The sequence below is a fragment of the Acidovorax sp. genome (genome assembly GCF_046291265.1).
In the GTDB taxonomy this organism is placed as follows: Bacteria; Pseudomonadota; Gammaproteobacteria; order Burkholderiales; family Burkholderiaceae_C; genus Acidovorax.
Map to the genome: position 1 here is coordinate 1 of NZ_JBKBTV010000033.1, position 52,655 is coordinate 52,655.

50 protein-coding genes are annotated in these 52,655 nt (G+C 63.1%); 18 read left to right on the forward strand and 32 right to left on the reverse strand.

The window, feature by feature from the left end:
- The 4 genes from accC to ACK41V_RS13650 form a co-directional block, all read right to left on the reverse strand.
- Window positions 1-1,184 (reverse strand): acetyl-CoA carboxylase biotin carboxylase subunit (accC, locus tag ACK41V_RS13635; protein ID WP_409783139.1); only part of this gene is annotated, 1,184 nt, incomplete at its 3' end.
- A gap of 165 nt (window positions 1,185-1,349) precedes the next feature.
- A complete protein-coding gene (accB, locus tag ACK41V_RS13640; RefSeq protein WP_409783140.1) occupies window positions 1,350-1,799 on the reverse strand; it encodes an acetyl-CoA carboxylase biotin carboxyl carrier protein in 450 nt (149 codons plus the stop codon).
- Window positions 1,800-1,960: 161 nt separating this feature from the next.
- Window positions 1,961-2,542, reverse strand: coding sequence for a TlpA family protein disulfide reductase (locus ACK41V_RS13645; protein ID WP_409783141.1), 582 nt, complete (start codon window positions 2,540-2,542; stop codon window positions 1,961-1,963).
- Window positions 2,526-3,137, reverse strand: a complete 612-nt coding sequence (locus tag ACK41V_RS13650) for a hypothetical protein (protein WP_409783142.1) — start codon at window positions 3,135-3,137, stop codon at window positions 2,526-2,528. The genes ACK41V_RS13645 and ACK41V_RS13650 overlap by 17 nt, the downstream gene beginning before the upstream one ends.
- Before the next feature lie 206 nt (window positions 3,138-3,343).
- Between ACK41V_RS13650 and mpl the strand changes: the two genes are divergently transcribed.
- A complete protein-coding gene (gene mpl, locus ACK41V_RS13655; RefSeq protein ID WP_409783143.1) occupies window positions 3,344-4,765 on the forward strand; it encodes a UDP-N-acetylmuramate:L-alanyl-gamma-D-glutamyl-meso-diaminopimelate ligase in 1,422 nt (473 codons plus the stop codon).
- Window positions 4,766-4,910: 145 nt separating this feature from the next.
- On the opposite strand, the gene ACK41V_RS13660 is transcribed toward mpl, so the two are convergent.
- The 7 genes from ACK41V_RS13660 to ACK41V_RS13690 form a co-directional block, all read right to left on the reverse strand.
- A complete protein-coding gene (locus ACK41V_RS13660; RefSeq protein ID WP_409783144.1) occupies window positions 4,911-5,222 on the reverse strand; it encodes a hypothetical protein in 312 nt (103 codons plus the stop codon).
- A 101-nt stretch (window positions 5,223-5,323) separates the two neighbouring features.
- Window positions 5,324-6,445 carry a 3-deoxy-7-phosphoheptulonate synthase gene (locus ACK41V_RS13665; protein WP_409783145.1) on the reverse strand — a complete coding sequence of 374 codons (1,122 nt, stop codon included), beginning with the start codon at window positions 6,443-6,445 and terminating at the stop codon, window positions 5,324-5,326.
- A gap of 279 nt (window positions 6,446-6,724) precedes the next feature.
- On the reverse strand, window positions 6,725-7,264 hold the full coding sequence (locus tag ACK41V_RS13670) for a hypothetical protein (RefSeq protein ID WP_409783146.1): 540 nt from the start codon (window positions 7,262-7,264) through the stop codon (window positions 6,725-6,727).
- Window positions 7,265-7,367: 103 nt separating this feature from the next.
- On the reverse strand, window positions 7,368-8,852 hold the full coding sequence (tldD, locus tag ACK41V_RS13675; protein WP_409783147.1) for a metalloprotease TldD: 1,485 nt from the start codon (window positions 8,850-8,852) through the stop codon (window positions 7,368-7,370).
- Between the two features lie 107 nt (window positions 8,853-8,959).
- Window positions 8,960-9,298 (reverse strand): YegP family protein, encoded by a 339-nt coding sequence (locus ACK41V_RS13680; protein WP_409783148.1) that lies wholly within the window; start codon window positions 9,296-9,298, stop codon window positions 8,960-8,962.
- A gap of 89 nt (window positions 9,299-9,387) precedes the next feature.
- A complete protein-coding gene (gene rodA, locus ACK41V_RS13685; RefSeq protein WP_409783149.1) occupies window positions 9,388-10,560 on the reverse strand; it encodes a rod shape-determining protein RodA in 1,173 nt (390 codons plus the stop codon).
- Between the two features lie 36 nt (window positions 10,561-10,596).
- Complete coding sequence (locus ACK41V_RS13690) at window positions 10,597-13,035, reverse strand: protein kinase domain-containing protein (RefSeq protein WP_409783150.1); 2,439 nt, start codon at window positions 13,033-13,035, stop codon at window positions 10,597-10,599.
- A 136-nt stretch (window positions 13,036-13,171) separates the two neighbouring features.
- Between ACK41V_RS13690 and ACK41V_RS13695 the strand changes: the two genes are divergently transcribed.
- Entirely contained in the window at window positions 13,172-13,756 is a 585-nt protein-coding gene (locus ACK41V_RS13695; RefSeq protein ID WP_409783188.1) for a YqiA/YcfP family alpha/beta fold hydrolase, read from the forward strand.
- Window positions 13,757-13,882: 126 nt separating this feature from the next.
- On the opposite strand, the gene ACK41V_RS13700 is transcribed toward ACK41V_RS13695, so the two are convergent.
- Complete coding sequence (locus tag ACK41V_RS13700) at window positions 13,883-15,469, reverse strand: PglL family O-oligosaccharyltransferase (protein WP_409783151.1); 1,587 nt, start codon at window positions 15,467-15,469, stop codon at window positions 13,883-13,885.
- A 103-nt stretch (window positions 15,470-15,572) separates the two neighbouring features.
- Here ACK41V_RS13700 and ACK41V_RS13705 point away from each other — a divergent pair, with 103 nt between their 5' ends.
- From ACK41V_RS13705 to ACK41V_RS13730, 6 genes are all read left to right on the forward strand, one after another.
- The gene (locus tag ACK41V_RS13705; RefSeq protein ID WP_409783152.1) at window positions 15,573-17,654 is read left to right on the forward strand and encodes a ribonuclease catalytic domain-containing protein; all 2,082 of its coding nucleotides are present in this window, start codon (window positions 15,573-15,575) and stop codon (window positions 17,652-17,654) included.
- A gap of 22 nt (window positions 17,655-17,676) precedes the next feature.
- Window positions 17,677-18,537, forward strand: coding sequence for an energy transducer TonB (locus ACK41V_RS13710; protein ID WP_409783153.1), 861 nt, complete (start codon window positions 17,677-17,679; stop codon window positions 18,535-18,537).
- A gap of 6 nt (window positions 18,538-18,543) precedes the next feature.
- Complete coding sequence (locus ACK41V_RS13715) at window positions 18,544-18,888, forward strand: hypothetical protein (RefSeq protein ID WP_409783154.1); 345 nt, start codon at window positions 18,544-18,546, stop codon at window positions 18,886-18,888.
- A gap of 142 nt (window positions 18,889-19,030) precedes the next feature.
- Window positions 19,031-19,876 carry a shikimate dehydrogenase gene (aroE, locus tag ACK41V_RS13720; protein WP_409783155.1) on the forward strand — a complete coding sequence of 282 codons (846 nt, stop codon included), beginning with the start codon at window positions 19,031-19,033 and terminating at the stop codon, window positions 19,874-19,876.
- 18 nt (window positions 19,877-19,894) lie between these two features.
- Entirely contained in the window at window positions 19,895-20,629 is a 735-nt protein-coding gene (gene mtgA, locus ACK41V_RS13725; protein ID WP_409783156.1) for a monofunctional biosynthetic peptidoglycan transglycosylase, read from the forward strand.
- Between the two features lie 127 nt (window positions 20,630-20,756).
- Complete coding sequence (locus ACK41V_RS13730; RefSeq protein ID WP_409783157.1) at window positions 20,757-21,077, forward strand: barstar family protein; 321 nt, start codon at window positions 20,757-20,759, stop codon at window positions 21,075-21,077.
- A 135-nt stretch (window positions 21,078-21,212) separates the two neighbouring features.
- Here the strand turns inward: ACK41V_RS13730 and ACK41V_RS13735 are convergent, their stop codons facing one another.
- Together ACK41V_RS13735 and ACK41V_RS13740 are read right to left on the reverse strand one after the other, a co-directional pair.
- A complete protein-coding gene (locus ACK41V_RS13735) occupies window positions 21,213-21,416 on the reverse strand; it encodes a hypothetical protein (protein ID WP_409783158.1) in 204 nt (67 codons plus the stop codon).
- A 283-nt stretch (window positions 21,417-21,699) separates the two neighbouring features.
- Window positions 21,700-22,224, reverse strand: a complete 525-nt coding sequence (locus ACK41V_RS13740) for a hypothetical protein (protein ID WP_409783159.1) — start codon at window positions 22,222-22,224, stop codon at window positions 21,700-21,702.
- Window positions 22,225-22,358: 134 nt separating this feature from the next.
- On the opposite strand from ACK41V_RS13740, the gene ACK41V_RS13745 reads away from it, so the two are divergent.
- The 3 genes from ACK41V_RS13745 (at window position 22,359) to ruvC (ending at window position 24,757) form a co-directional block, all read left to right on the forward strand.
- Window positions 22,359-23,132 carry a lysophospholipid acyltransferase family protein gene (locus ACK41V_RS13745; RefSeq protein ID WP_409783160.1) on the forward strand — a complete coding sequence of 258 codons (774 nt, stop codon included), beginning with the start codon at window positions 22,359-22,361 and terminating at the stop codon, window positions 23,130-23,132.
- Between the two features lie 2 nt (window positions 23,133-23,134).
- Window positions 23,135-24,127 (forward strand): phosphatidate cytidylyltransferase, encoded by a 993-nt coding sequence (locus ACK41V_RS13750; protein WP_409783161.1) that lies wholly within the window; start codon window positions 23,135-23,137, stop codon window positions 24,125-24,127.
- An 81-nt stretch (window positions 24,128-24,208) separates the two neighbouring features.
- On the forward strand, window positions 24,209-24,757 hold the full coding sequence (ruvC, locus tag ACK41V_RS13755) for a crossover junction endodeoxyribonuclease RuvC (protein ID WP_409783162.1): 549 nt from the start codon (window positions 24,209-24,211) through the stop codon (window positions 24,755-24,757).
- Window positions 24,758-24,832: 75 nt separating this feature from the next.
- Here the strand turns inward: ruvC and ACK41V_RS13760 are convergent, their stop codons facing one another.
- The 5 genes from ACK41V_RS13760 to ACK41V_RS13780 form a co-directional block, all read right to left on the reverse strand.
- Window positions 24,833-25,483, reverse strand: a complete 651-nt coding sequence (locus ACK41V_RS13760; RefSeq protein WP_409783163.1) for a hypothetical protein — start codon at window positions 25,481-25,483, stop codon at window positions 24,833-24,835.
- 55 nt (window positions 25,484-25,538) lie between these two features.
- Entirely contained in the window at window positions 25,539-25,910 is a 372-nt protein-coding gene (locus tag ACK41V_RS13765) for a hypothetical protein (RefSeq protein WP_409783164.1), read from the reverse strand.
- Complete coding sequence (locus ACK41V_RS13770; RefSeq protein WP_409783165.1) at window positions 25,910-26,662, reverse strand: hypothetical protein; 753 nt, start codon at window positions 26,660-26,662, stop codon at window positions 25,910-25,912. Before ACK41V_RS13770 ends, ACK41V_RS13765 begins: the two co-directional genes overlap by 1 nt.
- Before the next feature lie 22 nt (window positions 26,663-26,684).
- Complete coding sequence (locus ACK41V_RS13775) at window positions 26,685-27,437, reverse strand: M48 family metallopeptidase (RefSeq protein ID WP_409783166.1); 753 nt, start codon at window positions 27,435-27,437, stop codon at window positions 26,685-26,687.
- Between the two features lie 414 nt (window positions 27,438-27,851).
- Window positions 27,852-28,337, reverse strand: a complete 486-nt coding sequence (locus ACK41V_RS13780; protein WP_409783167.1) for a CZB domain-containing protein — start codon at window positions 28,335-28,337, stop codon at window positions 27,852-27,854.
- 201 nt (window positions 28,338-28,538) lie between these two features.
- On the opposite strand from ACK41V_RS13780, the gene ACK41V_RS13785 reads away from it, so the two are divergent.
- Window positions 28,539-29,573 (forward strand): LLM class flavin-dependent oxidoreductase, encoded by a 1,035-nt coding sequence (locus ACK41V_RS13785; protein WP_409783168.1) that lies wholly within the window; start codon window positions 28,539-28,541, stop codon window positions 29,571-29,573.
- Window positions 29,574-29,627: 54 nt separating this feature from the next.
- Here the strand turns inward: ACK41V_RS13785 and ACK41V_RS13790 are convergent, their stop codons facing one another.
- Window positions 29,628-30,377, reverse strand: a complete 750-nt coding sequence (locus tag ACK41V_RS13790) for an SDR family NAD(P)-dependent oxidoreductase (protein ID WP_409783169.1) — start codon at window positions 30,375-30,377, stop codon at window positions 29,628-29,630.
- Window positions 30,378-30,653: 276 nt separating this feature from the next.
- Here ACK41V_RS13790 and gspF point away from each other — a divergent pair, with 276 nt between their 5' ends.
- From gspF to ACK41V_RS13805, 3 genes are all read left to right on the forward strand, one after another.
- Complete coding sequence (gspF, locus tag ACK41V_RS13795) at window positions 30,654-31,886, forward strand: type II secretion system inner membrane protein GspF (RefSeq protein WP_409783170.1); 1,233 nt, start codon at window positions 30,654-30,656, stop codon at window positions 31,884-31,886.
- Between the two features lie 4 nt (window positions 31,887-31,890).
- Window positions 31,891-32,808 carry a 5'-nucleotidase gene (locus tag ACK41V_RS13800; RefSeq protein WP_409783171.1) on the forward strand — a complete coding sequence of 306 codons (918 nt, stop codon included), beginning with the start codon at window positions 31,891-31,893 and terminating at the stop codon, window positions 32,806-32,808.
- Window positions 32,809-32,979: 171 nt separating this feature from the next.
- Window positions 32,980-33,426: an EF-hand domain-containing protein gene (locus ACK41V_RS13805; protein WP_409783172.1), complete on the forward strand. Its 447-nt coding sequence runs from the start codon at window positions 32,980-32,982 to the stop codon at window positions 33,424-33,426.
- A 228-nt stretch (window positions 33,427-33,654) separates the two neighbouring features.
- Here the strand turns inward: ACK41V_RS13805 and ACK41V_RS13810 are convergent, their stop codons facing one another.
- The 3 genes from ACK41V_RS13810 to ACK41V_RS13820 form a co-directional block, all read right to left on the reverse strand.
- Window positions 33,655-34,086 carry a hypothetical protein gene (locus ACK41V_RS13810; RefSeq protein WP_409783173.1) on the reverse strand — a complete coding sequence of 144 codons (432 nt, stop codon included), beginning with the start codon at window positions 34,084-34,086 and terminating at the stop codon, window positions 33,655-33,657.
- A 377-nt stretch (window positions 34,087-34,463) separates the two neighbouring features.
- Window positions 34,464-34,961, reverse strand: coding sequence for a DUF1854 domain-containing protein (locus ACK41V_RS13815; protein ID WP_409783174.1), 498 nt, complete (start codon window positions 34,959-34,961; stop codon window positions 34,464-34,466).
- Window positions 34,962-34,982: 21 nt separating this feature from the next.
- Entirely contained in the window at window positions 34,983-37,289 is a 2,307-nt protein-coding gene (locus ACK41V_RS13820) for an ABC transporter transmembrane domain-containing protein (protein ID WP_409783175.1), read from the reverse strand.
- A gap of 217 nt (window positions 37,290-37,506) precedes the next feature.
- Here ACK41V_RS13820 and cphA (ACK41V_RS13825) point away from each other — a divergent pair, with 217 nt between their 5' ends.
- From cphA (ACK41V_RS13825) to ACK41V_RS13835, 3 genes are all read left to right on the forward strand, one after another.
- Window positions 37,507-39,711 carry a cyanophycin synthetase gene (gene cphA / locus ACK41V_RS13825; protein WP_409783176.1) on the forward strand — a complete coding sequence of 735 codons (2,205 nt, stop codon included), beginning with the start codon at window positions 37,507-37,509 and terminating at the stop codon, window positions 39,709-39,711.
- 82 nt (window positions 39,712-39,793) lie between these two features.
- The gene (gene cphA, locus ACK41V_RS13830) at window positions 39,794-42,373 is read left to right on the forward strand and encodes a cyanophycin synthetase (protein WP_409783177.1); all 2,580 of its coding nucleotides are present in this window, start codon (window positions 39,794-39,796) and stop codon (window positions 42,371-42,373) included.
- A complete protein-coding gene (locus ACK41V_RS13835) occupies window positions 42,370-42,876 on the forward strand; it encodes a CreA family protein (protein WP_409783178.1) in 507 nt (168 codons plus the stop codon). Before cphA (ACK41V_RS13830) ends, ACK41V_RS13835 begins: the two co-directional genes overlap by 4 nt.
- A gap of 268 nt (window positions 42,877-43,144) precedes the next feature.
- Here ACK41V_RS13835 and ACK41V_RS13840 read toward each other — a convergent pair whose 3' ends face one another.
- The 9 genes from ACK41V_RS13840 to ACK41V_RS13880 all read right to left on the reverse strand — a co-directional run.
- A complete protein-coding gene (locus ACK41V_RS13840; protein ID WP_409783179.1) occupies window positions 43,145-44,482 on the reverse strand; it encodes an IS1182 family transposase in 1,338 nt (445 codons plus the stop codon).
- Between the two features lie 231 nt (window positions 44,483-44,713).
- Window positions 44,714-45,361, reverse strand: coding sequence for a DsbA family oxidoreductase (locus tag ACK41V_RS13845; protein WP_409783180.1), 648 nt, complete (start codon window positions 45,359-45,361; stop codon window positions 44,714-44,716).
- Between the two features lie 83 nt (window positions 45,362-45,444).
- On the reverse strand, window positions 45,445-45,798 hold the full coding sequence (locus ACK41V_RS13850) for a DUF3325 domain-containing protein (RefSeq protein ID WP_409783181.1): 354 nt from the start codon (window positions 45,796-45,798) through the stop codon (window positions 45,445-45,447).
- Window positions 45,782-47,404, reverse strand: coding sequence for a PepSY-associated TM helix domain-containing protein (locus ACK41V_RS13855; RefSeq protein ID WP_409783182.1), 1,623 nt, complete (start codon window positions 47,402-47,404; stop codon window positions 45,782-45,784). The genes ACK41V_RS13850 and ACK41V_RS13855 overlap by 17 nt, the downstream gene beginning before the upstream one ends.
- A 31-nt stretch (window positions 47,405-47,435) precedes the next feature.
- Window positions 47,436-47,720, reverse strand: coding sequence for an iron uptake protein (locus ACK41V_RS13860; protein ID WP_409783183.1), 285 nt, complete (start codon window positions 47,718-47,720; stop codon window positions 47,436-47,438).
- Window positions 47,721-47,767: 47 nt separating this feature from the next.
- Window positions 47,768-50,161: a TonB-dependent siderophore receptor gene (locus ACK41V_RS13865; protein ID WP_409783184.1), complete on the reverse strand. Its 2,394-nt coding sequence runs from the start codon at window positions 50,159-50,161 to the stop codon at window positions 47,768-47,770.
- Window positions 50,162-50,268: 107 nt separating this feature from the next.
- Window positions 50,269-51,372 (reverse strand): FecR family protein, encoded by a 1,104-nt coding sequence (locus ACK41V_RS13870; protein ID WP_409783185.1) that lies wholly within the window; start codon window positions 51,370-51,372, stop codon window positions 50,269-50,271.
- A gap of 97 nt (window positions 51,373-51,469) precedes the next feature.
- On the reverse strand, window positions 51,470-52,021 hold the full coding sequence (locus ACK41V_RS13875; protein ID WP_409783186.1) for an RNA polymerase sigma factor: 552 nt from the start codon (window positions 52,019-52,021) through the stop codon (window positions 51,470-51,472).
- A gap of 345 nt (window positions 52,022-52,366) precedes the next feature.
- Window positions 52,367-52,655, reverse strand: a 289-nt coding sequence (locus ACK41V_RS13880) for an AMP-binding enzyme (protein ID WP_409783187.1), incomplete at its 5' end; no start/stop codon positions are given.

Consider the following 52,655-nt stretch of genomic DNA (forward strand, 5'->3'; position numbering starts at 1 on the left):
CGCGTGTCGCCGTGCACGATGATCTTGCCGATCATCGAGTCGTAGTTCGGCGGCACGAAGTAGTTGGTATACGCATGCGAATCCACACGCACGCCCGGGCCGCCCGGCGGATGCCAGGTGGTGATACGCCCTGGCGATGGGGTGAACTTGTAGGCGTCTTCGGCGTTGATGCGGCACTCGATGGCGTGGCCACGGATCTCGATCTGGCGCTGGGTGAAGGGCAATTTTTCGCCTGCCGCCACCATGATCTGCGTGCGCACGATGTCGACGCCCGTGATCCATTCGGTCACAGGGTGCTCCACCTGCACGCGGGTGTTCATTTCGATGAAATAGAACTCGCCGTTTTCATACAGGAACTCAAACGTGCCCGCACCGCGGTAGCCGATCTTCTTGCAGGCTGCCACGCAACGCTCGCCAATCTTCTCGATCAGCTTGCGGGGAATGCCCGGCGCTGGCGCCTCTTCAATCACCTTCTGGTGGCGGCGCTGCATGGAACAATCGCGCTCACCCAGGTACACCGCATTGCGGTGCTTGTCGGCCAGCACCTGGATTTCAATGTGGCGCGGGTTCTGCAGAAACTTTTCCATGTAGACCGCAGGATTGCCAAACGCCGCGCCCGCCTCGGCCTTGGTCATCTGCACCGCATTGACCAGCGCGGCCTCGGTGTGCACCACGCGCATGCCCCGACCACCGCCGCCGCCTGCGGCCTTGATGATCACGGGGTAGCCCACGGCCTTGGCGATGCGGCGAATCTGGACCGGGTCGTCGGGCAGTTCGCCCTCAGAGCCGGGCACGCAGGGCACGCCCGCCTTGATCATGGACTGCTTGGCCGACACCTTGTCGCCCATCGTGCGAATGTTGTCGGGCGTCGGGCCAATGAACTGGAAGCCGCTCTTTTCCACGCGCTCGGCGAAATCCGCGTTTTCCGACAGGAAGCCGTAGCCGGGGTGAATGGCCTCGGCATCGGTCACTTCAGCCGCCGAAATGATGGCGGGCATGTTGAGGTAGGAGAGGGGCGACGGCGCGGGGCCGATGCACACCGCCTCTTCAGCCAGCTTCACGTATTTGGCGTCGCGGTCGGCCTCGGAGTAGACCATCACGGCCTTCACGCCCAGCTCGTGACACGCGCGCTGAATGCGAAGGGCGATCTCTCCGCGATTTGCGACCAGGATTTTTTTAAACATATTGCATATCCACAATGCATCGCGCTGCTCGCGACACATGAAACTGGCGCGCCGCCGCACCAGCGGAGGCCGCGCAAGGGCCGCCCCGCCGCGCTGGCCTCGTCCCGCTTCCCGCGAAGCGAGAGAAGGGGGAAGCGGCGAAGCCGCTCAGGGGGTTGTTCTCTGTCATTCGATGACGAACAGCGGTTGTCCGTATTCGACCGCCTGGCCGTTTTCGCCCAGGATGCGGGTGACCGTGCCGGACTTGTCCGCTTCGATCTCGTTGAGGATTTTCATGGCCTCGATGATGCAGATGGTCTCGCCTTCCTTGACCTGGCTGCCAATCTCGACAAACGCCTTGGCGCCTGGGCTGGACGAGCGGTAGAAGGTGCCAACCATCGGCGACTTGACGATGTGGCCTGCAGGTGCGGCGGCTGGCGGAGCGGGCAGTTCGGCCACGGGAGCACCGGCGGGGGCCGGGGCTGGCGCCTGCATGGGCGCGGGCACATACTGCTGAACCACGTTGCCACCGCTCTTGACGATGCGGACCTTGCCCTCGGCCTCCGTGATTTCGAGTTCGGAAACGTTCGATTCGGAGACGAGATCGATCAGGGTTTTGAGTTTTCGCAGATCCATGGAAGCTCCAACGGCTATAAAACTGAATAGGGCGCGAATTTACTCTAATTTCACCCTAACGCAGCCATCCCCGGATATTTTTCATGAACTCCAGCAGGGTCAAAGCGTGAAGATAGCGCCATTGCTACCGGAGTATCGCGCTGGACAACCGACCAGAACGGTCATCGCAACGCTGACCATAACGCCAAATCTTGCGGCGTCACCTGTCCCATTTTACGGTGCAGCACGCGCCCCTCGGCACCCAACACCACTGTAAACGGCAGGCCACCCGTCAGATTGCCCAGCGAGCGGCCCAAGTCCGTGCCGCCCAAACCTGCCAGGCCCACCGGAAACTCCAATGGAATGCGCGCCAGAAACTTGCGAACCGCAGAGGGCTGGTCAATCGCCAATCCCAGCACTTGCCAGCCTTTGGCGGCATGTTCACGGTAAAACGCATTGAGCATAGGCAACTCTTCAACGCAAGGCGGGCACCAGGTGGCCCAAAAGTTCAGCAGCAGCGGTTTGCCTGCAAACGACTTCAGGGCCAGCGCACCACCATCGGGTTGGTCAAACTCCATGCCCCACAGCGCCTGCTCAGCCCCAGCCTCCATGGTATGTGGCTGAAACTTCCACCACGCCAGCCCGGCTCCGCCCAGTGCCGCAGCACCGGCAACCCCCGCGTACAGCAGACGGCGGCGGGCGGGCGACGGGGCCGACGGTGCGACAGCGGCTTGGGATTCAGGGAGTTCAGCGGGGTTCGTCATCGTCGAGGGTTTCTTGAAGCAGGCGGCGCACGGCGGTCAGGTCGCCGCGGGGGGTGCGGCCTTTGGAATCGGGTCGCAACGCGCCCCGCAGGTCATCCAGGTCATAAATCATCAGGTGCACACCGATCATCTCATTGAGTTCGGGCGATTTACTGCTCAGGCTCAAGGCCTCAACCGAGTGGCCGTGAAAGCCCGGCACCGTGCGGGGTTCGTAATCCACATGGTGATCGATCAGCGCTATTTCTGCAGATTTGGAGTCATCACAAAACAATTGCAGGTAAACATCAGACAAACGGGTGGCCGTGCCGTGCCACACAGCCCCCGCCAAATGGGGGCGAAATACCGCCATGCGCACCATCCACACCAATGCCAGTTGCCGCAGGGCACGCAACTCGCGGGGCTGCGTGTCGGCGCAGAAGATCTGGATGTATTCACGGACCGCGGCTTCGACACGGTCGTTGTCCGGCAGCGGCGTGCGGGGCGGCAGGCCCATCTCGCGCAACGCACGGCGTTTGGCCGGGCCCCATTCAAGCCCTTCTTCCACCACCAGCCGGGCCGTGGTGTGGGCGATTTCGTCGCTCAAAGGTGTGTGCATGGCAATCGATGCGAAGACAGGAGGCTGCATTGTGGCTTGGTCGCGCGGCAGGGACCATGGCTTCACCCCATGCCCCCTGAGGGTGCTAAAGCAAGTGTTCGTCCCACACTACGCTTTTAATAGCTGCTAGCGCTTATCCAATAAGCGCTAGAGGCCAATTTGGCATCAAATTCAACGGCCTCGCGGCAGGCTTAGAATCTGCGCCCATGCATATACACATACTGGGCATCTGCGGCACGTTCATGGGAGGCTTGGCGGCACTCGCGCGCGAGGCGGGCCACAAGGTCACCGGGTGCGACGCAGGCGTCTACCCTCCCATGAGCGACCAGCTCAGGGCTCTGGGCATCGACCTGATCGAGGGTTTTGGTGCAGACCAGCTGGCGCTGAAGCCGGACATGTTCGTGGTCGGCAACGTGGTCAGCCGTGCAAGGCTGCCGGACGGCTCCCCCAAATTTCCGCTGATGGAAGCAATTTTGGACGCTGGCGCCCCTTACACCAGCGGGCCGCAGTGGCTGGCCGAGCATGTGCTGCAAGGCCGCCACGTGCTGGCAGTGGCGGGCACCCATGGCAAGACCACCACCACATCAATGCTGGCGTGGATTCTGGAATGCGCAGGTCAACAGCCCGGTTTTCTGATCGGCGGGGTACCGCTGAACTTTGGCGTTTCGGCCCGGCTAGGTACACCGCAGCGTCCCGCGCCATCCACCGCCCCACTCGGTGCTGCGCCCCTGTTTGTGATCGAGGCAGACGAATACGACACCGCCTTCTTCGACAAACGCAGCAAGTTTGTGCACTACCGGCCCCGCACCGCCGTGCTCAACAACCTGGAGTTTGACCACGCCGACATCTTTGACGACCTGGCCGCGATCGAGCGACAGTTTCACCACCTCGTGCGCACCGTGCCACCGTCCGGTCGCGTGGTCACCAACGGGCTGGAAGAAAGTCTGGCGAGGGTTCTGCACACCGGTTGCTGGAGCGAGGTGACAAGCTTTGGCGCCACGGTGAGCGACTTTGCAGCACAGGGCGAGCCCCAGGCATTTGATGTGCTGCACCAAGGTCAACCCGTGGCGCGTGTGGAATGGGCGCTGACCGGCGTCCACAACCAGCTCAACGCCCTCGCCGCCATTGCCGCCGCGCACCATGTGGGCGTGAGCCCCCGGCAGGCCGCGGCCGCACTGGCAACGTTTCAGAACGTAAAGCGCCGCATGGAGCTGCGCGGCACGGTCGGCGGCATTGCGGTGTACGACGACTTTGCCCACCACCCCACGGCCCTGCGCACCACGCTGGACGGCCTGCGCCGCAGCCTGGGCACCAGCGCGCGCATCCTCGCGGTGTTCGAGCCGCGCAGCAACACCATGAAACTGGGCGCCATGAAGAGCCAGCTGCCCTGGGCGCTGGAGCCTGCCGACCTCGCGTTGTGCCACACGGCCGGATTGGATTGGGACGCTGCACAGGCCCTGGCCCCGATGGGCGTGGGCCCCGGCCAGCGCGCGCAAACCGCGGCGGACATCGATACCCTGGTGGCCCAGGTCACCCAGGCAGCGCGCCCTGGGGACCACATCGTGTGCATGAGCAATGGCGGGTTTGGCGGCGTGCATGCGCGCCTGCTGCTGGCGCTGGGGCAATAGACCCACCGCCTTGATCTCGATTTTCTGAAAAACTCCCAGCCTGAAATACCCACGCGGCCCGAGCCAGCGCCCCCGCGCAAGGGCCGCCCTGCCGCGCTGGGGGCGTCCCCCTCAGGGGGATGGCGCGAAGCGCCTCAGGGGGAACCTAAAACGTCACGGCCATGCCGGGGACGTCCACACGCACCACCGGCTTGGCCAGGGCCGCACTGGCGGCACGTGCAAAGTCGCGGGACCAAGCCGGGTCGGCCATCAACGAGGCACCGGCGGCGCGCGCCACGGTCAGCACCTTGTCGGCTAGCAGCACCTTGCCACTGGCGCGCAAGGGCTCGCAGTCGAGACTGGTGAACTGGTCGTCCAGCCAGCGCCGCCCCTCTTCATGCCCCATGGGCTCGGCGCCCTCTAGGTCAAAACGGAACTCCTGATGCCCGGCCAGCCGGACCGACACTTCGCTGTGCATGATGGGATCGCCTTTCGTGTTTCGTGCGTGGGTTCTGGTGCGGCGCTGCGGCTCTCCCCGAAGGGTGCCGCAGCGCCAGTCACGCCGACCAGTTTAGGCCCTCAGCGGCTGCGCCGCGCCTGCACCGCAGCCGACAGCTCGGCCAGCGACTGCAGCGAATCGTCCCAGCCCAGGCACGCATCCGTGATGCTCAGGCCGTAGGTCAGCGCCGCGGCGTCGTCCTTGCCTGGCGTGAACTTCTGCGCACCAGCCGTCAGGTGGCTTTCGATCATCAGGCCGAAGACGCTGCGCGAGCCACCGGCGACCTGTCCGGCCACGTCGCGCGCCACGTCCATCTGCTTTTGGTGCTGCTTGCTGCTGTTGGCGTGGCTGCAGTCGACCATCAGCGTGGCGGGCAGCTTGGCGGCTTCGAGGTCTTTGCAGGCCGCGGCCACGCTCTCGGCGTCGTAATTGGGCGTTTTACCGCCGCGCAAAATCACGTGGCAGTCCTTGTTGCCATTGGTGTTGACGATGGCGACCTGGCCGTTCTTGTGCACCGACAGAAAGTGGTGGCCGCGGCTGGCCGACTGGATGGCGTCGGTGGCGATGCGGATGTTGCCGTCCGTGCCGTTCTTGAAGCCGATGGGGGCTGAGAGGCCCGAGGCCAGTTCGCGGTGCACCTGGCTTTCGGTGGTGCGGGCCCCGATGGCGCCCCAGCTGATGAGGTCGCCAATGTACTGGGGCGAGATCACGTCCAGGAACTCGCTGCCCGCGGGCATGCCCAGGCGATTGATGTCGATGAGCAGCTGGCGTGCGATGCGCAGGCCTTCGTCGATGCGGTAGGTTTCATCCAGGTAGGGGTCGTTGATGAGGCCCTTCCATCCCACCGTGGTGCGGGGCTTTTCGAAGTACACGCGCATCACGATCTCCAGCGTGTCCTTGTACTGCTCGCGCGCCGCCTTGAGGCGGCGGGCGTATTCGAGCGCTGCGGCGGGGTCGTGGATGGAGCAAGGGCCAATCACGACCAGCAGACGGTCATCGGTGCCCGCCATGATGTTGTGGATGTTTTTGCGGGTCTGGGTGATCAGCGTCTCGACCGGCGTGCCGCCAATCGGGAAGAAGCGGATCAGATGTTCGGGAGGAGGCAACACGGTGATGTCCTTGATACGTTCGTCGTCGGTCTGGCTGGTTTTCTCGACGCTGCGGTACCAGGCATCGCTGGTGGGGTTGGTAAGGGACGTCATGGTTGCTTCCTCGTGGTGTGGGGTTGGATGATGGAAAAACGGGAGGGCAGAAAACAAAAAACCGCCGGGCTTTGCAGCTGCGGCGGTTGGTATGGGGAGGTTGTGTGTGCTTGCGCGTTTTCCTCTCATCCGCCGGGGACCGAGATAAAAAACCAAAAATAAAACGCGCTGCGAACTTGCATGGCGGCCAATGTAGCACAGGAGTGCGGCGGTGCAGCAAGCTGCCGCTGTTGCGATTGCACGACAAAACAGGGGGCCACGCGTGCGGCCAACACCCTCTCAGCGCCCCAGGCTGCGAAACCAGGCACGCAGTCTTTGCAACGCCGACAGCCTGCGTGGAGGCGTTGCATCCTGCAAATCGCTCGGCGGATCGCTCTGGTGCTCGTACATATCGATGAGCAACAGAGCCTCGCCCAACGTGCGCCAGGCCAGCAGCTCAAACTGGTCAAAACTCGCGCTCTCTTTGGTGCTGCGGCGTTCCAGCATTTGCTGCCAGTCCGCAATGGCGTTGCGCAGTTCCCGCAACGCGCGTTGGTACGCGCCAAATTCGTACAGTGCATGCCAGGCAGAGCCCAGGCCCGTCAGAAACAGCTGGTGTTCGCGTGCGCAATGCGACAAGGTGGTCACGCGGCGGGCAATGGCGGTGGTGTCGGTGCTGGTGCGACGGATGCGCACGGCTTCGTCGATCTGCGTCGACAAGGCACCCAGGCTGTCCCGCAACTGGCGCGAGTCTTCATCGGCCACGCCTTCGCGCAGAAAGCGGCTGATGTCGCCAAACGACTGAAGGGTCAGCAACTGACTGGGGCGCGTGGCAGGCATGGTGCTGCCGATTGTGCGCCGCCTCCCGCGCGGTGCAAGCGTTGAAAAGGGGGTGAAAACGCGAATGGTGATAGCACCCCACACTTGCTGGCCAACGCGGGGATCAGGCCGTGCCACCCACCGTCAGGCCTTCAATGCGCAAGGTGGGCTGACCCACGCCCACAGGCACGCTCTGCCCTTCTTTGCCGCAAGTACCCACGCCACTGTCCAGTCGCATGTCGTTGCCGATCATGGTGACCTTCTTGAGCGATTCGGGGCCGCTGCCGATGATGGTGGCGCCCTTCACGGGGTACTGGATCTTGCCGTTTTCCACCCAGTAGGCTTCGCTGGCAGAGAACACAAATTTGCCCGAGGTGATGTCCACCTGCCCACCGCCAAAGTTGCTGGCGTACAGGCCCTTCTTGATGCTGGCGACGATCTCGGCCGGGTCTTTGTCGCCACCCAACATGTAGGTGTTGGTCATGCGCGGCATGGGGATGTGCGCGTAGCTTTCGCGGCGGCCGTTGCCGGTGGGCGCCACGCCCATCAGGCGCGCGTTGAGCGAATCCTGGATGTAGCCCTTGAGGATGCCGTCCTCGATCAGCACATTGCGCTGGCTGGCATGGCCTTCGTCGTCCACATTGAGCGAGCCCCGGCGGTCCGCGATGGTGCCATCGTCCAGCACCGTCACGCCCTTGGCTGCCACGCGCTGGCCGATGCGGCCGCTGAAGGCGCTCGACCCCTTGCGGTTGAAGTCGCCTTCCAGTCCGTGGCCAATGGCCTCGTGCAGCAAGATACCGGGCCAACCCGAACCAAGAACCACCGTCATCTCGCCTGCCGGAGCGGGACGCGATTCGAGGTTGACCAAGGCCGCATTCACCGCCTCGTCCACATACTTGCCCATCTGCTCGTCGTCGAAGTAGGCCAGGCCAAAACGCCCGCCGCCCCCTGCCGAACCCACCTCGCGGCGGCCGTTCTGCTCGGCGATGACGGTGATCGACAGGCGCACCAAGGGGCGCACATCGGCGGCCAGCGTGCCGTCAGCCCGGGCGACCAGTACCACGTCGTACTCGCTGGCCAGCCCGGCCATCACTTGCGCCACGCGCGGGTCCTTGGCGCGGGCGCGCTGCTCCAGTTTTTCCAGGAGCGCCACTTTGGCCGTGCTGTCCAGCGATGCAATGGGGTCCACACCGGGATAAAGACTGCGGCCTGCAGCTACCTTTTTAGGAGCTACTCGCACTTTACCTGCCTGCGCTACCGACGAAATAGACCGTACGGTGCGTGCTGCATCCAGCAACGAAGCTTCGGAGATGTCGTCCGAGTAGGCAAAGGCCGTTTTCTCTCCGCTCACTGCACGCACGCCCACACCTTGGTCGATGCTGAAGGAGCCGGTCTTGACGATGCCCTCTTCCAGGCTCCACCCCTCGCTGCGTGTGTACTGGAAGTACAGGTCGGCGTCGTCCACCTGGTGGGTGCGGATCTCGGCCAGCGCGCGGGCCAGATGGCTTTCGTCGAGCCCGAAGGGGGTCAGCAGCAGTTCGCGGGCAACATCAATGCGCTGGCTGGTGGCCGCACGCTGGGGCGCGGCAGTGGTGGAGCGGAAAGTCATCCGGGCATTTTAGGCGTGCGGCCATGCCCGGTTGAGGCAAGGGGCGTATGACCCCTTGCAACCAACCCGTCCCCCACAGCAAACAAGATCACCGCCGCTTCGTGGTGTCAGGCGTTCGTCTGGTCGTCAATGGCCGCCGCAACCGCATGGGTCTGCACCGACTCGATGCCCGCATCCCTCGACTTGGCCCCTGAATACATCTGGCTCTGGCCAATGACCTGTCCATTGCCCGCCTTGAGCGTGAAGTAAGGCGACCCGTCCTTGGCGCTGAGGCGACCGAACCGGCCATCATCGGGTGCGTTTTTGCGCACGGATTCAATGCCGTTCAGCGCACTGGCCTTGGACTCGTACATTTCGCTTGTCAGAACAATCTGGCCGTTGGTGGCCAGCAAATTGAAAACAAACTTGTCGTTCTTCGACTTCTTCAGCTCGAACTTCGCCGCCATAGGGGAGCCCTCCGGTTGAGGCCAAGGCACAGTTGGCCTCTCGTTTTGTACCCCGTTGTGGCGCCTGAAGCAACGCCCCCGCAGAAACCCTAAAGCGCAGGTCGGGCGTCTTTGGAGTCCTGATTCTGCGCGCGCGCCACCGACATCAAGATGCCCAGCGCCAGCCCCAGCGTCACCATCGCCGTGCCTCCATAGCTGATAAAAGGCAAAGGCACACCCACCACCGGCAGGATGCCGCTGACCATGCCCATGTTCACAAACGCGTAGGTGAAGAAGATCATGGACACCGCCCCCGCCATCAGGCGCCCAAAGAGGCTGTTGGCACCCGCGGCAATCGCCAGCCCGCGCCAGACCAGCATCAAGAAACACGCCACCAGGAAAAGATTGCCCGCCAGCCCGAACTCTTCGGAGAACGCGGCAAAGATGAAATCGGTGGTGCGCTCAGGAATGAACTCCAGGTGCGTCTGCGTACCGGCCATGAAGCCCTTGCCCCACATGCCCCCCGATCCGATGGCGATCATGCCCTGGATGATGTGAAACCCTTTGCCCAACGGGTCGCGCGTGGGATCCAGCAGGGTGCAAATACGCTGCTGCTGGTAGTCGTGCAGCACCGCCCACCGCACGCCATCGGCACACAGCGGGTCTCCCAAAAGCACCAAGGTAGCGATGCCGATCCCGCCAATCACCACCGGCGGCAGCACCAGCTTCCACGACAGGCCCGCAAAAAAGATCACCGACAAACCCGCAGCCAGCACCAGCAATGAGGTGCCCAGATCGGGCTGTTTCATGATCAGCCCCACGGGTATCGCCAGCAACAGCCCCGCAGCAACAAAGTCCAGGGGACGCAGCGTGCCTTCGCGCTTTTGAAACCACCAGGCCAGCATCAAGGGCATGGCAATCTTCAAGATCTCGCTGGGCTGAATGACGATGCCCACATTGATCCAGCGCTGGGCGCCCTTCTTGGTGATGCCAAATATCGCGACCGCCACCAGCAGCGCCACCCCGGCTATGTACAAAGGTACTGCAAACACCATGATCTTCTGCGGGGGCACCTGGGCCACCATGAACAGAATGGCGCCCGCGATGAGCATGTTGCGCCCATGGTCCGAAAAGCGGGTTCCGTGGTCATAGCCCGACGAATACATGGCCACCAGCCCCGCGCTCGCCAGGAGCAACACCACCACGAGGAGCGGCAGGTCGAAACCCCGAAACAAAGGGGCAAAACGCTGCGAAAGGGTGGGCTTTTCAAAAACGGCGGACATCCCGCAATTATCGGCCCCTCAGCCCAGCCCCCGCGGTCAACCCGCCTGCCTAAAGGCCATCACCGCCTGATTGCGCAAGGTGCGCAGCAGGCCCAGGGCTTTGTCGTCCACCACAATTCCCCCCGCGGTGGACTGGTCGGCATAAATCAGCGCAAAGGGCTGCCCCTTGATTTGCAAGGGCAAAAGCAAGAATGACGGGGCATTGAGCCCCGAGCGGTACCACTCGGGCAAACGCGCCTGCATGCGCGGCTCGGTGGCGTCATTGATCAGCGTATCGGCACCGCGCAAACACACGGCGGCGAACAGATCGCCCTGCGCCTTGAGTGGCACCTTCATCGCCCGCACCGCGGCCTCACTGCCCTCACCAAGGCCAAAACGGCCCGTCAGCACCTCGGTTTTGGCGTCGCGCAGGCAAAACACCATGCGCCTGAATCCGAGCGCCCGGAACATGGTTTCCAGAATCATGCGCAACACGTCGTTGAGCTGAAAGCTCTCGACCATGGCGTTGGTGATGTCCTGAATGCCCGCCGCCAGTACCTCGTTGACCTGGGCAACGGACACCGCGCCACCGGCCTGCGATGCAAGCACCGCGGGCAGGGGCTGTGTCTCGCTGGCGCGCAACTCGTGCGATTTCAGCGCATCTTCCGGCGTGGCCGAAGCACCTTCTGGGGCGGGCAGTTTCAGCAATCGGGCGGCAGGCGTGCCGGGCTCCACCCGCAGGTCCAGCGCCTCGGCCAGTGCCACCAGCTTGTGGCGGGCCCGCAAAGTGGCCTCGGCAATGGACTCGGCAGACAGCGCCAGCGTGCGCGCGTAGCGGGTACCGATTTGCACCAGATGCGATTCGATCTGGGCGGCCTGGCTGAACAACAGGGTGCTGGCCACTTCGTTGGCCGCCATGGCTGCCCAACGCAAGCGTTCTACCCCCTGCTCCGGCGCCCGCTGCATGGGCGACCCCATCGGTTTGCGCATGCAGCGCTGCAGACTCTCCGGCAAGCCCCAGACACGGGCGACCCCCACCCCAAGATCTTCAAACCCCAAGCCCAGCACCTGCACAGACGCGGATTCCTCGCCCCCCTCCATCCGCCCCGCGGCGACGAGGCTGCGGACCTGCAGGGCTTCTTCCGGAAAATAGAACTCGCACAACATGCGCCCCAGATTCTGGAACATGGCGCCAATGAAAGCTTCTTCGGCCGCCTGGCCAGCGCCGCACAATTCGGCCGCGACCGACCCGGCCATCATGGCGCGCAAGAACTCCTCGCGCATCTGGCTGGCATGGGCCTTGTCCTGCATGTGGTCCAGCAGCACCAGGCTGAGCGCCATGTTGCGCACCGCGTTGAAGCCCACCAGGCTCACCGCACGCGACACGGTGCTGATGGTGCCGCGGCTGGCATGGGCGTAGTGCACGCTGTTGACCAGGCGCAGCAGCTTGTTGGTCAGCGCCACGTCCTTCAAGATTTCGTGGGTCAGATCGCTGATGCTGTCGTCTTCGGAATTGGCCACCCGCTGGATGCGCGCCACCGAGTCCGACAGCGCCGGAAAGTCGCTCTTGTGCCGCATGCGCCGCAGCAAAAAATCCAGTGTCGCATTGCTCGATGCAGACGGGGCGCTGGCGGGCGCCGCCCACGCACGCAGTGCATCCCGAAAATCCCCCGCCGAGGCATACCGTTGGCCGGGGTCACGCGCCATGGCGCGCTGCAAGATGGCCCGCAGGCCGTCATCCACCCCCTGCCCCAGGTCCTCGGGCAGCGCCAGGTCTTCATTGGCAATGCGATACAGGGCCTGCCAGGTGTCCTTCTGGTGAATGAGCGGTTGGCCGGTCAGCAACTCGATCAGCACCAGCGCTGCGGAATACACATCCATCGAGGGCGCCGGAGCCGCTCCCGCCGCGGCCTCCGGGGCCAGGTAAGCGGGCGTGCCACTGGCCAGGTGGGCATCGGGCGTCGCCTGCACGGGCGCGGCCATGCCAAAGTCCATGACCCGCGCGTGGCGCTGGGCGTCAATCATGATGTTGGAGGGTTTGAGATCACGGTGAACGATGCCCGCCTGGTGCGCCGCCTGCAGGCCATCGAGCACATCCACCATCAACGCCACCGCATCGTGCGGGGTACAGCGCCCTTGCTGGGCCAGGTGCTCTGCCAGCGTCTTGCCCGGCACGTACTCAAAGACGATGTACGGCTGCCGTCCCTGCACGTCGGCTTCAAACACCGGCACGATGTACGGGTGGGCCAGGCGCCCCACATGGCGGGCCTCGCGCAGCCACTGTTCCAGCACCGACGGGTCCTGGTCTTGCATGGGGCGCATGAGTTTGATGGCCACCTCGCGCTGCAACCGCGGGTCCAGCGCCAGCCAGACGGTGGCCTGGGCACCGCGCCCCAGGAGTTTTTTCAGTTCAAACCGACCGAGGGAGGTGGGGGGCTTCTCGCTGGCCCCCAACGCCCAGCGTTTGGCGGTAGAAAGCGGGGCAAAATCGGTCATGGCTGCGGTGGCAAAACAGGGCGCCGCACGGCGTGGAGCCCTTGTGTTGCGTATCTTATGCCTGTGCCACACCGCCCAGAGCAGTGATTGCCCTGCCCCCTTCACTTTGTCACCCTCCCGTGTCCGCATGACCCGCATGACCACCACGCACCTTCTGTACCTGCACGGTTTTCGCTCGTCGCCGCAGTCGGCCAAGGCCCGGCAGATGGCCGCGTACGTCGCACAGCACCATCCGGACGTGACTTTCTGGTGCCCGCAGTTGCCGCCCTCTCCCCGCGCCGCCATGGCGCTGGTGATGCAAGGTGTTGCCCGTTGGCCACACCCCACGATGGCGGTGGTGGGGTCGTCACTGGGGGGCTTTTACGCCAGTTGGGTGGCCCAACAAACCCACTGCCCAAGCGTGATGCTGAACCCGGCTGTTCACCCTGCCCGCGACCTCGCGCGCTACATCGGCGAGCAGACCACCTGGCAAAACCCCACCGAACGGTTTTTCTTTCTGCCGGAATACATCGGCGAGCTGCAGACGCTGGGTACGCACACCCAGCCCCCCGCAGCACCGGAGCTGGTCATCATTGCGCAGGGCGATGAAGTGCTGGACTGGCGGGAAATGGCCGGGCGCTATCCACAGGCGCGGCAACGGGTGCAAGAGGGCGGCGACCACGCGCTCAGCAACTTCAGCGAGTATCTGCCGACGGTGGCGGAGTTTCTGGACCTCGCCTGAGCAGCGGACGCTAACGGCAACCCCGGCCGCTGCAGCCGCCATAATTTTGAGTGTTTTTGGCCTCTAGCGCTTGCCCATAAAGCGCTGACAGCTACCAAAATTATAGTAATCCAAACGCTCGCCGTGTCATCGGACCTCGGCAGACGCCTTGCCACCCGCCGGAGCCATCCACCGGGCGTAGTCTTTCGGATAAGCGATGCGGTAGCGCTTCATATGAAAGGCCGCTTCATCGTCTTTGCCCAACATCACGGCGCTTTCGATCACCGCCTGGATGACGCGCGGCTCCGGGGAATAGTGCAGCAAGTGTTTGGCCTGCTGGTTCACGCGCTGCGCGTTCTCCCGGGTCAAACCCGTTGTGGTCAATTGCGCAAACTCCAGCTGGTTGGAGAACAACAAGGACTGCGTCACCTTCGACTGCACGTTGTCCCGGTACGCAGCCGCGCGATCGGTGTTCGCTTTGTAGAGCTGGCTCACCCGGAAATAGTCCCACGCCGCCAAGCCACAAACGGCCCATACCAGGACGGCTCCCGCGCCCAAAATCAAAGCGGGTGCAGCCCCCCGCGCGCGCAAGGGCGACTGCGGCCACAACAGCAAGGCCATTGCAAAAAGAGCGGCGATCTGAAACGGCCCATACCAAAGCGGGTATTCCAGCAGGCTGTGCAACCCGATGATGGCCAACACGCCCCAGGCCAACTGGCGCTCTGGCCGGTCCTCACGCCAAGGCAGCGACGCCAGGCACCACACCCCAAAAGCCCCGCACAACAACACGGCGGCAGGCAACCCCAGTTCTACCGCCAGATGCAATGGCAGGTTGTGCGCGTTGTCCAGCAGCACACAAAAGCGCTCGCCCGGAAACAGCGTGACGTAGTGCGCGTAGTCCAGCTCGCCCCAACCCCAGCCCACCCAAGGCTTCTGCGCAATCAGGGTGAACATGTTGGACCACAGCGCGCGCCGACTGGTGCAGGGGTCCGAATCGTCGGTGAACCGGTGGAACAGCGCATCGGAATGAACGCCCTGAAACCGCCACAGCAGCTCTGGCAGCACCCAGGCCGCCACCAAATACAGGCCCGCGCCCCACAACGCCAGCCGCAGCGCAGGCCCGGCGCCGGTGCGCTGCCACAGCACCAGCAAGCCCACCACCAACAGCCACTGCACAGCGCCCGTGCGTGAAGCCGTGGCGGCGCCCGCCGCGGCAAGGATTGCCAGTAGCAAAATCGCCAGCCAGTGGACTGAAACCCAAGACTGGCCGCGCGCGGTGGCAGGGCTGATGGAGCCTGCTCGGAACCCCTCCCGCAGTCGTGCCCAACCATGCAGCGCAAACCACAACAGCGCCCACGCCCCCAGGGCCAGCAGTGTGGCCTGCTGGTTGCGCTGGCGCAGGTTGCCCGGGGCTTGCCCGGGCTGCGAGGGATGAATCCACGGCCCCCAGCCCACGTCGCCCGCCGCGTACTGCACCAGCCCGATGCCGCTGGACACCACGGCCGCCAGCACCAGGCCCCCGGCCAACAGCCGACCCCAGCTTTCGGCCCCTACTGCGCGTGCACGCCCTGGGTACGCACCTCCTGCCGACCACGCCCCCACCGCCAGCAGCACCGCGCCACACACCCAAGATGTCACCAGCGGCCAGAAGTTGGAGATGGGGGAATCGGTGTACGCAAAAAGGAAGGGCAGCGCCACCGCCAGGAGGCACAACGGCGCAGAAATCAACGGCATCTCAACGGAAAAAGTCAGTCATGGGTAGCCCGGAATCATAGGGTCTGGCGCCAGCGCCTGCCCGCGCCCGGACGCCACCGCCGCCCATGGGACAATCCCCGCCATGCATGCATTGTTTGAAGAAGCCGGCAAGTTCATGGCCGGTCGTATCCTGTCGGAAGCTGATACATCGGCCCAGGTCGAGCTCGATTCGGGCAAACGGGTCAAGGTCAAGTCCGCCAACATCCTCCTGAAATTCGAGAAACCGGCCCCCGCCGAGCTGATCGCCCAGGCCCAGGCCGTGGCCGAGACCATTGAGCTGGACCTGGCCTGGGAGTTCGCGCCCGAGGACGAGTTCGGCTTTGCCGACCTGGCGCGGGACTACTTCTCCGAGAACGCCACGCTGGTCCAGCAGGCCGGCGCGCTGTTCCGCCTGTACGACGCACCCCACTACTTCCGCCGCGCGGGCAAGGGGCGGTTCAAAAAGGCTTCGGCAGAGATCCTGCAGCAGGCCCTGGCCGCCATCGAGAAGAAAAAGGCCGTGCTGGCGCAGATCGACGACTGGGCCGCAGCCCTCGGACGCGGCGAATGCCCGCAGCCCATCCGCGACCAGCTCTACAAAATTTTGTTCAAGCCGGACAAGAACGCGCCCGAATACAAGGCCGTGGTCGAGGCCAGCCGCGCCACACACACCGCGCCGCTGGATCTGCTGCAAAAGGCCGGTGCCATCGATTCAAGCTACCAGTTCCACTGGAAGCGCTTTTTGTTCGACAACTTCCCCAAGGGAACCGGGTTTCCGGCGCTCACCGCACCCCAGCCCCCGGACGACCTGCCCCTGGCCACGGTCCAGGCCTACTCCATCGACGATTCGCAGACCACTGAAATCGACGATGCGCTGTCCGTTCAGGGCCTGGGCACGGGCACCGTGGTGCTGGGCATTCATATTGCAGCGCCCGGCCTGGCCATCGTGCCGGGCTCGCCACTGGACCAGCTGGGCCGCAACCGGCTGTCCACCGTCTACATGCCAGGCTACAAGATCACCATGCTGCCCGACGAGGTGGTGCAGATCTACACGCTGGACGAAGGCCGCGCCAACCCCGCCGTGTCGCTGTATGTGACCGTGAACGAAGCCACGCTGGAGATCACCGGCACCGAGACCAAACTCGAACGGGTGCCTGTGGTGGCCAACCTGCGCCACGACCAGCTGGACCACATCGTGACCGAGGCGTGGCTGACCGACCCCGAAGTTCAGGTCGAAAACACCCCTCAGCGCTTGCTGGATCTGCGCGAGCAGCTATCATTTTTGCACCGCCTGGCCAAAAGCCTCAAGGCGCAGCGCGAAGTGGTTCGTGGCAAGCCCGAGAACTTCAACCGCCCGGACTACAACTTCCGCTTGGTCGGCAACGACCGGGGCGAGCCCAATGGCTCCGAGCAAGTACAGATCACCACCCGCCAACGCGGCGCCCCGCTGGATTTGATCGTGGCCGAAGCCGCCATCGTGGCCAACAGCACCTGGGGCCTGATGCTGGCCGACCACGGCGTGCCCGGCATCTACCGCAGCCAGGCCAGCATGGCGCCGGGCGTGAAGGTGCGCATGGGCACCAAGGCGCTGCCGCACGCAGGCATCGGCGTCAAAGCCTATTCATGGGCCACCTCGCCCCTGCGCCGCTATACCGACTTGGTCAACCAGTGGCAGATCATTGCCTGCGCACGCCACGGCAAAACTGCGGCGCTGGCGGCACCCTTCAAGCCCAAGGATGCGGACCTGTTCTCCATCATCAGCAGCTTTGACGCCGCCTACAGCGCCTACAACGGCTACCAGGGCGGCATGGAACGCTTCTGGACGCTCAAATATGTAGAGCAAAACGGCATCACCGAGCTGAACGCCACCGTCTTCAAGGAAGGCCCCGGCGGCAGCTTTTTGGTGCGGGCAGACGACATTCCGCTGGTCTTCCCGGTGCTGGGCGCGCAAAACCTGCCACGCGGCGCGCGCCTCAAAGTCAAGCTGGGCGAGGTGGACGAGATCACGCTGGACATCCACGGCACCGTGATCGAGCGCCTGGATGACCCAGCCGACACCAGCGATGACGGCCCGGTGGAAGATTCAGAGGCGGAAGACGACGACACCGTGGCGGGCCCGATCGCCATTGCGGTGGATGTGAACGAGGCGCCTGCCGAATCCCCTGCGGCAGCCACTGCACCCTAACCCCCTCTGATAATTGCCGGCGATGAAACTGCCCTCCTTCCTCCGCACCTTCAGCACGCTGCAGCTGGCGCTGGGCATCTCGGTGGCCGTGCATGCCGCGCTCATCACCGTGCGTTTTGTCGACCCGGTGAGCTTCAACCGCGTGTTCCAGGACACGCCGCTCGAAGTCATCCTGGTCAACGCCAAGTCCAACGAGCGCCCTGACAAAGCCCAGGCGATTGCCCAGGCCAGCCTGGCGGGCGGCGGCGAAGCAGAAAAAGGCCGGGCCACCAGCCCGCTGCCGTACTCAGCGCTGACGGCCATTGGCGACGACTTTGAAGAACAGCAGCGCAAGATGGATGCGATGCAAGAGCAGCAGGCCCAACTGCTGGCCCAGTTGCGCAAGCAGCTGGCCACCATGCCCGCGCCCGACCCGCGCAAGCCCAGCCAGAGCGCCGAACAAGTCTCAGAGCAGGAAAAGCGCCGCCAGCTCGTCAAGCTGCTGGCCGAGATTGAAAAGCGCATCAACGAAGAAAACTCGCGCCCCAAGAAGCGCTACATCAGCCCCGCCACACGCGAGGAGGCGTACGCCATCTATTACGACGCGCTGCGCCGCAAGGTAGAAGACAAGGGCACCGAGAATTTCCCCGAACAAGGCGGGCGCAAGCTGTATGGCGAGCTGACCATGATCGTCACCGTCAACCACGACGGCAGCGTGCTGGAGACCGAGGTGGTGCAGGGCTCGGGCAACCTCACGCTGGACCGCCGCGCCGAAGCCATCGCGCGCGCAGCCGGGCCGTTTGGCACGTTCAACACCGACATGCGCCAGAAGGCCGACCAGATCGCCATGGTGGCGCGCTTCAAGTTCACGCGCGACCAGACGCTGGAAACCACTGTGAGGTGACCGGCAATGCAGCACACGCCCAGCTTTGACGACGGCCGCCCGTCCTTTGACGCCGAGTTCGCACTTGGGCTCATCGGAAAGTGTGTATTGGTCGGAATGACAATCGAAGACAAAAGAGGGAGCACAAAACGCCAAGAGCAGTTTTTTGGCTTTGTCACCTCTGCTGAAGCCGGTGTAGGGATCGAGCTGCAGTTGCAAGGTTCTCGATGCGGCGAGGTGAAGTGGCTGCCGCCGGCGACACATGTATTCAACGCTGCTGCGCCGGGGACCTATCGTCTTCGCAGTACAGGGGAAGAGGTTGTGGATCCAGATTTCACAGCCACGTGGATCGTTGTCCAGCCTGATGCATAAATCACCTGCCAACGGAATTCAAACAACCGACTCTTTCCCATTTTGCCCAGTGATAAATGTAAATAGCGCATTCGCTGGCTAAATCGCAGATCGTTATAAGAGCTACCCGGGGCTGCTCTCTCGCACCCCAAGAACCTTGACCATGAGCCACCCCCCCGATCTTTACTGCGTGATGGGCAACCCCGTGGCGCACAGCCGCTCGCCCGCCATTCACGCGCGTTTTGCCGAACTGACCGGCGAGTCCATCGCGTATGAGCGCCGCCTGGTGCCCATGGACGGTTTTGCCCAGGGCGTGCGCGACTTCGTGGCCCAGGGTGGGCGCGGCTGCAACGTCACCGTGCCGTTCAAGACCGATGCACCGGGCCTTGCCACCGAACGCAGCGAGCGCGTGCAGCTGGCGGGCGCGGCCAACACGCTGACCTTCCGCGCGGACGGCAGCCTCTACGCCGACAACACCGACGGCCTGGGCCTGGTGGCCGACATCACGCGCAACGCGGGCGTATCGCTGGCCGGGCGCGACGTGCTGCTGGTGGGCGCGGGTGGCGCCGCCGCCGGGGTGTTGGGCCCGCTGCTGCTGGCGGGCGTGCGGCACATCACCGTGGCCAACCGCACGCTGGCCAAGGCAGAGGCCCTGGTGCAATCGCACTTCGCACTTGCAACGCTACAAAATTCAGAGCTACTAGCGCTTATTCCACAAGCGCTAGAGGCCAATTTCGACGTAATTATCAATGCCACAGCCAGCAGCCTGACCGGTGCCGATGTGCCGGTGCCCGCCAGCGTGCTGCGCCCGGGTTGCCTGGCCTACGACATGATGTACGGCCCCGCGGCCCAGGGTTTTCTGGACTGGGCCCAGCGCCACGGCGCCGTGCCACGCGACGGCCTGGGCATGCTGGTAGAGCAGGCAGCCGAAGCCTTTTTGCTGTGGCGCGGCGTGCGCCCTCCCTCGGCCCAGGTGCTGCGCGAAATGCAGCAACAAGCCTCTGCCTGACCCCAGGAGCATTCCGCCATGAAAGCCGTGTTGCGCTGGTTGGGTTGGGTGGTCTTGGCCTTTGTGGCCCTGCAGCTGTTTTTTGTGCTGCGCATTGCGGCCATGACCGTGATCGACCCCGAATCCACCAGCTTTCAGCGATCCGAAGCCTGGACCCAGCTGTCCACCACCGGCCAGGTGCGCTGGCGCCAACAGTGGATGCCCTACGCCAGCATCTCCGACCAGCTCAAACGCGCCGTCATCGCGTCGGAAGACGACAGCTTTGTGACCCACGACGGCGTGGACTGGAACGCCATCGAAAAAGCCTGGGAGCGCAACGCCAAAGCCGAAGCCCTGGCCAGCAAAGCCCAGGCCCGCGCCCCCGACCGCCCCGTGCGCGCAGCCAAAATCCGCGGCGGCTCCACCATCACGCAACAACTGGCCAAGAACCTGCTGCTGTCCGGCGAACGCACCCTGCTGCGCAAGGGACAGGAGTTTGTGCTCACGCTGCTGCTGGAGCAACTGCTGAGCAAGCAGCGCATCCTGGAGATTTATCTGAACAGCGTGGAATGGGGCGAAGGCGTGTTTGGCGCCGAGGCGGCGGCGCAGCACTATTTCCGCAAAAGTGCCAGCAAGCTCAGCGCGAGCGAGGCCGCGCGGCTGGCGGTGATGCTGCCTGCGCCCAAGCGGTTTGAGAAGGCGCCGGGGTCTGCGTATCTGGCGGGGAGGACGCGGACGATTCTGGGGCGGATGGGGAGTGCGGAGTTGCCTTGACCGCGGGGCGCATGATGAAGGATCAGGACCGTTCCATGTAGTGTGGTGGCAGCAAGTGCAGAGTGGGCGAATTCGTCCAAGAGCGGACGTTGACAGTTCGGGCCCAGTTGAGATGAAAGGCAGAGTGATGGAGGTAGCCGATGAAGTGCGAATCGATCTTCGAACGGTCTCAAACTCGCATGAGCTTCATCAACTCTTGATGACTGCGCTGGGTTTCCCGACATGGTATGGCCGAAACTGGGACGCGTTCTGGGACGCCATAACCGGATTAGTGCATATGCCTCGTCGCCTGTGCTTCGCCGGTTGGACCGACTTCGAGCAGCGGTTGCCTCACGAGGCAAAGCATCTTCGCGATAGCCTCTCTCAAATGAAGTTAGATTTCCCGGCTGAGGCCCCCGATGTTGCCTACGGACGAAGCGGCACTCGGCCAGAAGTAGCCAGTGGCTAACGAAAGCGGATGCCTAAATGACTGGCGAACAGCAGGGAGGCGAAAGCAAGCCAATCGGACGTCCGCTTCGATTGCCATCGATGTTAGACATCAACCGCACGGTGCTTTCCCATTCGACAGTTCACCGCACTCTTCTTAGGGTTCAGCAGCTCTGTAGGGGTAGGTTGTGATCCGAAGGTCAATTCCCAATGCAGCCATGCGGGCCAGATGAGAGGCGCCGAGATCGGTGTGAATGGGGTTTGCCTCCAGCCCGCCGTCGAAACCGTAGTCGAAGACTCGGGCTGTACAACTTTGCAGAATGCCGGTTCCTTCCGGGGAGAGTCCTTCCAGCAGGTCCAAGAAGTGTTCCGTACAGGCGCCAGGACTAACGTGCAGCGCACCGCCGATGAGGGGTTCAACCGAGAGTCTGAACCCAGCAGGAACTCGCCCGCAAAGGAGGATGAAGACTCGATGCTCGAACTCCTCTGCCAAGGGAGCTAGGTCTGAGGACGACTCCAACTCAAGATCCAAGTTGAGGAACGACGCTGGAACTGACGCGATTCGTGACATTGACACCTAACGAATTCAGACCTTGTAGCCTGTGAGGTGGCTATAGCCCGTGGACGCCCGCTCGACGGAAGGGCTAGGAATCCTGGGTACCAAGAACTCGCCCGAGGTTCAGTTGGAGCACCTCGGCCTTTTCGGGTGTGGGTGCATTTGAAATGGCCAGAGTGGCTGCAATTTTTGCCTCACTTCTTCGATTAAGTGCAAAAAGTACGTGCGCTTCAACAACACGCGTGAGCCAATCTTTTGGGGCACTGTCAATGGATGGACCCAGAGTTTCCAATGCACGCTCAGGCGCTCCATGATGAAGCAGTTGCTCTGCGAGAAAGTAGCGGGCCATGATTGCGGTGGGTGACCCCGCCATGTTTCCTTGAGCAAGCACAGCCGCTAGTGACTTCTCCAGCTGTACAGTTGCTTGACCATGCTTCCCGAGTTCGTTCAACACGCACGCGTACTCGCCGTAATAAGCCGATAGGCCGAAGTGTTTCGGGTCTGCCAGGGAAATGGCTTGTTGATACAGAAGCTCCGACTGCTCATGATGACCCGCCTGCCACTGGTCAAACGCTTCACCGGCTATTTTCCCTGCCCTGGGTTGGTCAATCATTTTTGGATGCTACGCAATGTATGCAGACGGGAAAGGAAGTATCGCTCAAGGTCGCCTAAGGGCCCAAAGCAGAACATGAGCGGATGGCGCCAATCAAACTGAACCAGCCAGCACCGCCACGTATCATCCCCGCCATGCTTGCCAAGTTGATGAGTTTCCTTTTGCTGGGGATCGTGCGGTTTCTGACCGGTTCCCAGGCCCGCTGGTATGGCTGCCCGCCCAAGGCCGAGCAGCGCATCTATTTCGCCAACCACCAGAGCCATGCCGACATGGTGCTCATCTGGGCGGCGCTGCCGGAAGAGCTGCGCAGCATCACGCGGCCCATAGCGGCCAAGGACTACTGGACCAAGACGCCGTTCCGCCAGTGGATCACCACCGCCGTGTTCAACGCCGTGTATGTGGACCGCCAGGCCACGCCTGCGCGCGCCCCGGCGCCTGTGGCGGCTGAACCAGCCGGTGGGCTGGACGCGGCAGCCGCCGCCTCTGCCAGCGCGGACACCGCCATGGCGGGCGGCCCCGACCCCTCACCCGACGCACCGCCCCGCGCGCCCAGCCCTGAGGCACTGCGCGCCGCCCTGCCCGAGTCCGACCCGCTGGCGCCGCTGGTGCGTGCGTTGGAAAGCGGCGACTCGATCGTGATCTTTCCCGAAGGCACGCGCGGCCATGGCGACGAGCCGCAGCCGTTCAAGTCGGGCCTGTTCAAGCTGGCGCAGATGTTTCCGCAAGTGGTGCTGGTGCCCGCCTGGATCAACAACGTGCAGCGCGTGATGCCCAAGGGCGAAGTGGTGCCAGTGCCCATACTGTGTTCAGTGACCTTCGGGGCGCCGGTGCAGCTGGAACCGGGCGAAGAACGCCGCCCCTTCCTCGACCGCGCGCGCCGTGCAGTCATCGCGCTCAGGGAAGTCTGAACATGAACAACTTCCTCCGCAATTTGACTGCCACCCAACAGGTCGGCGCCCTGTTCCTGGTGATGTTTGGCATCCTGTCCATCGTCACCATCTGGGCCTTTGTGCGCAATCTGCGCGAACACGCCAGCGACGACCCCGAGTCCGAAGCCCGCGTCCTGGAAGCCAAGCGTTTCTGGGGGCTGCTCAAAACATCCTGGATGATGGCGTCCGTCTTCTGGATTGGCTGGGTGCTGGGCGACACGGTAGCCACCGTGCTGTTCGCCATCGTGGGCTTTTTTGCGCTGCGCGAGTTCATCACGCTATCGCCCACGCGGCGTGGCGACCACCGGAGTCTGGTGCTGGCGTTTTTTGTGGTGCTGCCGCTGCAGTTCTGGATCGTGGGTACCAAACACTTTGACCTGTTCACAGTGTTCATCCCGGTCTACGTGTTTCTGGCCCTGCCCGTGGTGAGCGCGCTGGCGAATGACCCACAGCGTTTTCTGGAGCGAAACGCCAAGCTGCAGTGGGGCATCATGGTCTGCGTGTACGGCATGAGCCATGTGCCCGCGCTGCTGCTGCTGGACTTTCCGGGCTACCGCGACAAGGGCGCGTTCCTCGTTTTCTTCCTGGTGTTTGTGGTGCAGACCTGCATGCTGGTGCAACACCTGCTGGGGCGGCGTTTTCCACACAAGCCCGTCGCGCCGCAAGTGAGCCAGAGCTTTCAGTGGACGAGCTGGCTGGCGGGTGTGGCGGCGGGTGGCCTGGCCGGTGGCCTGCTGTCGTTCATCACCCCGTTCAAACCCGGCCAGGCGCTGGGCATGGCGCTGCTGGCCTGTGTCGCAGGCAGCCTGGGGCACCTAGTGATGAAGGCTTTGAAGCGCGACCGCGGCATCAAGAGTTGGGGCATGCAGGGCATGTCGGTCACCGGCGCGGGTGGCTTGCTCGACCGGGTGGATGCGCTGTGTTTTGCGGCACCCGTGTTCTTTCATTCGGTGCGCTGGTACTTTGGCCTGTGACCGGTCGGCAGGCAATTTTTAAGCCAAATTGGCCGCTAGCGCTTGATGGTAAAGCGCTAACAGCTATTAAATAGTGAGCAAATGCGCATCTTAGGTATTGACCCTGGCCTGCAGACCACCGGCTTTGGCGTGGTGGACATGGACGGTCACAAGCTCAGCTACGTGGCCAGCGGCACCATCCGCACCACCACGCTGTCGCTGGGCGACCTGCCGGGGCGCCTGAAGATTTTGTTTGACGGCATCTCCGAGGTCGCAGCCCGCTACGAGCCCGACGTGGCCTCGGTCGAGATCGTGTTCGTCAACGTGAACCCGCAGTCCACCCTGCTGCTGGGCCAGGCACGCGGCGCCTGCATCACCGCCCTGGTGGCCAGCAACCTGCCGGTGGCCGAATACACCGCGCTGCAAATGAAAAAAGCCGTGGTCGGCCACGGCCGCGCGGCCAAAAGCCAAGTGCAGGAAATGGTGCGCCGCCTGCTCAGCCTACCGGGCCTGCCGGGCACCGACGCGGCGGATGGCCTGGGCATGGCGATCACGCACGCGCATGCGGGGGCGGCCATGGCGCGGTTGGGCGAGGCCGCGACGCTGAACCGGCGGCAGCATGCGATGTACAAGGGTGGGCGGAGTTATTGACAACAGAGTGAGCCGCCGCCTCCGGCGCGGTGGCGGCACGGTTTTGTACTCCACGAGTCCTTCGCATTCAACCTCTCAATCGCAGTACTCAAACTTGGCGATTGGTTTTGAAGCAATGTCTTTCGCCAGCTTCCGCGCCAGCACTACCGATTCGTGGGACGCCTCAAAGTACGCCCCCACTCCGCCCCAATAGAAACCACGCGGGCCGCGGCAGAGCATCACAATCGCTGGCGTTGTAGACACGGCAAAGCTGTCGCCACTGTCAACCACCACTTCATACCGGACTCGCTTCATGGCGGGGCCGCGCAACGTCTCCAGCACCCGCGCCTCGTAAATGTGGCGCTCCTCTGTCGCTGTGGGAATTTCTCCGCGCCGACGAAGCTTGGGCGGCGGGCGCCCGCTGGGGATGGGCTCAATGGTGATGCGGGTGTGCACCACTACAAGCGCATAGGGCGTCATCGCCATGGCGTGGGCCATGCCATCTTGCTCTTCTGCGGTCAAGGGATTGGGGGTGACTTTTGCTTGTTCCATTCCAGAGAGCGGCTCGGCAGCCAAGTCGGCGATATTCACCACCACAGCCAAAGTCAGCGCAACACCGCAACGCATGAGCCAGCTTAAGCAGCCCTTACTCGCGGACTGTCCAAATGGCGGTAGTGCATCACCAACGCAGCTCGCTGCCCACTCGGCACGACCACTATCCATCAACACGCTCGAAGGGTTTGTCATTGATCCTCCAGTCGGCTGCCTAGATTTACGGCGGGGCATGGTTTCTTGTACACCGTCACGTGCTTGCTTGCGACTTCGCATCGCCAATAAGGCAAATCGGCTGTCGGCGCGAATCAGCCAAAAAGCGGAGTTCAGCCTCATGCAAGGCTACATGCACCCGCCCACTTTGCTCAAGCGCACTGCGCATCGCTTGCCAGCCAGGATCGGCTTCGCTGATTGCAACGTGTGTGCCATCGAACAATGCCCCCCACAAGACCCAGGTTTCGCCGATGAACCCTGCGTGAGAAGCCAGGTCAAGACGCGCCAATTGATCGATTAGCGCAGGCGACAGGGGCACCAGCGTTGGGCTCGAAGAAGGATATCCACGCGCACGCCGCTTGGCGATGGCGTCCAAAAAATAGCGATTGATCCGGTCAACCCAGTCCATCAGCCAAGTTTCCATTCCATGCGGGTAACAAAATCATATGTTTTGGTGCCAGCCTTTTCACCCACAGCGGCACCCGCTGCCCCAAAACCAAATGCGCCCACAATCCCGCCGATAAGACAACCGCCGCCGGTACCAAGCTCGCCTATGACGGGCAAAATCAGGCTCGGAGACAACAACGCGGCACCTGCAAGACAGCCAGCCCAAGCGCCTCCCGCACCCCCAGCAGCACCGCCCACGATAGCCCCCGCCTGTCCGGATGCAACGCGCGAGCGATCTTGCGGAGCAGCTTGGGAGATGATGACCCCCGACAGAGAGATTTGAATGATGATGGCGGCCGGGCCAGCGCCCCGCACGGTGGCTGCGAAGCGGTTAACCGAACTACGGCTTTTACCCACGCTGGTCAGCACCGCTTCAATGCTGCCTTTGCGTGCAACAAGCTGATCCAGGGTCGGCAAGCTGCTGGATGGCTTCAACAGTTCCGAGTAGATGCGCCCCCATGGACTGAGCCGCTGGCGCATTTGCATGACCAGTGCATTCCGTTGCCCCTCTACAAGTGCGCGGGCTTCCTGCGCAGTAACGTTCCCACGCAACAGCAACGCATTGGCTTGGCGCGATATGGCTTGGTTGGCTTGGTCATAGCTCTTGCGCATGAATGCATCCCAGCTTTGCGTCGCGCCGACCGCATAGCTGCCCTCTACCGCGACTTGAACGACTGGGCTGTAGAGATATTGCTGTTCTTCTTGCGTCGCCATGGGGTGATCCAAACTCTTTGGTTCAAGCCACTTGCGTCTTCATCCGCTCCGCCCGCTCCTTGGGCGACGGATGGGTCGACAAGAAGCTGGTCGATTCGCTGCCCGACATAGCGGCCAGCTTTTCCAGCGCGGTCACACAGGCGCCCGGTTGGTAACGCTTGGCCTTCATGAAACCCATCGCGTAGTCATCAGCCTCGCGTTCGTTGCTTTGCGAGTGCTGGGCGCGCACCACTTTTTCAAACAGCTCACCCAGTTGCGAGTCGGCAATGGCGCCAGCGCGGCTGTTGCTGGCCGACACGGCGTTGCGCAGGGCACTGGTGCGCAGGGCGGCCTGGATGCGGGCTTTGCTGTGGCCTTTTTTGACGTGGCCGATTTCGTGGCCGATGACGTAGCGCACTTCGTCGTCGGTGAACTTGTCCATGAGGCCGGAGTACACGCGGATGGTGCCGTTGGCCATGGCGAAGGCGTTGATGTCGGGGGTGAGGTAGACCTTGAAGTTCATCTTCAGGCCGTCATACGTGCCCAGGCCTGAGGTGAGTTTGGTCAGGCGCGAGGCGTAGGGGCTGCCTGCGGGGGCGATGCGGTTTTGGCGGTCGCTTTCGGCGGCCATCTGGTCAAAGGCCGACTTCACCTCTTCGTCGGTCAGCGATTCGGATTTGGCCAGGTCTTTGCCTGCGTCCAGCATCTTGCCCAGGTCGAACTGGGCCCACACGGGGGATACGGCGCTCACGCCAGAAGCCAAGGTCACGAGCGTCAACAATTTACGGCGGTCCATCTGGGGTTCCCTCTCTCTCTATCTATCAGTGGTTGGTTTTGTGAATGCTTTGTTTTATTGAGCAACCGTCTGCAAGCATTGGTTCTCAAGTGCGCCGAAATATAGCCACGCAAACCCCTGTTTCCGGGGGTGCGGCATGTCTGCAGATGTAAGACCTGTGTGCCGATGCTGGACGCGGGGTGGGACAGCAGCGGTCTGAACCCGGCGGCAACGCGAAGCGCAGGCGCTGCCAAGGCGGCCGAAAGAAAATTTAAGGCGAAAAGTGCCTCTAGCGCTTATCCATAAAGCGCTGATAGCTATCAATAGATGAGTAATCTAAGAGCTGCCGATGCGATGGGATAGAGAGGCTCGCGCGGAAAGCCAAACCGGTCTGCGGCCCGCTACCGCAGCGGTCTCTGTTTCTGCTTCTGCCTCTCAGCGCCCCAGGCCGCGCTTGAGTTCTTTGAGAAGCAGCAGCACCTGATTGGATGCATGGCGGCAGCTGCTGTTGAGCAATTGCACGGCCTTTTGCTGCTCGCCCGCCTGGAACAGCGTGACCACTTCGGCCGCCTGCTGGTGAAAGTATTTGTGCCGCGCCACCAGCATGTCAAAAGCGGGGTAATGCCCCAGCCGCACGCGCCCCGTGCCATACAGCCAGCGGCCCAGGTCACAGCGGTCGTCATGGCAAATGCGTTCGGGCCGCATCACCTCTTCGGAGCGGCGGTTGACCATGTCCTGCAGCTGCAAGCGCCAGCCTTCGTGGCTGGCAATGGCAGCGTCAATGTCGATCTCGGTCATCAGCGTGGCCGCGTAGTCGGCGTCCAGCACCAGTTCGCTGCCGTTGTCTTCCATGGCCCAGGTGGTGTCCTGGCTGTCAGGATCCTGCTCCTTGATCTTGAACAAACGACTGAAAAAACCCATGTTTGATCCCTTTTGCAGCCTGTTGCGCCGGGCGCCGTGCAGGCACCCACAGAAAAGCTTTGAAACATTTTGTGGGGGCTTGCGGGTTTTGGCTACCAAAAAATCACCAACTGGTGAAAACCGCTGCAGACGACCCTGCTGCCGCTGCCAGCTCTGCGCTGCCGGCCTGCACAAAAGCAGCCGCAGCCAGACAATGCGCCCATGACCACCACCGCCCCCCGCCCCGCCCTTTCGATGCTTGACCTGGTTTCCGTTCGCGAAGGCGGAACCGTGGCTGATGCCCTGCAGATTGCCTTGCGCACTGCGCAACATGCTGAAAAGCTCGGTTTTGCCCGCTATTGGCTGGCCGAGCACCACAACATGGCGGGCATTGCCAGCTCGGCCACCGCCGTGCTGGTGGGTCACATTGCCGGTGGCACTTCGCGCATCCGCGTCGGCTCGGGCGGCGTGATGCTGCCCAACCATGCCCCGCTGGTCGTGGCCGAGGCCTTTGGCACGCTGGCCGAGCTGTACCCCGGCCGCATCGACCTGGGCCTGGGTCGCGCGCCGGGCACCGACCAAGCCACCATGCGCGCGCTGCGCCGCAGCCGGGTGGAGACAGCAGACGATTTTCCGCAAGACGTGGCCGAGTTGCAGCGACTGCTGGCGCCCGCCGAGCCCAACCAGCGCCTGATCGCCATGCCCGGTGCGGGCACCAATGTGCCGATCTGGCTGCTGGGCTCCAGCCTGTTTTCGGCGCAATTGGCGGCGGAACGCGGGCTGCCCTATGCCTTTGCCTCGCACTTTGCGCCGCGCCTGTTGCACCAGGCCATCGACCTGTACCGCAACCTGTACCGCCCTTCTGCCGCTTGGCCCAAGCCTTATGTGGCGATTGGCGTGCCTTTGATTGCAGCGCCGACGGACGACGAGGCGGACTATCTGGCCAGCAGCACCTACCAGCGGGTGCTGGGCATTTTGACGGGCGACCGCCGCCGCCTGCTGCCCCCCATCGAAAACTACACCGCGCGCCTGCAACCACAGGAGCGCGCAGCCATTGGCGACTTTCTGGCGGCGGCGGTGATCGGCGGGCCCGACACGGTGCGTGCGGGCCTGGCGCACCTCGCCGAGGCCACGGGGGCGGACGAGCTGATGCTGGTGACCGATGTCTACGACCCGGCGCTGCGCCTGCGCTCGTTGGACATTGCGGCCCAGGCGCACGCCGCGCTCACGGCCGGTGGCGAAGCTGTGGCCACCTGAACCCGCAAAGGGCGGTGAACTGCTGGCGCGTCATCCCGCCATCACGCCATCGCTTCATCGCGCCAGATAGCCGCCGTCCACCGGGTAGTAAGCGCCGGTCACAAACGACGCCTTGTCCGACGCCAGCCAGGTCACCAGCTCGGCGACCTCTTCCGGCTGCCCCAGTCGACCGATGGGGTGCGCACCCACCAGCATTGCATTGAGGCCAGCGTCCTGAGCCAGCCCGCTGATCATGGGCGTGTGAATAAACGCCGGCCCGACGGAGTTGACGCGCACGCCCTGGGCGCTGTATTCGATGGCCGCCGCCTTGGTCAACCCCACCACCCCATGTTTGGCGGCGGTGTAGGCAGACGCGGTGGCAAACCCCACGGAGCCCAGGATGGAGGCCATGTTGATGATGGAACCGCCGCCGTTCTTGAGCATGGCGGCAATCTGGTACTTCATGCCGTAGAACACGCCCGACAGGTTGATGTTGATGACTTGCGCCCAGCCGTCCAGCGGGTAGTCGGCCGTGGGCGCTTGCGGGCCACCGATGCCTGCGTTGTTGCAGGCCACGTCCAGGCGGCCGTAGTGGGCAACAGTGTGGTTGACCAACGCTTCGCAGTCCTGTGGCTTGCCGACGTCCGCCGCCACAAAAATCGCATCGCCCCCGGCGGCGCGCACCAGGGCCGCGGTTTCTTCCCCCGCAGCCACGTTCACGTCAGACACCACCACCTTGGCGCCCTCGCGCGCCCACACCAGCGCAATCGCGCGCCCGATGCCCGACGACGCACCCGTTACCAATGCCACCTTGTTTTTCAGCATGAAAGACTCCTTGTTGATCAGACCGCCTGCAACCCGATGCCACAGATCCGTTTTTATTCTGCGCGCCCGGTGCGTCGGCACCTTGACCTGGGTCATGCCTTGGGTCATGCCTTGGGTCATGCCTTGGGCCGGGGTACTGGCGTGCGTCACCCGAGCAATGGGTAGCGGCTACCATCACGGTTTGCGGGCTTCGTCACCCGCACTGCCTGTTTGTTGTGTGATTCCCTGACATGACGCCCACGCTGCCGCTGCCTCCTCTTCACCACCCACGCCCGCATGCCCGCTTTTTCCTTTGAAGCCCTGGACGCCCAGGGCCAGACCCGCAAGGGCCTCATGGAGGCCGACACCGCAAAATCCGCACGGAGCCTGCTGCGGGCGCAAGCCCTGGTGCCGCTGGCGGTCGAGTTGGTGCAGACCGGCCAGTCGCTGGATGGCAGCTCGGCCGGGCTCAGCCAGCGGCTGTTCACCCGCCCCGTGTTTGGTGCCACGGCCTTGGCCATCTGGACGCGGCAGATTGCGGGGCTGGTGTCTTCGGGTCTGCCTTTGGAGCGCGCGCTCACGGCGTTGTCGGAAGAGGCCGACGACGAACGGCAGCGCCACCTCGTGGCCGCCCTGCGCGCCGAGGTCAACGCGGGTGCCACGTTTGCACGCGCCTTGTCGCAGCACCCGCGCGAGTTTTCGGACATCTACTGCGCCGTGATCGGTGCAGGCGAGCACAGCGGCAACCTGGGCCTGGTGCTGGATCGCCTGGCCGATGACCTCGAAGAACGCCAGGCCCTCAAAGCCAAGCTGGTGGGCGCCGCGTTGTACCCCGCCATCGTCACCATGGTGGCCATCGTCATCGTGCTGTTCCTGGTGGGGTATGTGGTGCCCCAGGTGGCGAGCGTGTTTGCGGGCAGCAAGCGGGCGCTGCCGTTTTTAACGGTGGCCATGTTGGGCATCAGCGCTTTTGTCCGCAATTACGGCTGGGTCATGCTGATCGCCACGGTCCTGATTGCGGTGGGCGGGCGTTGGGCACTGACCATCGAACATTTCCGCGAACGGTTTGATGCTGCCTGGCTCAACCTGCCGCTGGTCGGCAAACTGGCGCGCGGCTACAACGCCGCCCGGTTTGCGAGCACGCTGGCCATGCTGGCGGGCGCGGGCGTTCCCATCTTGAAAGCCCTTCAGGCCGCTGCCGAAACCCTGAACAACCGCGCCCTGCGGGCCGACGCGCTCGATGCGCTGGTGCTAGTGCGTGAAGGGGCGCCCCTGGCCTCGGCACTGGCGCAGAAAAAGCGCTTTCCGGGGCTGCTGTCGATGTTTGCGCGCCTGGGCGAACAGACCGGGCAATTGCCGGTGATGCTGCAGCGCGCGGCCAAGCAGTTGTCCACCGAAGTGCAGCGCCGCGCGATGCAACTGGCGACCATCCTGGAGCCGCTGCTCATCGTGGCGATGGGCCTGATCGTGATGATGATCGTGCTGGCGGTGCTGCTGCCGATCATTCAACTGAACCAGTTTGTGAAGTGACTCTATGGCTGTGACTCTGGACGACAAGCTGGTGGTGGCGATCTCCTCGCGCGCCCTGTTCAATTTTGAAGAAGAGAACCGTATCTTCGACCCGCTGGACCCGCGTCCCTACATGGAACTGCAACAGCAGCGGCTGCATGTGCCTGCCAAGCCGGGCGTGGCGTTTCCGCTGGTGAACAAGCTGCTGGCCTTCAACACACCCCAGGCCCGACCGGTCGAGGTGGTCATCCTGTCGCGCAACGACCCTGTCAGCGCGCTGCGCATCTTCCACTCGGCCCACAACGCAGGCCTGCCGCTGGAGCGAGGCGTCTTCACACAAGGGCGCGACCCGTTCAAATACCTGCGCCCCTTGGGCGCGCACCTGTTTCTATCGGCCAATGAAAAGGATGTGAGTGAGGCGCTGGCACTGGGCTTTCCGGCCGCGCGCGTGCTCACGGATTCAGCCGCTGCGGGCGTGAACTACCCCAAAGAGCTGCGCATTGCGTTTGACGGTGACGCCGTTCTTTTTTCCGACGAGGCGGAGCGCGTGTACCAAGCCGAAGGCCTCGCCGCGTTCCAGACGCACGAGATCAACAAAGCAGCGCTGCCCCTGTCGGGCGGCCCCTTCAAGCCGCTGCTGGCTGCATTGCACCAGTTGCAGCAGCAGGCCGATGTGTCGGGCATGCGCCTGCGCACCGCGCTCGTCACCGCACGCAGCGCGCCCGCGCACGAACGTGCGATCAACACGCTGATGAAGTGGAACCTGGCGGTGGACGAGGCCATGTTTCTGGGCGGCCTGGAAAAAGGCCCGTTTCTGCGCGAGTTCGAACCAGATTTTTTCTTCGACGACCAGACCGGCCACGCCACGTCGGCAGCCCGCCATGTACCTGCGGGGCATGTGAACAGCGGTGTTTCCAACCCGTCGCAGGTCACCGGCGACTGAGCGCAGCGCCGAGGGGCGGCACCGGGGCCACCGAGAAAATATGGGCCGCTGCGAAAAGTTCTGCAAAGCCTTGCAACGCTGCGTGAAAGCCTGCAAAGCCCCGGTTGCAATGCTCCCGCAACCACCCAACTGTGCAACCATCGCGGTCCCCGCACCGAAGGAAAACACGTTTTGCGTACAAGAATTTCACTCGCAGGCCTGGTGACCTGCTGGGCATTGGCTTGCGGCAGCGCATGGGCGCAGACACCTGCTCCAGCCCCGGCTCCGGCACCTGCAGCCAAACCCGCCCGTGCCGCCAGTGCGCCCAATGCTTCAGCCGCCCCAACGCCCCAGGCCCCGCTGAGCAAAGGCGAGATCAAGGCGATGCGCGAGTTCAAGATGCTGGACTTCAACGGCGACAACCAACTGAGCCGCACCGAAGTCAAACTGTTCCCCCGCCTGGCCGCTGCGTTTGACGATGCAGACACCAACCGCGACGGTTATGTGTCGTATGCAGAGGTCCAGGTATTTGCCGTCAAATACCGCGCCGAACGCGACCGCAAGCGGGCTGAGCAAGCGGCGGCTGAGGCAGCGGCGACCAAACCCGCTGCTCCTGCGGCCTCGGGCCCACAGCGCTGAGCAGCCTAAACTTGGAGTCGCTGAACCCATCCACGACGCCGAGAAGCGGTGGGTAGTGAACTGGTAGAGAAAATATGAATGAAATATGCCTCTAGCGCTTATCCATCAAGCGCTAGCAGCTATATTTTCAGGAGCGCTCACACACTATTGCTATTGGTATTGGCGGCACGAAGTCGACCCCCGAGACAGATGACGTAGTCAGTGAGCCGCCGCGCCAAGACGCCTGGTTTACAAACCGCCCGTGCGCTTGACCTTGGGATCGCTATAGGTCAGCGGCTCGTTTTTGACCTGCTGCGCCATGCGCTCCTGCAGCGTCATCTTGCTCACGTCCTGTGCAATCTCGATGGCGCTGCCGCTGGCGCGCCACATGGACTGGATGAACTCCAGCAACTGCTTGTAGATAGGCTCCTTGGGGGGCTCGGGCGGCTCCTCCACGGTTTCCTTCTTTTTGACCTCGGTCCAGTCGCGGTTGGGCGTGTCCGGCGCGGACGGTTTGTCGGGCGCTTTCACGACGGCCCCTTCACCGAGTCGGTCCATGGACTCTACGGGGTTTGGCGCGTTGATGGGACGCACCGGAGGAGCGCCAGAGGCGCCAGTGGAATACAAATCAGCGCCCTGAGGACGCCAACTCGGCGATCGGTCGACAGGTGGCATTTGCATGACATTGGCCCAATGGTTAATGAGTGTGCTGAGGCTTTTTCACCCTCTTCGTACATTCATAACGGCAAAAAGAAGGGGAAATTTAGGTCTTTTTCGGGGATCGACCGAAATTTAGGGTTTACCCTTATCAAATCGGTCGATTTACATCGAAATCTGCCAAGTGGTGACAGCAATGTGTCCAATCACGCGCGATTGCGCATGTCAGCGCGACCAAGCAGGGACGCGCCTGCGACGAGGCGCATGCGAAGTGTCAACATTTAGCAACGATTCAACCCCTGTACGGGGGGCCTGCAGAAGTCAAAAAAGATGTGATCGACCTATCCATCGCCACCACACCGAGCCAAGACAGCGCGCCGTCGCTCAGCCCACGCTACAGGTCAGAGAAAGCGCTCCAGCAACCGGCGCGAGTGCCGGTCAAGCGCGGTGGTGTCGCGCACCCGAAACTGCACGCCGTCGCCCCCGGCAATCAGAAGGTGGGTGCGGCCACCCAGGCGGCGGATGTCTTCTTCGGCCTTGAGGACAAGGCGGGCGGGGCCCCTGTCGGTCTCGACCTCCCATGTGCTGGGGGTAGAGAAGCTAGAAACCGCAACGATTTTCTGGATAGTGGGTACAAACTCGCGCACATCCAGCTCTTCTTCGATCAGTTGCCGCACGGGGCCCGTTATCTGATCGAGTCGAGGGATCCACAGCAACTCATGCCCGTCCGAGCCCACCAGCGACAACCCGTCGGCGGGCGCCGCAATCGGAAAAGCACGCACGGGTGTGACACCTTCGTGCACCGTGCCGTCGGGCAGCGTTGCCACCAGGCGGCCGTGCGGGTTGCGCTCCAAACCAAAGGCGGGAGAGGGCGAAACAGGAAGGGTGGATGCGTTCATGGCAGGCTTGTTCACGGCGTCTCAGGAATGACCGGCGGGGTGGGCCGGGTGCAGCAGGCTGCTGTCGATGATCACGCCGGCGGCCTGGGCGTCCTCTTCGGCGCGGCGCGCCTGGGCTTCATACAGTCGCCAATAGGCGCCCTGTTTTTCCATGAGTTCGTCGTGCGGGCCGACTTCCACCACTTCGCCGCGGTCCATCACCACCAGGCGGTCGGCCTTGCGCAGGGTGGACAGGCGGTGGGCAATGGCGATGGTGGTGCGGCCCTGCACCAGGTTGTCCAGCGCCTTCTGGATTTCCTTTTCCGTCTCGGTGTCGACGGCGGAAGTGGCCTCGTCGAGGATCAGGATGCGCGGATCAATCAGCAGCGCGCGGGCAATGCTGATGCGCTGGCGCTCGCCGCCCGACAGGCCCTGGCCGCGTTCGCCCACCAGCGAGTCGTAGCCATGGGGCAGGCGCAGGATGAATTCGTGGGCATGGGCTGCCCGCGCTGCTGCCACGATCTCTTCGCGAGTGGCATCGGGTTTGCCATAGGCAATGTTCTCGGCGATGGTGCCAAAGAACAAGAAGGGCTCTTGCAGCACCAAGCCGATGTGGCGGCGGTAGTCGGCCACGGCAAAGCGGCGAATGTCGATGCCGTCCACCTGAATGGAGCCATCACTCACATCGTAAAAGCGGCTGATCAGGTTGACCAGCGTGCTCTTGCCCGAGCCGCTGTGGCCCACGAGGCCGATCATTTCGCCGGGGCGAATCTCCAGATCCAACCCCTTGATGACTGCGCGGCTGCCATACCGAAAGCCCACCCCCTGCATGCTGATGGCGCCCTGCACCTTGTCCACCTTGACCGGCTGGGCCGGGTCGGGCACGTTGCTCACGTGGTCCAGGATGTCGAAAATGCGCTTGGCACCGGCCGCCGCCTTTTGCGTGACCGAAACGATGCGGCTCATGGAGTCGAGCCGGCTGTAAAAGCGCCCGATGTAGGCAATGAACGCCGTAAGCACCCCCACCGTGATCTGGTTGCGCGAGACCAGCCAGATGCCGAAGCCCCAGACCACGAGCAGGCCGATTTCGGTGAGCAGCGACACCGTGGGAGTGAACAGCGACCAGGTCTTGTTGAGCTTGTCGTTGACTTCCAGGTTGTGCTGGTTGGCATCGCGAAAGCGCTGGGCTTCCCGCTTTTCTTGCGCGAAGGCCTTGACCACGCGGATGCCGGGGATGGTATCGGCCAGCACGTTGGTCACCTCGGACCAGACGCGGTCGATCTTCTCGAAGCCGGTGCGCAGGCGGTCGCGCACGGTGTGGATCATCCAGGCGATGAAGGGCAGCGGTACCAGGGTAACCAGGGCCAGCCAGGGGTTGATGGAGAACAGGATGGCCGCCGTCATCATGATCATGAGCACGTCGGTCACGAAATCCAGGGCATGCAACGACAGGAAAACGTTGATGCGGTCGGTCTCCGAGCCGATGCGCGCCATGAGATCGCCGGTGCGCTTGCCGCCGAAATAGTCGAGCGACAGGCGCAGCAGGTGCTCGTAGGTGGTGGTGCGCAGGTCGGCGCCAATGCGCTCGGACACCAGCGCCAGGATGTAGGTGCGCGCCCAGGAGAGGCCCCAAGCGGCCAGCGCCGAGGCGAGCAGACCGCTCAGGTACAGCAGCACCAGGCTGGATTCGATCTTCTCCCCGTTCTGGAACGGGATCAGGATGTCGTCCATCAGCGGGATGGTGAGGTACGGCGGCACCAGCGTGGCGGCAGTGGACGCCAAGGTGAGGGCAAAACCAGCAGCCAGTTGCTTTCGGTACGGCCGCGCAAAACGCCACAGGCGCAGCAGCACCCAGGTGGAGGTTTGCGGCGGCTGCGCGCGGGCGCAGGCGGGGCATTCGTCGGTGTCGGGCGGCAGCGGGGTGTGGCAGACGGGGCAGGCCGGGTCGTCAGCCTCGTCTTCTGCGCTTGCATCGCCACGGGCGCTTTGCTGTTCAAACCGCTGCACCAGGCGCAGCGCCTGGGCATGGTGGGCCAGGGTAAATCGCCACAGGGCGAGGCGGGCTGCGGGGTTGTGCAGCTCCAGCGACCCGACACCGCCATGGTCTTGCTGGCGCAGCGCAAGGCCGCCGCTCAGCGGCCAGCCCCGCCACTCGGTGGCGCCTGTATCACGGGCCAGCAAGCGCTCGGACGTCACCACCACCCAACCGGCGGCAAACCGCAAATCGGTGCTCAGGTCAACCTGCAGCGCCGCCAGCACGTTCTCTTTGGGTGCGAGCATGGCCCGCAGATCGGCCCCCACGGGGCCAGAAAAGACACCCGAGGCGTCCACAGAATGGTGATGTTGCATTTTTGGTTGGTTTTTCCGCCCCCGGCAGCCAGCGGTGACCGGTCTCGCGAAAGGGCGAATTCTCCCCGATACTGCACGCCACGGTGCAAAAGCATCGTCCTGTAACGTCTGCAGACGTCATTTCGCTGACACTGTCTGCCGACGCCGCGACAGGCGCAAAATCACGGTCCACAAAAATCACCTTTCCCGCAACGCCGGAAACTACCCGCTGCAATCCATGGCGAAACACAACGATATCCAACTGCTTCGTATCAACTACTTGCGGGGCCCCAACATCTGGACGTACCGGCCGGTGCTGGAAGTCTGGCTGGACCTGGGAGCGCTGGAGGACCACCCCTCCCACCTGCTGCCCGGATTCAATGACCGTCTTACCGCCTGGTTGCCAGCGCTGATCGAGCACCACTGCGGCGTGGGTGAGCGTGGCGGGTTCCTGCAGCGCCTGCAGGAAGGCACTTGGTGTGGCCACGTGCTGGAGCACATCGTGATTGAGCTCTTGAACCTGGCGGGCATGCCCACCGGCTTCGGACAGACCCGCAGCACCAGCCAGCGCGGCGTATACCGCATGGTGTTCCGGGCGCGCGACGAAAGCGTGGCGCGCGTGGCGCTGGCCCAGGGCCATGCGCTCATCATGGCGGCCATCAACGACGAACCGTTTGACGTTCAGGCCGCCGTGGCGCGCGTGCGCACCGAGGTGGACGACCAGTACCTCGGCCCCAGCACCGCCTGCATCGTCACCGCCGCCACCGACCGCGGCATTCCGCACATCCGCCTGAACGACGGCAATCTGGTGCAACTGGGTTACGGCGCCAGCCAGCGCCGCATCTGGACGGCCGAGACCGAATTCACCAGCGCCATTGCCGAAGGCATCGCCAGCGACAAGGATCTGACCAAAAGCCTGCTCAAGTCGTGCGGTGTACCGATCCCGGAAGGCCAAGTGGTCAACAGCCCCGAAGAAGCGTGGGAAGCCGCGCAGGACATCGGCCTGCCGGTGGTGGTCAAGCCGTCAGACGGCAACCACGGCCGCGGCGTGACGCTGGACCTGCGCAAGGAAGAGGACATCAAGGCGGCCTACCACGTGGCCTACCCCGAGGGCAGCGACGTGATGGTGGAGAGCTTCATCCCCGGCGACGAGCACCGTCTGCTGGTGGTCAATGGCAAGGTGGTGGCTGCGGCGCGTGGCGAGGTGGTCAGCATCACCGGCAATGGCCGGTCCACCGTCAAGGAACTCGTCGACACCCAGCTCAACTCCGACCCACGCCGGGGCTACGAAGAAGAGTACCCGCTCGAAATCATCGACCTGGCCACTGACACCAAGGTGCAGCTTGAACTGAAGCGCCAGGATCTGGACGCCGACTCGATACCCGCCTCGGGACGCCAGGTGGTGGTGCAACGCAACGGCAACGTGGCCGTTGATTGCACGGATGACGTGCATCCTGAAGTGGCCTACATCGCGCAGTTGGCCGCCAAGGTGGTGGGACTTGATATTGCCGGTATCGACATGGTGGCCAAGGACATTTCCAAGCCGCTGCACGCCCAAGGTGGCGCCATCGTCGAAGTCAATGCAGGCCCCGGCCTGCTGATGCACCTGAAACCCGCTGTCGGCGCACCGCGCCCCGTGGGCCAAGCGATTGCGGAGCACCTTTTCCCCGCGGAAGACGACGAAGGCCAGGCAGGCCGCATTCCGCTGGTGGGCGTGGCGGGCACGCGCGGTACCGCCACCATCGCGCGTGTGGTGGCCTGGTTGCTGCACCTCAGCGGACACCACACCGGCCTGGCCTGCCGCGAAGGGTTGTTCCTGGACCGCCGCCAGGTCGAATCCACCGACTGCGCCCACTGGGAGGCCGCGCACCGCCTGCTGATGAACAAGACGGTGCAGGCTGCCGTCATCGAAAGCGACGCGCGCACCATCCTGCGCGACGGCCTGGCCTACGACCGCTGCCAGGTGGGCGTGGTGACCGACATGGACGGCGTGGAAACGCTGGCCGAGTTTGATGTGCACGAGCAGGACCAGATGACCAAGGTGATGCGCACCCAGGTGGACGTGGTGCTGTCGGAAGGTGCTGCGGTGCTCAATGCCGCCATCCCGCAAGTGGCCGACCTGGCCCCACTGTCGGACGGCGCTGTGGTGCTTTACGCGCAAGACGCCACGCTGCCCGTCATCGTGGAACACCGCGCCACGGACAACGGACGCGCCGTGGTCGTGAAAAACGGCCATGTGGTGCTGGCCACGGGCACGGCAGAACACGTGCTGGGCTCGCTGACGGACCTGACCTTCGGCCGCAACGCCGTGGTGCCCGACACCGACGCCCTGCTGGCCGCCATTGGCACCGCCTGGGCACTGGACATTGCCCCCGACCTGATCGGCGCAGGCATCAAGACCTTTGAGCCCGACCTGCCCGCACCTGCAGGCCTGCCCTCCTGATTGATTGATTCCGCCCCCAAGCGAACGACTTGATTTGAACGGGCGCCACAAGCCCCGATCGACCACTGAAAGAGACATTTCCATGGATGTATCCCGCACCCGGGCCCTGCGTGGCCCCAACCTCTGGAGCCGCCACATGGCCATCGAGGCCGTGGTGGCCTGCGCCGAATCGGAACGCGCCATGGCGCAGATCGACGGCTTTGAAGCCAGGCTGCGCGCCCTGTTCCCCGCCATCGGCGTGCTGCACCCCGAAGGCGGCGACACCGACATCTCGCTGGCCCACGTGCTGCAAACCGCCGCACTGGCGCTGCAGGCGCAAGCGGGTTGCCCCGTGACCTTTGCGCGCACCACCGCCACCACCGACGCCGGTGTGTACCAGGTGGTGGTCGAATACAGCGAAGAGGCCGTGGGCCGCCAGGCCTTTGAAAACGCACAGCAACTCATCCAGGCCGCGCTCGGCAACGGCAGCTTCGACGCCGATGCGGTGATCGCCAACCTGCGCGAACTGGACGAAGACGAACGCCTGGGCCCCAGCACGGGCTCCATCGTCGACGCGGCCGTGGCACGGGGCATCCCGTACCGTCGCCTCACACGCGGCAGCCTGGTGCAGTTTGGCTGGGGCTCCAAACAACGCCGCATTCAGGCCGCCGAAATCGATTCGACCAGCGCCGTGGCCGAGTCCATCGGCCAGGACAAAGACCTGACCAAACGCCTGTTGCACGCGGCCGGTGTGCCCGTGCCCCTGGGCAAACCCGTTGAATCGATGGATGAAGCCTGGGAAGTCGCCCTCAAAGTGGGCTTGCCGGTGGTGGTGAAGCCCCAGGATGGCAACCAGGGCAAAGGCGTCACGGTGAACATCACCGACCGCGCGCAGCTGGAAGAAGCCTACAAAAACGCCGAAGAGCACGGCACTGTGATGGTCGAGCGCTTTTTGCCCGGCCATGACTTTCGCCTGCTGGTGGTGGGCGACCAACTGGTCGCCGCCGCCCGCCGCGAGCCGCCCCAGGTGCTGGGCGACGGCCAGCACACGGTGCGCGAGCTGGTGGATCTGGTCAACCTGGACCCGCGCCGGGGCGAGGGCCACGCCACCTCGCTCACCAAGATCCGTCTGGATGACATCGCCATTGCACGGCTGGCCATGCAGGACCTCACCGCCGACTCCGTGCCGACCAAGGGCCAGCGCGTCATCCTGCGCAACAACGCCAACCTGTCCACCGGCGGCACCGCCACCGATGTGACCGACGACGTGCACCCCGAAGTCGCCGCGCGCGCTATTGCAGCCGCGCAAATGGTGGGCCTGCACATCTGCGGCGTGGACATGGTCGCCGAGACCGTGCTGCGCCCACTCGAAGAACAAGGCGGCGGTTTTGTGGAAGTGAACGCAGCCCCCGGCCTGCGCATGCACCTGGCGCCCAGCTACGGCAAGCCCCGCAACGTGGGCCAGGCCATGGTCGACAAGCTGTATGCCCATGGCGACGACGGCCGCATCCCCACCGTGGCCGTCACCGGCACCAACGGCAAGACCACCACCGCGCGCCTCATCGCCCACCTGTTCACTGCGCAGGGCCTGCGCGTGGGCATGACCAACACCGACGGCGTGTATGTGAACGGCCGCCAGATCGACAGCGGCGACTGCAGCGGCCCCAAGAGCGCCCGCAACGTGCTGCTGCACCCCGAGGTCGATGCAGCCGTGTTCGAGACCGCGCGCGGCGGCATCCTGCGCGAAGGCCTGGGTTTTGACCGCTGCCAGGTGGCCGTGGTCACCAACATTGGCGCGGGCGACCACCTGGGGCTGAACTACATCACCACGGTAGAGGACCTGGCGGTACTGAAGCGCGTGATCGTGCAGAACGTGGCCACCACGGGCTACGGCGTGCTGAACGCCGCCGACCCCATCGTGGCCGCCATGGCGCCTGCGTGCCCGGGCAAGATCATCTTCTTTGCCAGCGACCGCCACCACCCCGTGATGGCCACGCACCGCGCGCAAGGCCACCGCACCGTGTATGTGGATGGCGACTCCATCGTGGCGTCCGAAGGCTCGTGGCGCGAAACGATTCACCTGCGCGATGTGCCCATCACGCGCAACGGCAAGATCGGTTTTCAGGTCGAGAACGTCATGGCGTCCGTCGCCGCCGTGTGGGGCGCTGGCCTGCCGTGGCAGACCATTCGCCGCGGGCTGTCGGGCTTTGTGAACGACAGCGACAACGCCCCCGGCCGCTTCAACATCATGGATTACCGTGGCGCCACGGTGATTGCCGACTATGGCCACAACCCCGACGCCATGCGCGCGCTGGTAGCGGCCGTGGACGCGCTGCCCGGCAAGCGCCGCAGCGTGGTCATCAGCGGCGCGGGCGACCGCCGCGACGAGGACATCCGCGACCAGACCGTGATCCTGGGCGGCGCTTTCGACGACGTGATCCTGTACCAGGACGCTGCCCAGCGCGGCCGCGCCGATGGCGAGGTGATGGCGCTGCTGCGCGAAGGCCTGGCGGGCGCATCGCGTACCACGCACGTTGAAGAAATCCGGGGCGAGTTCATCGCCATCGACACCGCCCTCGCTCGCCTGCAACCCGGCGACCTGTGCCTGGTGCTGGTGGACCAGGTGGAAGAAGCGCTGGCGCACCTGGCTCAGCGCTGCACCGAAGCCGGAACCACCGCATGAACATGTTCAGCACTTTGACCCGCTTGACCAGCGCTGTGCTCCTCACCGCAGCGGCCCTCACCGTGGCGGGAGCGGCCCACGCCGCCAGCGAGAAGATCGGCACCGTGGACACCGCGTTCCAATGGATCGGCCGCGACCACGACATCGTCGTGGAGGCTTATGACGACCCCGGCGTGGCGGGTGTGACCTGCTACGTCTCGCGGGCGCGCGTCGGCGGCATCAAAGGCACGCTGGGCCTGGCCGAAGACCGCGCCGAAGCCTCGATTGCCTGCCGCCAGGTCGGCCCCATCAGCTTCCCCGAGCCGCTCAAGAAGCAGGAAGAAGTGTTCAGCGAACGCATGTCCATCCTGTTCAAACGCCTGCGCATCGTGCGCATGGTCGACCCGGCGCGCAACACACTGATTTACCTCACCTACTCCGAAAAACTCATCGACGGATCACCCCAGAACAGCGTGACCGCCGTGCCGGTGGACCGGGCGATGGCGATACCGCTGCGCAAGTGAGGCTAGCGCACGCGATCACGACTGCGACTGCGACCAAGTCGTAGCAGACGATAAAAGGGGGCTGCATGCAGCCCCCTTTTATTGGTAAAAATAGCCTCTAGGAGTCTGGGCACCAGAACATTCAGATCAAGCTGCGGACGCCACCAGCGGCCTTTAGGGACGCAGGCGGTGGTGGACACGTTCACCACCGCCGATCTTTATGACGTGGTTGAAGTGAGCAAGTCACGCGCAGAAGTCGTAGTTGACACATTCCACTGCATTTCCCCCCTCAAACGGCCCTCATCGCCCCCATCCTGCGCAGGTTAAGCGCCATGCAAACCAGCCTGAACTCGGCTTTTGCCTTCTCCAAACCGCGCATGCTGAACTGGCGGAACCCCAGCACGTTCTTGATCCAGCCGTTGGGCGGCTCGGCGATCCATTTGCGCTTTCTGTAGTCCCCTTGGCTCTGCTTGGTTTGCAACTTGGCCGCCATGGCTACCGTGTGCGGGTAGCGCTTGGCGTCTTTGGGCGCAGCCCGTGTCCTGCCCTCGCGCCCCAGCGCAATCACCAGTTCGGTATCGGGGTGCGTTTGGGTCAGATTTGCCATCACCGCTTCACTTCGGTAGCCCGCATCAGCCAGAACCTGTGCTGGCTGCGCACCGGTATGGGTTTGCACCGCATCCAGCACCATGGGCAGTTGCTGCACGTCTGTGCTGCTGCTCACCACCTCGGCGGCCACGATGATGTGATGACTCTCGTCCACTGCAGTCTGGGCGTTGTAGCTGTAATCAAAGCCTCCGCCTGCGCGCTTCATGATGCGGCTGTCGGGGTCTGTGAAGCCGCTTTGGGCCTTGGGCTCTGGGATGCCGAAGTCGCGTTCGTAGGGGCGGCCTCCTTTGGGTTTGCCTTCTTTGCCCTGGGGCTTGCGCTCATCGCCCTGGCTGCGGCCTCGCTGTGTGTCGGCTTGGGCTTGGCGCTCCTGCAGACGCGCTTTGGCTGCAACAATCGCCTGCAGCCGGGCTTGCCTGCGCTCCAGCTCTGCCGGGATGTCCAGATCGGGCTCGTTCTTCTCGGCCTCATCGGTGTGGGCTGCTTTGTGCAGCAATGCAGCTATCTGGGCCTTGAGTTCGGCTTCGGTGCTTTGCATGCGGGCGTAGCTCATGGCTTTGTGGCGGCTGGCGTTGGCTTTGACCTTGGTGCCGTCCACGGCGATGGTGCCCAGCTTGACCAGACCCATCTCGCGGGCCAGACGCACGACTTGGGTGAACAGTTCGGTGAATTCCACCAGGTGCTGGGCACGGAAGTCGCGAATGGTGCGGTGGGCCGGGAAGTTGTGCGCTCCCAGCACCCGAAAGGCGATGTCTTCATGCAGCTTCCTGGCGATCTTGCGAGAGCTGAAGACGCCCGTGGCATAGGCGTAGATCAGGACCTTGACCATCATGGCCGGGTGCAGGGGCTGGTTGCGCGGGCCACCACGGGCGTAGCGCGCGTGAAAGGCGCTCAAGTCCAGGCTATCTACGGTGTCGCTGATGAAGTACGCCAGGTGGCCCTGCGGGAGCCAGTCTTGCAGGGCTGGCGGCAGCAGTTGCTGTTGCTCGGGGTGGTAAGGAACGTAGCTGGTGCTCATGCTTATGCACAGCAGGCTTCGTGCCAGCATTCATCACAGCACAGGGCTTCTGCCGCCCAGACTCCTAGCGCTTATCCATCAAGCGCTAGCAGCTATCAAATTCATAACATTTGAGTCGGCATCGGTGAACTTGAACTAACCGTTCGGGCTGAGCTTGTCGAAGCCTTGCGCAGCGCTTCGACAAGCTCAGCGTGAACGGTTCGAGTGGATTGAAGCCGGATCAATAGCCATTCAGCCCTGCGCCGCAATCTGCCGCAGCGCCTGCTCAAACACCTCCACCGGCTGGCCGCCTTGAATCAGGTGGCGCTCGTTGATGATGATGGCGGGCACCGAGTGGATGCCGTTTTGCAAATACAACTGCTCACGCTCGCGCACCTCTTCGGCAAAACGGTCCGACGCCAATAGTTCACGCGCTTCGTCCGCATGCAGCCCCATCTCACCGGCCACGCGCACCAGCACGTCGTGGTTGCTGGGGTCTTGCCCATCGGTGAAATAGGTTTTGAACAGCGCATGCTTGAGCTGCGGCTGCAGGCCCTTTTCTTCGGCCCAGTGCAGCAGCCGGTGCGCGTCGAAGGTGTTGTAGACGCGGCTGCGTTTGCCTTTGCCAAAGGTGAACCCCAAGTCCGCGCCACGCGCAGCAATGGCCTCGCGGTTGCGGTCGAGCTGCTCGGGCGTGGAGCCATACTTTTCCTGCAGATGCTCGGTGATGTCCTGGCCCTCGGGGCCCATCTGCGGGTTCAGCTCGAAAGGCTGAAAGTGCATGTCCAGGGCCACTTCGCCCTTCAGGCGGTCGGCCGCCTGCTCCAGAGCCTTGAGGCCGATGACGCACCAGGGGCAGGAAACATCGGAGACGAAATCGATCTTGAGGGTGGTGGGCATGGGGGTTCCAGCAAGAAGAAATGCTGCATGGTAAGCGTGGTGCCATGCCCGTGTCGCTGCCGGGTGTACCGGTGTGATGCATTTCAGGTTCGACCCCTAGCAGACCCCGATCTCAGAATGCGCAGAGGGCGCAGCCAATGCGGTTTCCATGCGAGCACCAAGGCAACGATTGCCGCGTCAGCAGAGATCAATACCATCCAGAGCAGGCTGCCAAACCCGGCCCCTTCGCTGGCAATGCAGACGCCAAGTTCGAGCCCGACAAGCAGGAAACCTATTGCCCGCAGCCTGCGGGTCTCGGAGTGCGTAGGAATGCCGCCGGAAAAGACGGACTCGAAGTGCCGCTCTTGGCTCAGTGACAGCAGCGCAAAACCCAGCAGGCCCACAAGCCATGCCGTACACATCAGGAATGCACTTTGCATATCAGAGCGGGCGTTCACCCGCATCCAGTGCGGTATGGAGTGGGATATTCACCGCTTTGGGCGCCGCGGCTGGCGTTCTCGTCGCACCATTGGCTGAACGCGCCACGGAGACCTGTCTGGCCTTGCGAGACAAATGCATCGCAGTCAGCGCCGCAATCGCCGACGCCACCAGCAGCAGGACATCCATGAAGCCGACGGCCCACACACCCTGCGCGAAGCTCAACAGCAAATGCTGCCCGGTAGTGACCCCGTTGAGGACAACGGCCAGCAGGCCCAGGCCCGCCACGCACCAGGTCTGTTCACGCCAAGCGGCTTGGCCGCGCATACCTGCGTGCCCCAGTGCAATCAACCAGGCCAGGCAAAAGCCCCACACTTCGAGGTCGGCGCGGCCATAGTTTGCCAAGTTCGCCCCCTCGGGCAACAGCCGATTGATGACGAAAAAAACGAAGGTGGCTGCGATGACTCCAGGAACGCTGAAAACTGCGAGTGCCTCCACCCAACGCACCCCTGCCAGTCCCTTCTTGGCATGGCGGGCACGGCGCGACTCAATCCAGAAGACGAAGCCCGTGGCAATCATGACGCAACCGGACAAGCCTGCCAGGAAGTACAGCCAGCGCAGCGTCCAATGCCGGAACTGGATCTCGTGCAACCCGGTGAGAAAGCTCAGCGCCGTCTTCACCGGCTTGATCTCGCTGCGGGCAAGCACCTTGCCGGTGGCTGCATCGAAATAGATGGTTTGCGAGTTTTGGGTCACGCGGTCAGCGATGGATCGGCGCACCTCCACATAGCCGTTGGCATCACCCTGGTGCTGCACACGCACCTGGGACACCTGCCCTCCACCCCATTCCAGGCGCGCCTGCGCCATCATCCCATCGAGCGACCCCAGCGAGCCCGCCTGCCCACTCTTGGACCGCTGGAACGTGTCGGACGCCTGGGCGTTGAAGGCCCTCCTGTCACCGTCATACGCAACCTGCCAGCCACTCGGGAAGTAAATGGCGAAAAGGATGAAGAGCCCCGACAGACCGATCAAAAAGTGGAACGGCAATGGCAGCACGCTGGTGAGGTTGTGCAGGTCCAACGAGGCGCGCTGGATCTGCTTTCGGGGCCGGAACGTAAAGAAGTCCGTGCAGATCTTCTTGTGGATCACGACGCCGGAGACGATAGCCACCAGCATTGCCATCGTCGCAAAGCCGACGATCCAGTAGCCAATATCCATGAACCGTATGTTCAACCGATAGTGAAACGGGTAGATGAAGCCGGTACCCGCATAGGTTCCTGTGGCGGGCAGCTCGGCGCCGGTCGAGGCGTTGAAGTAGCGAGAGACATTCTTGTCCGCCGCATCACGCCAGGACAGCCTGAGCATGGGAACGCGATCCGTCGGCATGGAGAAGGTCCACTGCGCCGAGCCCGCTGCCATCTGTTCGGCCATGGGACGGAAGGACGTATCAAGGGACACCGGGTCTGACGGCATTTCCAACCGGGTCACCGGGGCCATCCAGCGATCTATTTCACGGTCGAACACAGAGAGTGTGCCGGTCCAGAAGATAGCGAACAGCAGGCCCCCGATCACGATGCCGGACCATGTGTGCAGCCATGCCATTGATTTGCGAAACGTAGACTCCATTGCTGGCCTTCCGTACTCTTTTGTCTTGCTACTACCAGCGTGCCTTGACCAGAAAGGTCAGAGCCACTGCCAACACGCTGCCGCCTGCGCACAAGCCCCACACGCGCCACACGGAACCCTCGGCAAAGGCCCAGATCAGCACCACGAGGTAGACCAGAAACCCCAGCATGCTCGACAACAGAACAGCCTCGCTGCGGGCGATTCCCGTTGCCATGGGCAGCGCAGTCGCGGCAAAGGCCACCCATGCGGCACTGAATGCATAGCCCCCAAACACCGCACCGATCACCCGCAGCGATAGCACGAGTCCCGGATGCATGCGCCGTCGTTCAGCGCCCATGACCGCGTTCGGTTCCATCGCTGTGCTCAGAACCGGTACGAGGCGGTGACGGACAGGTTGCGTGGCGCGCCAGGGGACAGGACCAGGTTGTTGCTGGAGACGTAGTAAACCTTGTCGGTCACGTTTTCCAGCTTCAGAGCAATCCTCCAATTCGCAGCGCGATACCAGATGCCCGCATCCCAACGTACATAGCTGGGCACGGTATGAAAATCACGCTGACTGTTGCTGTTGACGCGGTCACCCACATAGGTTCCGCCAAAACCGCCACCCCAGCCGCGCAACGCTGCGTCTTGCAATTCGTAGCTGACCCAGAGGCGCGCTGTTTTCTCAGCAGTATTGGAGGGCCGTACGCCAATCAGAGAGGCACGGGTTTCTTTTGAAATGCGTGCATCGATCACCGACAGGTTGGCGATCACGTTCATCCCGCGCAAGGGCGAACCTGCAATGTCAAATTCGATCCCGTCACTGGTGATCTCGCCCGTCTGGATGTTGAAGCCATCGTGGTCCGGATCAGGGGCGCTGACATTTCCCTTCTTGATACTGAAGATCGCCGCGCTCGCAGACAGCTTGCCGTCAAACCAATCCGACTTGACACCCAGCTCCACCTGTTTCCCGGTCGTCGGCTTGAACAGGGAGCCGAAGAAATCCTGACCGATCACCGGGACAAAAGACTCGCTGTAGCTCCCATACATCGACAAAGCCGTCGTAGGCTGCCAAACGATGCCCGCACGTGGCGATACCGCTGAAGACTCTGCTGCTGCCGAACTGCCATTGAGGCGATTGGCGCTGGTGTTGCGAGCACGGTCGTACCGTGCGCCGATCAACGCTTTCCATTGGGGTGCCAGATCAATCAGGTCTTGAAAATACAGCGCGTTCGCGGTTATGGCGCTGTCGCTCAACGAGGTCTGCCTCAAGCCCTGGCGCGACAGCCGTCCGTAGACGGGGTTAAAAATATCAAGGTCATTCGACGCAACGCCAGCATTGGCAGACCAGTTGTTGTCGGTGCTCTCGATGCGGTCCGATTCAGCACCGAACAGCACCTGATGGCGCATCGAGAACAAACGCAGATCGCCGACCAACTCGGCTTGAGCCGTCAAAGTGTCCCGGTCCGTGTTCTGTTCCGCAAAGTTTCGACCAATTTTTCCGGTAACCGGGTCCACGTTTGACACGAACAGATTGCTCACGCTCCTGCTGTTCAGGTTGTCCTTGATCAACTTAGTCGTCTGGGTTGTGTAGCGCAATGCGTGTTTGAACTTCCAGGTGGAGTCCAGCCGATGATTGATCGTGTAGCCGAACAGCCGGTCCGATGTATCGCGATAGTGTTCTGGCTCACTGAGCAAACGTGACAGCGGGATGGGTGCGGGAGCACCGCGATAAAAGGGGATGCCCATGTCGTCTCCGTTGGAGCGGCGGTCTTCCAACGATTCGAGCTCAAACGACATGTCGGTATCTCGCGTGAGCCGCCAGCCGACTGCGCCGGAAACAAACTTCCTGTTTGAAAACGAATAGTCCCGATAGTTGCCGCCATGCTCCAAGGCAGCGTTGAGCCGTACGCCCACCGCACCACCCTCGGACACGGTTGAAAGGTCCACACTCGGGCGCACCAGGCCATAGTTGTCTACCCGCATTGCTGCTTCATAACGCTTCACATAGAGCGGGCGTTTGGTGACGTAGTTGAGCGTTCCGCCTGGTTCGATACGGCCATAGAGAACGGAAGCAGGTCCTTTGAGGACCTCAATCTGCTCAATGTTGGCCATATCGCGCATGGAGCGGCGCCGGTCCGGCATGCCATCGCGAAGAAACTCGCTGGTGGAGAAGCCACGAAAAATGAGATTGTCCCCAGACCTGGTGGATGGAGCGCCAATGTTGATGCCGCTTGCATTCAGAACGACGTCTTCGGTCCGAATCGCACTCTGATCGTCGATCACCGCACGGGGCAGAACCTGGATCGAGACGGGAAGATCACGCAGTGGCGCAGAGATTTTGGTGGCACCGCTTGCCTCCTCCTCGCGATAGCTAGGTTCTGCCGCGCTGCTGGATATGCGCACTTCGCCCAGCGTGTTGGTGGCTGGCTCTGCCACCACCTGCCCGGCTTTGACAATGACCGCGCTGCCCTCGATGCTGCCAGCCAGTCCGCTGCCTGCCAGTAATCTTTCCAAGGCGTGCATCGGGGCCAGGTAACCTGCGACGGCGGGTGCCGTCTTACCGACAACCAGACTCTGCTGAACGATCAACTGGATGCGCGTCTGCCGCGCCCAATCGTTGAGCGCTTCCGCCAAAGGCTGTGCACTGATGCTGATCTGAACGGGAGCGCTGCCGACCCCTTCCGTACCTGTGCCCTGCGCGTAAACGGCTTGAGCCCCCAACAGTAGGGCAATAGCGAAGGCAACGGGTGCCGGCCGAAGATTCTGGCGACGCATGAAAATTCTCCAAAGTAGTCAATGCAAATGCTTCCTACTTAGGTAGACGTTCCATTCATCGGAAATACGGTAGCCCTGCAGCTTATTTTTTTGAACCCAGACCAGGCTCACCGAACCAGCACCACCTCTGTAACACCGCCCACTTGCTGGAGCCGCACAGGAAGTGCGCCAGGCAATACGCGCTGCAGCGTCTGGGCGTCCCTCGGATCAAATGTTCCGGTCAGGCGCAAAGCGCCTACCGCAGGATCCCTCACCCTCAATCCGGTACTGCCGTAGCGCTCCAGCTCGGCAAGCGCTTGCACCAACGGGGTGTTGACGAAGCTGATACGGTTTTTGCGCCAGGGAGCGATACCTTCATTGGGCACCGGCATCACAGGTGCCAATGCGCCCTGGGCATCCGCAAACACCTGTTGGCCTGCGGTGAGGTAAACGGCCCCCTCGGGGGCCCCATGAACAGCACCTGCCGGGGCGCGATCATCCAGCGGCGCGACACGTACTCTCCCTTCCTCCACCGACACACGCACACCCGAACCCTCTGGCAAGCTGGGGGTGTAGCGCACCGAAAATCGCGTACCGACCACCGCAACATCCACCGGACCCGCCAGTACGTGAAACGGGCGTTTGGCATCAGCCTGAACACCAAACACCGCCTGGCCTTCCAGAAGTTTTACTTCGCGGCGCTGACGGTAGTAAGCCACCTCCAAACGTGTGGCAGTGTCCAATTTCAGGCGGCTGCCATCTGGCAGCAAAACTTCGGTTTGCTCTCCACGAGGGGTGCTGTAGGCTTGTACAAAATCGGGGCGCGCCTGCCATAGATTCCAGGCCACAACCCCAGAACCGGCGGTCACGACGGCGAAGGATGCGGCAGCAAACAAGGGAACTATGAAACGACGAAGAGGACTGCCAACGATGTTGGACCGCCGCCGTGGCAGCGATTGAACGTCCGCATTCACAGCTTGCTGGTCTTTGTCTCTTTGTAGATTGCGGCGCAGCAATGACACCGTTTCCGCGGGCATCAAATCAAGCGCTTTCCAGTTGGACTCCCAGTCCGCATAGGTCTCCCGATGGGCGGTATCTGCTGCCAGCCAATCCTGAAACGCGGCCTCCTCAGCCCCGCCCCATTCACCCCGATGCCGGCGAATAAACCAGTCGAGCACATCCCTACGCAGGCCTGACGCATCTTCCGGCGATGGGGGTACGGGAAAGATCATGGGCAAAAGACTTTCTCTCTTCTCTTCTTATGTAGACGTACGACCCGTCAAGAATCCGGTACTGGGCATGGAAATTCATCCCCCCCCAACCAATCTGTCAGTGACCCGTGCGCACCTTTCGATTGCGTTTTGAATCGGCAATGGCTTTTCCTTCGGCCTCGTCAAGGCAACCCCAGCAGGCCTGCATTGCGATCTGCAGCTGCATTTCCACCGTGCGCGTAGAAATGCCCATCCGTTCAGCAATCTCTGCGTACGCAAGACCATCGAATTTGTAAAGAATGAAGGCCTCGCGGCAGCGTGGTGGCAACTTTTCGATGGTAGCAATCATGCCTGCCATGCCTTCGCGCGAGGAGAGGATGGCATCGGGCTCCATCGACCTTGGACCCGCCAAGCTGTCTAGCCCGCCTTCCCGATCGTCCATCGCGGTTTCACCTGCCTGAGCGCGCACCTCTGAACTACGGTGCTGGTCAATCACAAGATTGCGGGCAATGCGGTACAGCAGCGCGCGTGGATCACGCACTGCTTGCCCCGCCTGCTGCGCAGCCAACACGCGTGCGTAGCTCTCCTGCGTCAAGTCAGCCGCAGTATGGCGGTCACCCACGGAGCGAGATAGGAAGTTCAGCAATTCGCTGTAGTAGCGCTCTAGCACGAGTGGGACAGGGTTACATGAGTAGATGAATTCCCTTGGCGCAGTGGCGCCTGGTTGATGCAGTTGCGACCGTGGATGCATCAACAATAGGAATGACTCTCATTATCACCTATGTCCATGGCTAGGTTCCAAGGCGTCAATGCCGATGTCTTCGGGTTTTAGCGTCACCCTGAGAGGAACTGGACAAACGCTTACCGGCGCGCCAACCCCGCGTCTGGTCAGCTTCAACACGCTTGCTAGCCTTTGGCGGACTTTGAAGCGGCACTGGCTCAAGACGGCTCCTGGTCCGCTGCTGCAAGACCCACAGAGTAATCATGGCGTGCGTGCCTAGCACCGAAAGCGCACCTACCCCCGCAACTCCGTCTTCAACACCTTCCCATAACTGTTCTTCGGCAGCGCCCCCACCCACCGGTATTCTTTGGGCCGTTTGAACCGCGCGATGTGCTCCAGGCACAACGCATCCAGGGCTGCATCCTCCACCACCCCGCCCTCGCCCGCGACGAGGAACGCAATCACCACCTCACCCCACTCCGCATCCCGCTGCCCCACCACGGCCACCTCGCCCACCTGCGGGTGTTGCAGCAGCACCTCCTCCACCTCGCGCGGATAAATATTGGAGCCACCCGAGATGATC

Excerpts from the sequence above, each read along its gene's own strand:
- ACK41V_RS13745 (WP_409783160.1), top strand. The coding sequence starts at position 22,359 with ATGCTTGCCAAGTTGATGAGTTTCCTTTTGCTGGGGATCGTGCGGTTT.
- ACK41V_RS13670 (WP_409783146.1), bottom strand. The coding sequence starts at position 7,264 with ATGCCTGCCACGCGCCCCAGTCAGTTGCTGACCCTTCAGTCGTTTGGC.
- tldD (WP_409783147.1), bottom strand. The coding sequence starts at position 8,852 with ATGACTTTCCGCTCCACCACTGCCGCGCCCCAGCGTGCGGCCACCAGC.
- cphA (WP_409783177.1), top strand. The coding sequence starts at position 39,794 with ATGGATGTATCCCGCACCCGGGCCCTGCGTGGCCCCAACCTCTGGAGC.
- ACK41V_RS13645 (WP_409783141.1), bottom strand. The coding sequence starts at position 2,542 with ATGACGAACCCCGCTGAACTCCCTGAATCCCAAGCCGCTGTCGCACCG.
- ACK41V_RS13680 (WP_409783148.1), bottom strand. The coding sequence starts at position 9,298 with ATGGCGGCGAAGTTCGAGCTGAAGAAGTCGAAGAACGACAAGTTTGTT.
- ACK41V_RS13700 (WP_409783151.1), bottom strand. The coding sequence starts at position 15,469 with ATGCCGTTGATTTCTGCGCCGTTGTGCCTCCTGGCGGTGGCGCTGCCC.
- ACK41V_RS13660 (WP_409783144.1), bottom strand. The coding sequence starts at position 5,222 with ATGCACAGCGAAGTGTCGGTCCGGCTGGCCGGGCATCAGGAGTTCCGT.
- ACK41V_RS13810 (WP_409783173.1), bottom strand. The coding sequence starts at position 34,086 with ATGCAAATGCCACCTGTCGACCGATCGCCGAGTTGGCGTCCTCAGGGC.
- ACK41V_RS13855 (WP_409783182.1), bottom strand. The coding sequence starts at position 47,404 with ATGGAGTCTACGTTTCGCAAATCAATGGCATGGCTGCACACATGGTCC.
- ACK41V_RS13740 (WP_409783159.1), bottom strand. The coding sequence starts at position 22,224 with ATGATTGACCAACCCAGGGCAGGGAAAATAGCCGGTGAAGCGTTTGAC.
- ACK41V_RS13790 (WP_409783169.1), bottom strand. The coding sequence starts at position 30,377 with ATGCTGAAAAACAAGGTGGCATTGGTAACGGGTGCGTCGTCGGGCATC.
- ACK41V_RS13785 (WP_409783168.1), top strand. The coding sequence starts at position 28,539 with ATGACCACCACCGCCCCCCGCCCCGCCCTTTCGATGCTTGACCTGGTT.
- ACK41V_RS13845 (WP_409783180.1), bottom strand. The coding sequence starts at position 45,361 with ATGCCCACCACCCTCAAGATCGATTTCGTCTCCGATGTTTCCTGCCCC.
- ACK41V_RS13760 (WP_409783163.1), bottom strand. The coding sequence starts at position 25,483 with ATGACAAACCCTTCGAGCGTGTTGATGGATAGTGGTCGTGCCGAGTGG.
- ACK41V_RS13715 (WP_409783154.1), top strand. The coding sequence starts at position 18,544 with ATGCAGCACACGCCCAGCTTTGACGACGGCCGCCCGTCCTTTGACGCC.
- ACK41V_RS13815 (WP_409783174.1), bottom strand. The coding sequence starts at position 34,961 with ATGAACGCATCCACCCTTCCTGTTTCGCCCTCTCCCGCCTTTGGTTTG.
- ACK41V_RS13800 (WP_409783171.1), top strand. The coding sequence starts at position 31,891 with ATGGCTGTGACTCTGGACGACAAGCTGGTGGTGGCGATCTCCTCGCGC.
- aroE (WP_409783155.1), top strand. The coding sequence starts at position 19,031 with ATGAGCCACCCCCCCGATCTTTACTGCGTGATGGGCAACCCCGTGGCG.
- ACK41V_RS13775 (WP_409783166.1), bottom strand. The coding sequence starts at position 27,437 with ATGGACCGCCGTAAATTGTTGACGCTCGTGACCTTGGCTTCTGGCGTG.
- ACK41V_RS13750 (WP_409783161.1), top strand. The coding sequence starts at position 23,135 with ATGAACAACTTCCTCCGCAATTTGACTGCCACCCAACAGGTCGGCGCC.
- ACK41V_RS13835 (WP_409783178.1), top strand. The coding sequence starts at position 42,370 with ATGAACATGTTCAGCACTTTGACCCGCTTGACCAGCGCTGTGCTCCTC.
- gspF (WP_409783170.1), top strand. The coding sequence starts at position 30,654 with ATGCCCGCTTTTTCCTTTGAAGCCCTGGACGCCCAGGGCCAGACCCGC.
- ACK41V_RS13665 (WP_409783145.1), bottom strand. The coding sequence starts at position 6,445 with ATGACGTCCCTTACCAACCCCACCAGCGATGCCTGGTACCGCAGCGTC.
- ACK41V_RS13730 (WP_409783157.1), top strand. The coding sequence starts at position 20,757 with ATGGAGGTAGCCGATGAAGTGCGAATCGATCTTCGAACGGTCTCAAAC.
- mpl (WP_409783143.1), top strand. The coding sequence starts at position 3,344 with ATGCATATACACATACTGGGCATCTGCGGCACGTTCATGGGAGGCTTG.
- ACK41V_RS13780 (WP_409783167.1), bottom strand. The coding sequence starts at position 28,337 with ATGGGTTTTTTCAGTCGTTTGTTCAAGATCAAGGAGCAGGATCCTGAC.
- ACK41V_RS13710 (WP_409783153.1), top strand. The coding sequence starts at position 17,677 with ATGAAACTGCCCTCCTTCCTCCGCACCTTCAGCACGCTGCAGCTGGCG.
- ACK41V_RS13705 (WP_409783152.1), top strand. The coding sequence starts at position 15,573 with ATGCATGCATTGTTTGAAGAAGCCGGCAAGTTCATGGCCGGTCGTATC.
- ACK41V_RS13865 (WP_409783184.1), bottom strand. The coding sequence starts at position 50,161 with ATGCGTCGCCAGAATCTTCGGCCGGCACCCGTTGCCTTCGCTATTGCC.
- accB (WP_409783140.1), bottom strand. The coding sequence starts at position 1,799 with ATGGATCTGCGAAAACTCAAAACCCTGATCGATCTCGTCTCCGAATCG.
- mtgA (WP_409783156.1), top strand. The coding sequence starts at position 19,895 with ATGAAAGCCGTGTTGCGCTGGTTGGGTTGGGTGGTCTTGGCCTTTGTG.
- ACK41V_RS13860 (WP_409783183.1), bottom strand. The coding sequence starts at position 47,720 with ATGCATCCGGGACTCGTGCTATCGCTGCGGGTGATCGGTGCGGTGTTT.
- ACK41V_RS13695 (WP_409783188.1), top strand. The coding sequence starts at position 13,172 with ATGACCACCACGCACCTTCTGTACCTGCACGGTTTTCGCTCGTCGCCG.
- ACK41V_RS13870 (WP_409783185.1), bottom strand. The coding sequence starts at position 51,372 with ATGATCTTTCCCGTACCCCCATCGCCGGAAGATGCGTCAGGCCTGCGT.
- ACK41V_RS13690 (WP_409783150.1), bottom strand. The coding sequence starts at position 13,035 with ATGACCGATTTTGCCCCGCTTTCTACCGCCAAACGCTGGGCGTTGGGG.
- cphA (WP_409783176.1), top strand. The coding sequence starts at position 37,507 with ATGGCGAAACACAACGATATCCAACTGCTTCGTATCAACTACTTGCGG.
- rodA (WP_409783149.1), bottom strand. The coding sequence starts at position 10,560 with ATGTCCGCCGTTTTTGAAAAGCCCACCCTTTCGCAGCGTTTTGCCCCT.
- ACK41V_RS13840 (WP_409783179.1), bottom strand. The coding sequence starts at position 44,482 with ATGAGCACCAGCTACGTTCCTTACCACCCCGAGCAACAGCAACTGCTG.
- ruvC (WP_409783162.1), top strand. The coding sequence starts at position 24,209 with ATGCGCATCTTAGGTATTGACCCTGGCCTGCAGACCACCGGCTTTGGC.
- ACK41V_RS13765 (WP_409783164.1), bottom strand. The coding sequence starts at position 25,910 with ATGGACTGGGTTGACCGGATCAATCGCTATTTTTTGGACGCCATCGCC.
- ACK41V_RS13650 (WP_409783142.1), bottom strand. The coding sequence starts at position 3,137 with ATGCACACACCTTTGAGCGACGAAATCGCCCACACCACGGCCCGGCTG.
- ACK41V_RS13820 (WP_409783175.1), bottom strand. The coding sequence starts at position 37,289 with ATGCAACATCACCATTCTGTGGACGCCTCGGGTGTCTTTTCTGGCCCC.
- ACK41V_RS13770 (WP_409783165.1), bottom strand. The coding sequence starts at position 26,662 with ATGGCGACGCAAGAAGAACAGCAATATCTCTACAGCCCAGTCGTTCAA.